Origin of the sequence: Celeribacter ethanolicus (genome assembly GCF_001550095.1) — a bacterium.
GTDB lineage: Bacteria > Pseudomonadota > Alphaproteobacteria > Rhodobacterales > Rhodobacteraceae > Celeribacter > Celeribacter ethanolicus.
In genome coordinates this window covers 57,672-113,587 of sequence record NZ_LRUC01000045.1, presented here as the reverse complement: position 1 = coordinate 113,587, position 55,916 = coordinate 57,672, and the positions used below count along the sequence as shown (strand labels likewise).

At 62.9% G+C, this 55,916-nt stretch carries 53 protein-coding genes (2 of these 53 cut by a window edge); 32 read left to right on the top strand and 21 right to left on the bottom strand.

Annotated features, from left to right (window positions below; translation table 11 throughout):
- Positions 1-612 carry the 3' portion of an NAD(P)-dependent oxidoreductase gene (locus tag NH195_RS16355; RefSeq protein WP_066709338.1) on the top strand. 381 nt of this gene lie to the left of the window's left edge, so the window shows 612 of its 993 coding nt (coding positions 382-993); its start codon lies off the left edge, out of view; its stop codon occupies positions 610-612.
- A gap of 10 nt (positions 613-622) precedes the next feature.
- The gene (ade, locus tag NH195_RS16350; protein WP_066709335.1) at positions 623-2,317 is read left to right on the top strand and encodes an adenine deaminase; all 1,695 of its coding nucleotides are present in this window, start codon (positions 623-625) and stop codon (positions 2,315-2,317) included.
- Positions 2,318-2,319: 2 nt separating this feature from the next.
- Here ade and NH195_RS16345 read toward each other — a convergent pair whose 3' ends face one another.
- Positions 2,320-2,658: a hypothetical protein gene (locus NH195_RS16345; protein WP_066709332.1), complete on the bottom strand. Its 339-nt coding sequence runs from the start codon at positions 2,656-2,658 to the stop codon at positions 2,320-2,322.
- Between the two features lie 169 nt (positions 2,659-2,827).
- On the opposite strand from NH195_RS16345, the gene NH195_RS16340 reads away from it, so the two are divergent.
- Positions 2,828-3,016, top strand: a complete 189-nt coding sequence (locus tag NH195_RS16340; RefSeq protein WP_066709330.1) for a hypothetical protein — start codon at positions 2,828-2,830, stop codon at positions 3,014-3,016.
- A gap of 2 nt (positions 3,017-3,018) precedes the next feature.
- On the opposite strand, the gene NH195_RS16335 is transcribed toward NH195_RS16340, so the two are convergent.
- From NH195_RS16335 to NH195_RS16325, 3 genes are read right to left on the bottom strand one after another with little or no spacing between them, the layout of a single operon-like run.
- Positions 3,019-3,963: an NAD(P)-dependent oxidoreductase gene (locus tag NH195_RS16335; RefSeq protein WP_066709328.1), complete on the bottom strand. Its 945-nt coding sequence runs from the start codon at positions 3,961-3,963 to the stop codon at positions 3,019-3,021.
- A gap of 30 nt (positions 3,964-3,993) precedes the next feature.
- Positions 3,994-7,371, bottom strand: a complete 3,378-nt coding sequence (locus tag NH195_RS16330; RefSeq protein WP_066709325.1) for an efflux RND transporter permease subunit — start codon at positions 7,369-7,371, stop codon at positions 3,994-3,996.
- On the bottom strand, positions 7,371-8,864 hold the full coding sequence (locus NH195_RS16325) for an efflux RND transporter periplasmic adaptor subunit (protein WP_066709321.1): 1,494 nt from the start codon (positions 8,862-8,864) through the stop codon (positions 7,371-7,373). Before NH195_RS16325 ends, NH195_RS16330 begins: the two co-directional genes overlap by 1 nt.
- Before the next feature lie 531 nt (positions 8,865-9,395).
- Between NH195_RS16325 and NH195_RS16320 the strand changes: the two genes are divergently transcribed.
- Genes NH195_RS16320 through NH195_RS16310 form a run of 3 tightly spaced genes read left to right on the top strand, consistent with a single transcriptional unit; the run spans position 9,396 to position 12,337 of the window.
- The gene (locus NH195_RS16320) at positions 9,396-10,451 is read left to right on the top strand and encodes a TRAP transporter substrate-binding protein (protein WP_238379787.1); all 1,056 of its coding nucleotides are present in this window, start codon (positions 9,396-9,398) and stop codon (positions 10,449-10,451) included.
- Between the two features lie 41 nt (positions 10,452-10,492).
- The gene (locus NH195_RS16315; protein WP_066709478.1) at positions 10,493-11,005 is read left to right on the top strand and encodes a TRAP transporter small permease subunit; all 513 of its coding nucleotides are present in this window, start codon (positions 10,493-10,495) and stop codon (positions 11,003-11,005) included.
- A gap of 6 nt (positions 11,006-11,011) precedes the next feature.
- Entirely contained in the window at positions 11,012-12,337 is a 1,326-nt protein-coding gene (locus NH195_RS16310; protein WP_066709315.1) for a TRAP transporter large permease, read from the top strand.
- Between the two features lie 73 nt (positions 12,338-12,410).
- Here NH195_RS16310 and NH195_RS16305 read toward each other — a convergent pair whose 3' ends face one another.
- On the bottom strand, positions 12,411-12,983 hold the full coding sequence (locus tag NH195_RS16305) for a nuclear transport factor 2 family protein (protein WP_066709312.1): 573 nt from the start codon (positions 12,981-12,983) through the stop codon (positions 12,411-12,413).
- Between the two features lie 242 nt (positions 12,984-13,225).
- Here NH195_RS16305 and NH195_RS16300 point away from each other — a divergent pair, with 242 nt between their 5' ends.
- From NH195_RS16300 to NH195_RS16265, 8 genes are read left to right on the top strand one after another with little or no spacing between them, the layout of a single operon-like run.
- Positions 13,226-14,389 carry an amidase gene (locus NH195_RS16300; RefSeq protein ID WP_066709308.1) on the top strand — a complete coding sequence of 388 codons (1,164 nt, stop codon included), beginning with the start codon at positions 13,226-13,228 and terminating at the stop codon, positions 14,387-14,389.
- On the top strand, positions 14,386-15,537 hold the full coding sequence (locus tag NH195_RS16295) for an acyl-CoA dehydrogenase family protein (RefSeq protein WP_066709306.1): 1,152 nt from the start codon (positions 14,386-14,388) through the stop codon (positions 15,535-15,537). Before NH195_RS16300 ends, NH195_RS16295 begins: the two co-directional genes overlap by 4 nt.
- Before the next feature lie 57 nt (positions 15,538-15,594).
- Positions 15,595-15,957 carry a hypothetical protein gene (locus NH195_RS16290; protein WP_066709303.1) on the top strand — a complete coding sequence of 121 codons (363 nt, stop codon included), beginning with the start codon at positions 15,595-15,597 and terminating at the stop codon, positions 15,955-15,957.
- 23 nt (positions 15,958-15,980) lie between these two features.
- Positions 15,981-17,258 carry an aromatic ring-hydroxylating oxygenase subunit alpha gene (locus NH195_RS16285; protein ID WP_066709300.1) on the top strand — a complete coding sequence of 426 codons (1,278 nt, stop codon included), beginning with the start codon at positions 15,981-15,983 and terminating at the stop codon, positions 17,256-17,258.
- Positions 17,255-17,749 (top strand): aromatic-ring-hydroxylating dioxygenase subunit beta, encoded by a 495-nt coding sequence (locus tag NH195_RS16280; RefSeq protein ID WP_066709297.1) that lies wholly within the window; start codon positions 17,255-17,257, stop codon positions 17,747-17,749. Before NH195_RS16285 ends, NH195_RS16280 begins: the two co-directional genes overlap by 4 nt.
- Before the next feature lie 2 nt (positions 17,750-17,751).
- Positions 17,752-18,510 (top strand): SDR family NAD(P)-dependent oxidoreductase, encoded by a 759-nt coding sequence (locus NH195_RS16275; RefSeq protein ID WP_238379788.1) that lies wholly within the window; start codon positions 17,752-17,754, stop codon positions 18,508-18,510.
- A gap of 2 nt (positions 18,511-18,512) precedes the next feature.
- The gene (locus tag NH195_RS16270; protein WP_066709291.1) at positions 18,513-19,475 is read left to right on the top strand and encodes a PDR/VanB family oxidoreductase; all 963 of its coding nucleotides are present in this window, start codon (positions 18,513-18,515) and stop codon (positions 19,473-19,475) included.
- Positions 19,476-19,487: 12 nt separating this feature from the next.
- Entirely contained in the window at positions 19,488-19,991 is a 504-nt protein-coding gene (locus tag NH195_RS16265; protein WP_066709288.1) for a flavin reductase, read from the top strand.
- A 17-nt stretch (positions 19,992-20,008) separates the two neighbouring features.
- Here the strand turns inward: NH195_RS16265 and NH195_RS16260 are convergent, their stop codons facing one another.
- Positions 20,009-20,497: a MarR family winged helix-turn-helix transcriptional regulator gene (locus NH195_RS16260; protein ID WP_238379786.1), complete on the bottom strand. Its 489-nt coding sequence runs from the start codon at positions 20,495-20,497 to the stop codon at positions 20,009-20,011.
- A 118-nt stretch (positions 20,498-20,615) separates the two neighbouring features.
- On the opposite strand from NH195_RS16260, the gene NH195_RS16255 reads away from it, so the two are divergent.
- Genes NH195_RS16255 through NH195_RS16245 form a run of 3 tightly spaced genes read left to right on the top strand, consistent with a single transcriptional unit; the run spans position 20,616 to position 23,468 of the window.
- Positions 20,616-21,650 (top strand): TRAP transporter substrate-binding protein, encoded by a 1,035-nt coding sequence (locus tag NH195_RS16255; protein WP_066709285.1) that lies wholly within the window; start codon positions 20,616-20,618, stop codon positions 21,648-21,650.
- Entirely contained in the window at positions 21,647-22,168 is a 522-nt protein-coding gene (locus NH195_RS16250; RefSeq protein ID WP_066709283.1) for a TRAP transporter small permease, read from the top strand. The genes NH195_RS16255 and NH195_RS16250 overlap by 4 nt, the downstream gene beginning before the upstream one ends.
- Before the next feature lies 1 nt (position 22,169).
- On the top strand, positions 22,170-23,468 hold the full coding sequence (locus NH195_RS16245) for a TRAP transporter large permease (protein ID WP_066709281.1): 1,299 nt from the start codon (positions 22,170-22,172) through the stop codon (positions 23,466-23,468).
- Between the two features lie 100 nt (positions 23,469-23,568).
- Here the strand turns inward: NH195_RS16245 and NH195_RS16240 are convergent, their stop codons facing one another.
- The 11 genes from NH195_RS16240 to NH195_RS16190 form a co-directional block, all read right to left on the bottom strand.
- A complete protein-coding gene (locus NH195_RS16240) occupies positions 23,569-24,378 on the bottom strand; it encodes an ABC transporter ATP-binding protein (RefSeq protein WP_066709280.1) in 810 nt (269 codons plus the stop codon).
- Positions 24,375-25,262 (bottom strand): ABC transporter ATP-binding protein, encoded by an 888-nt coding sequence (locus tag NH195_RS16235; protein WP_066709278.1) that lies wholly within the window; start codon positions 25,260-25,262, stop codon positions 24,375-24,377. The genes NH195_RS16240 and NH195_RS16235 overlap by 4 nt, the downstream gene beginning before the upstream one ends.
- On the bottom strand, positions 25,259-26,125 hold the full coding sequence (locus NH195_RS16230; protein ID WP_066709276.1) for an ABC transporter permease: 867 nt from the start codon (positions 26,123-26,125) through the stop codon (positions 25,259-25,261). The genes NH195_RS16235 and NH195_RS16230 overlap by 4 nt, the downstream gene beginning before the upstream one ends.
- Positions 26,118-27,125 carry an ABC transporter permease gene (locus tag NH195_RS16225; protein ID WP_066709274.1) on the bottom strand — a complete coding sequence of 336 codons (1,008 nt, stop codon included), beginning with the start codon at positions 27,123-27,125 and terminating at the stop codon, positions 26,118-26,120. The genes NH195_RS16230 and NH195_RS16225 overlap by 8 nt, the downstream gene beginning before the upstream one ends.
- A gap of 67 nt (positions 27,126-27,192) precedes the next feature.
- The gene (locus NH195_RS16220) at positions 27,193-28,734 is read right to left on the bottom strand and encodes an ABC transporter substrate-binding protein (protein WP_066709272.1); all 1,542 of its coding nucleotides are present in this window, start codon (positions 28,732-28,734) and stop codon (positions 27,193-27,195) included.
- A 134-nt stretch (positions 28,735-28,868) separates the two neighbouring features.
- A complete protein-coding gene (locus tag NH195_RS16215) occupies positions 28,869-30,413 on the bottom strand; it encodes a phytoene desaturase family protein (protein WP_066709269.1) in 1,545 nt (514 codons plus the stop codon).
- Positions 30,414-30,416: 3 nt separating this feature from the next.
- On the bottom strand, positions 30,417-31,967 hold the full coding sequence (locus NH195_RS16210; RefSeq protein WP_066709266.1) for an indolepyruvate oxidoreductase subunit beta family protein: 1,551 nt from the start codon (positions 31,965-31,967) through the stop codon (positions 30,417-30,419).
- A 12-nt stretch (positions 31,968-31,979) separates the two neighbouring features.
- On the bottom strand, positions 31,980-34,124 hold the full coding sequence (locus NH195_RS16205; RefSeq protein WP_066709263.1) for a thiamine pyrophosphate-dependent enzyme: 2,145 nt from the start codon (positions 34,122-34,124) through the stop codon (positions 31,980-31,982).
- A gap of 55 nt (positions 34,125-34,179) precedes the next feature.
- Positions 34,180-34,626 (bottom strand): MarR family winged helix-turn-helix transcriptional regulator, encoded by a 447-nt coding sequence (locus NH195_RS16200; RefSeq protein ID WP_066709260.1) that lies wholly within the window; start codon positions 34,624-34,626, stop codon positions 34,180-34,182.
- Positions 34,623-36,188, bottom strand: a complete 1,566-nt coding sequence (locus NH195_RS16195) for a phytoene desaturase family protein (protein ID WP_066709258.1) — start codon at positions 36,186-36,188, stop codon at positions 34,623-34,625. The genes NH195_RS16200 and NH195_RS16195 overlap by 4 nt, the downstream gene beginning before the upstream one ends.
- Positions 36,189-36,201: 13 nt before the next feature.
- A complete protein-coding gene (locus tag NH195_RS16190; RefSeq protein ID WP_066709255.1) occupies positions 36,202-36,990 on the bottom strand; it encodes a cyclase family protein in 789 nt (262 codons plus the stop codon).
- Positions 36,991-37,369: 379 nt separating this feature from the next.
- On the opposite strand from NH195_RS16190, the gene NH195_RS16185 reads away from it, so the two are divergent.
- From NH195_RS16185 to NH195_RS16175, 3 genes are read left to right on the top strand one after another with little or no spacing between them, the layout of a single operon-like run.
- Entirely contained in the window at positions 37,370-37,795 is a 426-nt protein-coding gene (locus NH195_RS16185) for a cupin domain-containing protein (protein ID WP_066709252.1), read from the top strand.
- A 2-nt stretch (positions 37,796-37,797) separates the two neighbouring features.
- Positions 37,798-38,640, top strand: coding sequence for a fumarylacetoacetate hydrolase family protein (locus NH195_RS16180; protein WP_066709250.1), 843 nt, complete (start codon positions 37,798-37,800; stop codon positions 38,638-38,640).
- Positions 38,637-39,440, top strand: a complete 804-nt coding sequence (locus tag NH195_RS16175) for an SDR family NAD(P)-dependent oxidoreductase (RefSeq protein ID WP_066709247.1) — start codon at positions 38,637-38,639, stop codon at positions 39,438-39,440. Before NH195_RS16180 ends, NH195_RS16175 begins: the two co-directional genes overlap by 4 nt.
- Before the next feature lie 99 nt (positions 39,441-39,539).
- Here NH195_RS16175 and NH195_RS16170 read toward each other — a convergent pair whose 3' ends face one another.
- Positions 39,540-40,463 carry a LysR substrate-binding domain-containing protein gene (locus NH195_RS16170; protein WP_162265884.1) on the bottom strand — a complete coding sequence of 308 codons (924 nt, stop codon included), beginning with the start codon at positions 40,461-40,463 and terminating at the stop codon, positions 39,540-39,542.
- Positions 40,464-40,596: 133 nt separating this feature from the next.
- On the opposite strand from NH195_RS16170, the gene NH195_RS16165 reads away from it, so the two are divergent.
- From NH195_RS16165 to NH195_RS16155, 3 genes are all read left to right on the top strand, one after another.
- Positions 40,597-41,892 carry an NAD(P)/FAD-dependent oxidoreductase gene (locus NH195_RS16165; RefSeq protein ID WP_066709241.1) on the top strand — a complete coding sequence of 432 codons (1,296 nt, stop codon included), beginning with the start codon at positions 40,597-40,599 and terminating at the stop codon, positions 41,890-41,892.
- A 57-nt stretch (positions 41,893-41,949) separates the two neighbouring features.
- Positions 41,950-43,620, top strand: coding sequence for a flavin monoamine oxidase family protein (locus tag NH195_RS16160; RefSeq protein ID WP_066709238.1), 1,671 nt, complete (start codon positions 41,950-41,952; stop codon positions 43,618-43,620).
- A gap of 166 nt (positions 43,621-43,786) precedes the next feature.
- A complete protein-coding gene (locus NH195_RS16155; protein ID WP_066709236.1) occupies positions 43,787-44,551 on the top strand; it encodes an aspartate dehydrogenase domain-containing protein in 765 nt (254 codons plus the stop codon).
- 17 nt (positions 44,552-44,568) lie between these two features.
- Here NH195_RS16155 and NH195_RS16150 read toward each other — a convergent pair whose 3' ends face one another.
- Complete coding sequence (locus NH195_RS16150; RefSeq protein ID WP_066709235.1) at positions 44,569-45,396, bottom strand: sulfite exporter TauE/SafE family protein; 828 nt, start codon at positions 45,394-45,396, stop codon at positions 44,569-44,571.
- 3 nt (positions 45,397-45,399) lie between these two features.
- Positions 45,400-46,164, bottom strand: a complete 765-nt coding sequence (locus tag NH195_RS16145; protein ID WP_066709233.1) for an SDR family NAD(P)-dependent oxidoreductase — start codon at positions 46,162-46,164, stop codon at positions 45,400-45,402.
- Between the two features lie 566 nt (positions 46,165-46,730).
- On the opposite strand from NH195_RS16145, the gene NH195_RS16140 reads away from it, so the two are divergent.
- From NH195_RS16140 to NH195_RS16120, 5 genes are all read left to right on the top strand, one after another.
- Positions 46,731-48,230 (top strand): ABC transporter substrate-binding protein, encoded by a 1,500-nt coding sequence (locus tag NH195_RS16140; protein ID WP_066709230.1) that lies wholly within the window; start codon positions 46,731-46,733, stop codon positions 48,228-48,230.
- Between the two features lie 89 nt (positions 48,231-48,319).
- Positions 48,320-49,240 carry an ABC transporter permease gene (locus NH195_RS16135; protein WP_066709227.1) on the top strand — a complete coding sequence of 307 codons (921 nt, stop codon included), beginning with the start codon at positions 48,320-48,322 and terminating at the stop codon, positions 49,238-49,240.
- A 3-nt stretch (positions 49,241-49,243) separates the two neighbouring features.
- Positions 49,244-50,212: an ABC transporter permease gene (locus NH195_RS16130; RefSeq protein WP_066709224.1), complete on the top strand. Its 969-nt coding sequence runs from the start codon at positions 49,244-49,246 to the stop codon at positions 50,210-50,212.
- 22 nt (positions 50,213-50,234) lie between these two features.
- Complete coding sequence (locus tag NH195_RS16125) at positions 50,235-51,254, top strand: ABC transporter ATP-binding protein (protein WP_066709222.1); 1,020 nt, start codon at positions 50,235-50,237, stop codon at positions 51,252-51,254.
- Between the two features lie 5 nt (positions 51,255-51,259).
- On the top strand, positions 51,260-52,288 hold the full coding sequence (locus NH195_RS16120; RefSeq protein ID WP_066709219.1) for an ABC transporter ATP-binding protein: 1,029 nt from the start codon (positions 51,260-51,262) through the stop codon (positions 52,286-52,288).
- Between the two features lie 48 nt (positions 52,289-52,336).
- Here the strand turns inward: NH195_RS16120 and NH195_RS16115 are convergent, their stop codons facing one another.
- Positions 52,337-53,866: a gamma-glutamyltransferase family protein gene (locus NH195_RS16115; RefSeq protein ID WP_081423981.1), complete on the bottom strand. Its 1,530-nt coding sequence runs from the start codon at positions 53,864-53,866 to the stop codon at positions 52,337-52,339.
- A gap of 292 nt (positions 53,867-54,158) precedes the next feature.
- Here NH195_RS16115 and NH195_RS16110 point away from each other — a divergent pair, with 292 nt between their 5' ends.
- From NH195_RS16110 to NH195_RS16095, 4 genes are all read left to right on the top strand, one after another.
- The gene (locus NH195_RS16110) at positions 54,159-54,890 is read left to right on the top strand and encodes an iron-containing redox enzyme family protein (RefSeq protein ID WP_066709217.1); all 732 of its coding nucleotides are present in this window, start codon (positions 54,159-54,161) and stop codon (positions 54,888-54,890) included.
- A 50-nt stretch (positions 54,891-54,940) separates the two neighbouring features.
- Positions 54,941-55,234 (top strand): 2Fe-2S iron-sulfur cluster-binding protein, encoded by a 294-nt coding sequence (locus NH195_RS16105; protein WP_066709215.1) that lies wholly within the window; start codon positions 54,941-54,943, stop codon positions 55,232-55,234.
- Positions 55,235-55,321: 87 nt separating this feature from the next.
- The gene (locus NH195_RS16100) at positions 55,322-55,615 is read left to right on the top strand and encodes a ferredoxin (protein WP_066709213.1); all 294 of its coding nucleotides are present in this window, start codon (positions 55,322-55,324) and stop codon (positions 55,613-55,615) included.
- 60 nt (positions 55,616-55,675) lie between these two features.
- Positions 55,676-55,916, top strand: partial view of a 2Fe-2S iron-sulfur cluster-binding protein gene (locus NH195_RS16095; protein WP_066709210.1) — the 5' portion only. Its footprint extends 47 nt past the window's final position; only the first 241 of its 288 coding nucleotides appear in the window; the start codon lies at positions 55,676-55,678; its stop codon lies beyond the right edge, outside the window.

Below are 55,916 nucleotides of genomic sequence, written 5' to 3'. Positions count from 1 at the left end.
GTGGCGATCGGCACAGAAGGCGCGGCCCCGGTTTTGGCGCGCCAGATCAAGACCCGGCTGGAGGAGATGCTGGAGCCGCGCCTGGGCGAGTTGGTGGCGCTTGGCGGGCGGCTGCGCGACGCGGTGGCCAAGGACGTGCCGCGCGAGAAACGCCGGGCGTTCTGGCGTTGGGTCTATCATGATGCGCCACGCAATCTGTTTGCCCGAGGGGCGGAACGCGAGGCAGCGGAGCGGATCAAGGCGGCGATTGCGGCGGGCGGGGCGCCCGGCGATGCGGGGCGTGGCGCCGTGGCGCTTTTGCCGGTGGGCAGCCCGGACCCGGATCTGCTGACGCTGCGCGCCGTGCAGCGGTTGCAGGAGGCCGATCTCATTGTCTGTGCCGAGGCGGAATTTGCCCCGATGCTGGAACTGGCGCGTCGCGATGCGGAACGGGTGATCGTGGGGCAGAGCCATGGCACGGAGGGCTGGCTTTTGTCGGACCAGCGTCATGTTGTTCTGCAAGATTATGAAAAAGGCGCGCGGGTCGTCTGGCTGGTGCCGCGGCGCGATGCGGAACGGGCGGCTTTGGGTCTGCCCGAGGATGTCGAGCGCGTGCCGGCGGTGCGGGTTTAAGGAGGCGGAAATGGCGGATCTGGAACATCGGATTGCGGTGGCGCGGGGCGAGGAACCCGCCGACATTGTGCTCAAGAATGGCTCGATCTTCGATCTGATGACCGGCGAGCTGATCGTCGGCGATGTGGCCATCGTCGGCGACCGGATCGTGGGCGTTTTTGAGCGCTACGAGGGCAAGCGCGAGATCGACGTCACAGGGCAGGTGATCGTGCCGGGGTTCATCGACACGCATTTGCATATCGAAAGCTCGCTGGTGACGCCGTTCGAGTTTGACCGCTGCGTCCTGCCGCGCGGTGTGACGACGGCGATTTGCGATCCGCATGAGATCGCCAATGTCATTGGCCTGCCGGGCATCCGCTATTTTCAGGCGGCGTCCGAACATACGCTGATGTCGATCCGGGTGCAGCTGTCGTCCTGCGTGCCGTCCACGCATATGGAAACGGCGGGGGCGGAGCTTTTGGCCGGGGATTTGGCCGAGGTGATGGGGCATCCGTCGGGCATCGGTTTGGCCGAGTTCATGAATTACCCCGGCGTGATCTACCGCGACCCCGAGGCGATGAAGAAAATCCGGCTGTTTGAGGATGGGCATATCGACGGCCATTGTCCGCAGCTTTCCGGTACCGATCTCAACGCCTATATCGCGGCGGGCATCCGCACCGAACATGAGGCCACGACCGCCGAAGAGGCGCGCGAGAAGCTGCGCAAGGGGATGCGGGTTTTGATCCGCGAAGGCTCGGTGTCGAAAGATATGCACGCGCTGCAACCGCTTTTGACCCATCTGACCGCGCCCTATATGTGTCTTTGTACCGATGACCGGAACCCGCTGGACATCGGCGAATACGGGCATCTGGATTACGTCATCCGCACATTGATTTCGCTCGGAAGTCCCGCTCTGGCGGTGTACCGCGCGGCCACTCTGTCGGCGGCCGAAGCCTTTGGGTTGAAGGATCGCGGCATGATCGCGCCCGGCAAACGGGCCGATATTGTTGTGCTGGACAGTCTGGAAAACTGCAATGCTCAGAAGGTTTTCGCGGGCGGGGTTGAAGTGACGGACGAGGCCTTTGCGGCACGCGGGCATGTGGCGCCTGTGGGGCGTGGCTCGGTCAAGGCGCCGAAGGTCCGTCCGGAGCAGTTCCGCGCCACGGGCAACCGCCAAGAGGTGGATGTGATCGGGATCATCGAGGGCAAGATCATCACCGAGCATCTGCGCGAGACCGTGCCGATTGTCGATGGCGACAAGGCGCCGGACCCGGCGCGCGATCTGTCCCGGATCACGGTGATCGAACGGCACGGCAAGAACGGCAATATCGCCTCGGGCTTTGTCAAAGGCTTTGGGCTACAGGCGGGGGCGATTGCCTCGACCGTCTGTCACGATCATCACAACATCGCCTGCGTTGGCGTCGATTACGCCGATATGGCGCTGGCGGCGAACCGGTTGTCGGAGATCGAGGGCGGGTTTGTCGTGGTACGGGACGGCAAGGTTTTGGCCGAACTGGCGCTGCCGGTGGCGGGGCTGATGAGTTTGGAGCCCTTCGAGGTGGTGCGCGATCACCTTGTCGATCTGCGGGCGGCGGCGGCGTCGCTTGGGGTGACGCTGGAAGAGCCGTTCCTGCAACTGGCGTTTCTGGCGCTGCCGGTCATTCCGGCGCTCAAGATCACCGACCGGGGCATGGTGGACGTCACCAAGTTCGAGATCATCGCCTGAAGTCAGTCGAGCGCGATCCGCTCGCTGGCATCGGGCGCAAGCGTGAGGCGTTTGTAAAAATTGAGCCGCCACGAGCGGGCCTCGACCTCGTAGCAGGTGTTCGCGTCGAGGGTGATCTCCCAGGCCGGATCGCGGCGGGGATCGTCGCGTTTGCGGGCGATCAGCACGAGCGGCGGGGCGCTGTCGTCACAATGTGCAAGGCTCAAATGATCGAGCCGGTGAGTGGCTGTGACCGACAGGGTGGCCGTGGGGCCGCGCCCTGTGCCATAGCTCCGATGGTCGACGACGAAGCCGTAACAGCCCGAGAGCAGAAGTGCCGAGAGCATTGCAATGCGTGTCATTTTGGGTCCCTTGAGGTGTCGTGAAGACCGTAAAGGATCGTGGTCATAGGGGAAGAGGGTTTCCGTGTTGCAAAAAGTGAACCGTTTCGTTCATTTTTGGCGATTTCTCATATTGACGGTTTTGTCAAAACGCCCACATAGAGGGCGAAACTTCATGAGGAGCTGTGAGATGACAAAGCTGATCCTGCCTGTGGCGCTGGCCACGCTGACCCTTGCTGCCTGCGATCAGGTGGAAAAATACCCGGTGTCGCAATGCACCACCGCCGACCATTACCCGGTCGCCTGTCAGGAGATTGAGGAGGGCGTCAGCCCGGCCGATCTCGAACCGGTCGATGTGCCGAATTTCACCGGGGCGTAATCTCAATATCCGCGGGTCAGATCGACGACATCCGTCATCGGTCGGCCCGCAAGCCATGCGTCGAGATTGCGCAGCGTTTTCTGTTCGAAGCGGGCGCGCTCCGACAGGCCGCCCTTGTAGGATTCATGCGGGGTCAGAAGGACCTTGGGATGGCGCCAGATCGGATCGTCTTCCGAAGGCGGTTCGGGATGGGTGACGTCGAGCGTCGCTTTGCTCAGGCGCCCGTCATCGAGTGCCTGCAAGAGCGCGCCCTGATCCACCAGCGCCCCGCGCGCGACGTTGATCAGATGCAGCCCGGGCTTGGCCTGCGCGAGCAGGGCGGCATTCACCAGGCCCTCCGTCTCGGGCGTCAGAGGCATGGCGATCACCACATGATCGGAGGTGGCCATGACCGCTTCGGGCGTGGCGCAGGGTGTGATCCCCTCCGGAACCTCGCGCCACGGCCCGCGCCGACAGGCCAGCACCTCCATGTCAAAGGGCCGCGCGCGTTTCGCCACCGCTTCGCCAATCGCGCCATAGCCGATCAGGCCAAGCGTCTTGCCCTCCAGCGTGCCGAATACCCGCGTGCCCCAATCATCTAAGGATGTCGTGCGCGCGCCGTAAATATCCTTCTCTACCAAGAGCATCGCAGCCATGACATATTCCGCGATCTGCGGCGCGGTCAGGCCGCGACCGTTGGTGATCACGCGGCCCTGCATCAGCCAGTCGGGGTAAATCTCGATCCCGGCGGAAAAGGTCTGAACCCATTTCAGCGCCGGAAGATTGACCACCTCCGGGGCCTTGAGCCAGGACCGGAAAGCGCGGGTCACGAGCGCCTGCGCGTCTTCGGGCAGGTCCCATGGCTGCTCGCGGTCGAAATGGTCGATCACCCGCGGCAGGGAGGGGTGCGCGCGGAGCGTCTGGCCGAACTCCGGGTCGATCTGGTTGACGATGACGGGCTGGGTCATGCGCTTCTTTCGAAAGGATTTTCGGCGAGCTTACCGGGAAGGCGCAGGGCGGTCATCCCCCATTTTCCGGCTCAGCCGGAGAAAGCCCCAAGCGAGCACCAGATCGGCCAGAAGCGTCACGATCAGGCTTGACAGGAGCGGCGGCAGGCCCGGTAGGGGGATCAGCGCCGTGCCGGTCAGCGCCCAAGGCAGCATCAGCACCAGAGTCACCGCGATGACCGCCAAAGCCGTGCCCCCCGCCGCCCGGCGCAGGCGCTCGGGCATCCGGTGGCCCCGGATCAGATGGCGCAGGCTGGTGAGCCGTTGCGACAGATCGTTCTGGACCAGCAAAAGCGCGGGCACCAGGAGGAGCACGATGAAAAAGCCGACGGTGAGGCCATAGACCAGCGTCACCACCGTGGGTTTGAGAAACAGCGACTGACGGCTCTGCTCATACATCAGCGGCGCAAGGCCCAGAACGGTGGTGAGCGTGGTCAGAAGGATCGGGCGCAATCGCTCGGTCGCGCCTGAGACGGCGGCACGCAGGATCGGCATGGTGCGGGCGTTGTCCTGAATCGTGGTGACCAGAACGATGGCGTCATTGATGATGATCCCGGACATGCCGATGAGGCCGATGATGGTAAAGAGCGACATGGCGAGGCCGAACTGCGCATGGCCCCAGACCGCGCCAATGAGGCCGAAGGGGATGACGGCCATGACGATCAACGGGCGGGTCCAGCTCCCGAAGACCCAGCCCAGGACGAGATAAATGCCGAGGATGCAAAGCATGAACCCGACCATCGCCTCGTCGAGGAAGGCGTTCTGTTGCGACACCAGCCCGCCCAGATCCCAGTCGAGATCGTAGCGCGCGGCGATCTGCGGCAGGATCTCGTCGTTGAGCGCGCGACCGATCTCGCCTGCGCGGACCGGATTGTCCTCGGAGAGCGCGCCGGTGATGCTCACCAACTGCCGCCCGTTCTCGCGCGAGATGGTGGAGAAGGCGAGGCTGCTCTCCGCCGTCACGATCTCGCCCAGCGGCAGCCATTGCCCTTCCGGGCTCTGCATCAGCGTGCTGTCGAGATAATCGGCGGTGCGTTCCGCTTCGGGCACTTTGACGGTCACTTCGGTGGTGCGCGTGCCCGCCGGGAATTCCGCCGCCGTCAGACCGTTCAAACGCCCGAACAGCTCCGCGCCGATCGCTGCGGTGGTAAAGCCAAGCGCCTCGCCGGTGGGGGTCAGGTCGAGCCGGATGTCCTCGCGGCCATAGGGCAGGCTGTCTTGCAGCCCGGTGATTTCGGGGAACTGGCCGAGGGCGGCGATGAGATCGGTGGCGGCGGCTTTCAGGCGGTCGCTGTCGGTGCCGTAGAAATTGACCGAAAGCGAATCCCCGCCGGGGCCGACGCCCTGCGAACGGAAATTCAGAACCGCGATCCCCGCCGGGCGTTTGATCTCCGCCATCAGCTCGCGTACGAGGTCCTGACCGGAGAAGTCGCGTTGATCCGCGCCGACGAGGCCGATGTCGATCGAGCCCAGCGTGTCGGGGTCCATGGTGTCCTCGCCGGGAATGCCCTTGGCCGCCGTGCCGCCGACCTGTGTGAGGATATGCACCAGCGGATCGAGGCCGGTTTCGGCCTCATGGGCGGCACCGACGGCCTTGGCTGCGCGGTCGAGTTCGCGGGTGAAGGCTAGCGCGTCCTCGCGGGTGGCGCCGGGGAGGAAGGCGAAATTGCCGGTCACCGAACTGCGCTCGGGGGCGGTGAAAAACGCCCATGGCACCGAGCCGCGAAGCACCTGTGCGACCGAAAGCGACAGGAGCAGCAGCATCGCGGCAACCACCGGATAGCGCAGGCGCAGGACGAGGGTCATGAAGGGGGCGAAGCCGCGCTCCGAGATCCAGGTAAAGCCGCGATTGAACTGGCGCGAGGGCCAGTCGTACCACCGTTCTTTCGCGCCATGCATCAGGGCGTGGCGCATGTGATGCGGCAGGATCAGGAAACTCTCGACGAGGGAAGCGGCGAGAACGGCGGCGACCACATAGGGAATGTCGGCGATCAGGCTGCCGAATTCGCCGCCGATGAACAGAAGGCCGACAAAGGCGAGGATCGTGGTGGTCGTCGAACTGAACACCGGACCGAGCATCCGCCGCACGGCGTTGACCGGCGCGAGGTCGGGGCTTTCACCCAGCCGCCGCGCCCGGTGGTCGGCATGTTCGGCCACGACGATGGCGTCATCGACCACGATGCCCAGAGTGATAATCAGGCCGAAAAGTGACATCATGTTGAGGGTCAGCCCGCCAACATACATGACGCCGATGGCGGCGAGCATGGAGACCGGAATGCCCATCGCGACCCAAAGCGCCGTGCGCGCCGAGAGGAAGAGAAACAGCACCACAAGCACCAGCGCCAGACCGGAGATGCCGTTTTTCATCAGGATGTCGAGCCGGTCGGTGATGTCCTGGGCGCGGGCGTTGATCAGTTGGACGGAGACGCCTTCGGGCAGCTCCGGCCCCATCTCGTCGGCAATCCGGCGCACGGTGGCTTCCATGCCGATGGCATCGCCTTGCGCCGTCCGGTCGACGCGGATCAAGACGGCGGGGAGGCCGTTGACGGCATAGGCCTGACCGGCGTCGGAGCGGGTGGTCTCTATGGTGGCAAGGTTGCGAAGGTAAAGTTTCGAGCCGTCGTCATTGATCCGGATCACCAGATCGCGCAGCGCATCCGCCTCGCGGGTGTCACGCCCGGCCGAGAGCCGCGCGCCGTTGTCGCCGACGTCGCCCGCAGGCCGGGTGTCGACCTGGCGCGCGATGGCCGCCGAGATGTCGCTCAGCCCGATGTCATGGCGCACGCGGGCGGCCTCGGACACGCTGACGTCGATCTGCGGGGCGGCGACCCCGGTGATCGAGCTGCGGGTCAGACCGGCGCGGTAGAGCCGGGCGACGAAATCGTCACCGATCTGGCCTAATTGCTCCGGGCCGATGTCGCCCCAGATCATCACCTCGGTCACCTTGTCGCGCCAGACACCGCGCCGCACGACCGGCTCTTCGGTATTCTCCGGCAGGCTCTTGACCGTCTCGACCGCCGCTTTCACATCCTCGGTCGCCCGCGCCATGTCCCAGCCGGGATCGAGGGTGAGGGTCAGCGTGGTCGAGCCTTCTTTCGATACGGCGGTGGAGCTTGCGACCCCTTCGACGCCTTGCAGTGCGGGCTCCAGAAGGGCGACGACGGCGCGGTCGATCTCCTCGGGCCCTGCGCCGTCCCAGTCGACCGTGACGGTGACCGTGTCGACCACCACGTCGGGGAAGAATTGCGAGCGGATTTTCGTTGAGGAGACGAGGCCAAAGGCCAGCATCAGAACCATGACAAAGGCCGCCGCGGTGCGGTGGCGGGTGAAATAGGCCAGAAGGCCGGAGGGCGTACCGGAGGCGGCCATCACTGCGCCTCCGCGATCATGGCTTCGAATTTCTCGACGGTGGCGCGCGGCACTTCCGGCCGGCTCAGCTCTTCGAGGAATTGCGCTTTCTTCTCGGGCTTCATCTTGTCGCTGGCTTCGATGAAAGCGATGATTGCGGCGCGGCGGGTGTGATCGAGGGCAATGGTGTCAGCCGCAGGGGCGGGGAGGACGGCAGGCGCGGCGCTTGCGCTTGTGTCCGCCGGGGCCGGCACCACCGGTGTCACAACGATCCCCGGTCCAAGCTGAAGCGCCCGGGCGGTGACATATTGCCGACCGAAGGGCACATCCGCGACGATCAGGTCGTCGCCCTGATGGCGCAGCAGAGTCACGGGGATCTCTTCGAGCCGGTTGGCCGCGCCGATCAGCAACATGCGCCCGTCGGTGGTGACGGCGCTGGCCGGAATGCGGGCCACATTCGACAGCGGCTTTTCGGGGATGCGCAGCGCCACGAAATCGCCGGGTTGCACAAGGCTCGGGTCGGGATCGGTGAGGCGGGCGTAGACCAGCCGCCCGACCTGACCGTCCTCGAGCGCGACGGCGGTGCGGTCGAGCCGGGCGGGGACTTCGGTTTCCTGCCGCCCGCGCTGGATCAGCACCGTGATTTCCGCCTTGCGCAGCGCGCCCGCGTCATTGAGGAGGCGACCGTATTGATTGCCGGTGAGGCGAAAAGCGACCTCGATCTGCCCGGGATCGACCAGCATCCCCAATTGTTCGTTGACCGACACCAGCCCGCCGGGCAGGGCGGTGACTTCGGAGAGCACGCCGTCGAAAGGCGCGCGCATTTCGGTGTCCGACAGGGCACGGGCGGCCTCCCTGAGGGCGATCTGGCGGCGCTCCAGCAGGATCTGCGCCTGTGCGAGCTGCGCTTCGTTGCCTGCGACCGCCTGTTGCCGGTTGATCAGGGTCTGTTCGGCGGCAGCGCGGGCCAGAGACGCGGTTTCAAGCGCCTCCGCCGTCGCCACGCCGCGGTCGCGCAGGTCGAGCTGGCGGGTGTAGGCCTGGATGCGCAGATCGCGCTGGTCTTCGGCGGCCTGTGCCTCAAGCCGCGACAGTTCGAGCGTCGCGCGGATCTCGTTGAGATTGGCCTCCGCCTCGGCGACATCGGTCTGCGCGAGCTCATAAGCGCTTTGCAGTCTGGCCGGGTCGATGCGGTACAACAGATCGCCCGCCGCAACCCGCCCGCCGTTGCGGAAGCTCTCCGCCAGTTCGATGAGCGTGCCCGCCACCGCGCTGCGCAATTCGAGCCGGTGCGCGGCCTCGAGGCGACCATAGGCGGAGATCACCGGGGTGAGGGTTTCGGGGGTCAGGGTGGCCACGTCGACCGTATAGGCCCGCGCTTTCGGGCTGCGCGTGGCGGCATTGGTTTTCGGGCCGGTGGCGGCCTGATAGACGAGACCGCCTGCGGTCAGGGTGAGGGCGAGGGTGGCTCCGAGAATGGCGAGGCCTGCCGCCGAACGGGTGCGTGTGGCCATGGCTGGGTCTCCGAAATGGATGTGCGTTTTTGAATGTGTCGAGGTCGAGAGACCATGTGCGCGTCTCTCGGGTCAAGGGCGATCTTCCCCGTGCTGCGATCTGCCCCATGCGATTTCCCTGTCTTTATCAGGCCCCTATAACCTGGGTTTATCCTGACGGGGACGGGACGGATGCCGGGAAATGCCGCGCGTCAGTGGTGGTTTCTGTGACGATTTCACTCTGAGCCACCGAGCTCCGTGTGGGAGTCTGGCATGCTTGTTTTTTGGGCAATATGTGCCTTGTCATCTATTTTTCAGGAAAACCATTTGACAGGTGTCTCGGATGTCGGTCAATAATTACGGTAATAATAACGTAAAACTGCCGGAAGTTCCGGTCAAACGCACCGTCAAACCTCCTGCCGGATACGGCCCGCTCCTGTCTCGGGGCGACCGGTTCCGTATGGTGGCTTTCAAGGTCCCAAACCTGCAAGACCGCGCAGGTCCTGTGTTTGTCCGAGGGTGTGCCGGCCCCCATCCAACTGGAGACGTGAGATGACTGCACAGATGAAAACGACCCTGAAAAACAGCCTCGGGAAGACCCTCGGCGCGCTGGCTGTGACGGCGGCGATGGCGACCCCGGCACTTGCCGGCGGCACCAAGCTCGACATCCAGAGCGCCTGGCCGCTGACTATGCCGGCTTCGGGTGCCAATGCGGCCTATCTCGGCGAAAAGCTCAACGAAGCATCGGGCGGGGCGCTCGACGTGACGGTTTACGGCGCGGGCAAGCTGGTGCCGTCGCTGCAAATCTTTGACGCGGTGCAACAGGGCTCGCTCGATGCGGGGATCACCTCGCCGCTCTATGTCGCCGGTCGCTTCCCGGCGGTGCAACTCTTTGGGGGCATTCCCTTCGGCCCCGATGTGCTGACCCACACCGGCTGGCTCTACGAGGGTGGCGGCGCCGAGATTTGGGCTGAAATCTACGCCAAACAGGGCGTCAAAACCATTCCCTGCGGCCTCATGGATAGCGAGGCGGGCGGCTGGTACAACTTCGAGATCAATTCGCTCGACGATCTGAAGGGCAAGAAGATCCGTTTTGCCGGTCTCGCAGGCGAGGCCATGGCCAAGGTCGGCGCGTCCATCGTGCTTTTGCCGGGCGGCGAGATCTATCCGGGGATGGAAAAGGGCATCATCGACGGCACCGAGTTGTCCATGCCCGCCATCGACATCACGCTGGGCCTTCAGGACGTCGGCAAATATTACTACCTGCCGGGCTGGCACCAACCGGCGGCGATGAACGAGCTGATCGTCAATATGGCGAAATGGGACAGCCTCGACCCGGCGCAGCAGACCCTCATCGAAGAGACCTGCAAGGCGGTCAACCTGACCTCCGTGATCTCGACGCTCACGGCCAATGGCGATGCGATTGCGACGTTTGAAGAGGCCGGTGTGGAGATCAAGAGCTTCCCGCCGGAGGTGCTTGAGGGCCTGCACACTGCCTTTGACGAGGTGATTGCCGAACAGGTTGCCGCGGACGCGGATTTCAAACGGGTCTGGGACTCGCTTGAGGCCTACCGCGCCAAGACCGCCGCCTGGTCCGAACGCCGCTGAGAAAGATGCGCCGGGGGCAGGGGCCTCCGGCGCGCATCGTCATGACCGCACTCATTTCCTATACCGAACGGTTCATCGCCGGGATCGGTCGCATCGGCAGCCTGTTCCTGCCGCTTCTGATGCTCACCATTCTGGTCAATGTCTTCTCCCGCTATGCGCTTGGCCTCGGCTTCATCCAGCTCGAGGAATTGCAATGGCATCTCAACGCCATCGCCGTGATGTCCTGCCTCGCCTGGGCCTATCAGAAGGACGTGCATGTCCGCGTCGATGCGTTTCACGCCAGGATGTCGCCCACGGCGCGGGCGATTGTCGAAGTGCTCGGCGTCGTGTTCCTGCTCCTGCCTTTTCTGTGGTACGTCACCGGCTCCGCCTGGACGATCTTCAAGTATTCCTGGAACCTTAAGGAAGGCTCTCCCATGCCCTCGGGCCTGCCGGCGCGTTACCTGATCAAGGGCGTGATGGCGGCGGGGTTGTCGCTTCTGTTCCTGCAAGGGGTGGCGATCCTGTTGAAATCTCTTCTGTTCCTTTTCGGACCCAAGACGTATCGGGAGTGAGTTGAGATGGATGTTCTTTTCGTTTTTCTGCTGTTCTCGACCTTTCTGGTGGTGATGTTCTCCGGCTATCCGATCGCCTTTGTGCTGGGCGGGGTGGCCGTGGGCTTTGCCTCTCTGGGCACCATGCTCGATTATTTCTCGGTCGATGCCGATATGGCGTCTCTTCGGATGATCGGCTTTGTCGCCAACCGGATTTTCGACACGCTGTCGAGCTATTCCCTGATCCCGATGTCGATGTTCGTGTTCATGGGGATGATGCTCGACAAATCCGGCGTGGCGGAGCGCCTGTTGACCCGGATGCATTCGCTTCTGCGCGTCGTGCCCGGTGGTATGGCGGTGTCCGTCGTGCTGATCGGCGTGGTGCTGGCCGCCTCGACGGGCATCATCGGGGCCTCCGTCATGTTGCTCGCCACCATCGCCATGCCGGCGATGCGCGGGGCGGGCTATGACGACCGGCTGGGGCTGGGCGTTGTCGGTGCGACCGGCTGTCTCGGCATTCTCATCCCGCCCTCGATCATGCTTATCGTCATGGGCGATCAGTTGCAGATTCCTGTGGGCGATCTGTTCCGTGGTGCGATGATCCCCGGGCTTTTGCTGGCCGTCGCCTATGTGGTCTATGCGGTGATTTATGCCATCCTGCACCCTGACCGCGCGCCCGCCCGCGCGCTGGAAACAGGGCGAGGCGCGGGGGAGATCCTGCGCGATCTGCTCGGTTCGCTGGTGGCGCCGCTTTTGCTGGTCATTGCCGTGCTGGGGTCCATCGTTTTCGGCATCGCGACCCCGACCGAGGCCTCGGGCGTCGGGGCGGCGGGCGCGACCTTGATCGCGGTGGCCTCCCGGCGGCTCAGTTGGGCGGACTTCCGGGAGGTCTGTGAAGGCACCGGGCTGACCACCGCCTTTCTCTTCGCGCTGATCTTCGGGGCGTCCTGTTTCTCCGTCGTGTTGCGGGGCTACGGCGGCGACGAACTGATCGAAGGCGCGCTGCACGCGATCCCGCTGCCACCGACAGGGACGCTGATCCTCATTCTGTTCATCGTTTTCCTCTTGGGCTTCTTCCTCGACTGGATGGAGATCATCCTGATCGTCGCGCCGCTGGTTCTGCCGGTGCTCACGGCCTTGGGTCACGATCCGGCATGGGTGGCGATCCTGATGGCGATCTGTCTGCAAGCGTCCTTCCTGACCCCGCCGGTGGGGATGGCGTTGTTCTATCTGAAAAATGCTGTACCGGATGTGGAGATTACCCAGATTTACCGCTCGGTCCTGCCCTTCGTGGCGATGCAGATCGGCATTCTGGTGCTCACGATGGTTTTTCCTAAACTGGCGCTTTGGTGACGTCGGCGGGGATCGCACAGCAGACACAAAAAAGGGCGCCGAGGGGCGCCCTTTTTTGTGTTTTGAGAACCGCTTACGGTTTCATCAACACGGATTTCGACGGGTAATCCGACGCCCAGGTCGCGGGAAGCGGCGCGACGAACACGTTCTCCGTCCGGTTGCGGGTATAGCGCCAGACACCATCGTCGCATTTCTTGAAGGCGTTGAACAAACGTGACGAGCGCAGCAGCGCCTTGCCGTCAGAGAACAGCCAGGGTTGCATATGCACCCATTGCCCGGTCGCGGTGAGGCCGTCGTCCGCGATGTGGATCTGCTCAGAGGTCACATAATGGCAGTTGAGGATCAGCGCCGGATCGGTCTTGCCGCCCCAGAAGCCTTCGAAATGCTTGCGCACGGCCGCCTTGCCCTCGGCGCGACCGAACTGGCCGTCGTAATATTCGCCGACGCCTTCCCAGACGGCCTCCTCAGAGAACAGCTCCATGATCAGGTCGATGCGTTCCGCGTCGTCCTTGACGCCATATTCCGGCAGCGGCGTGTCGCAGAGGAACATGTAGCGCATCTGGACGTTGCGGATTTCGTTTGCGGCTTCGAGATTCTCGATGCGGCGGGTGAGGGTTTCTATCGTGTGCGTGGTGTCTTGTGACATCTCTGTCCTTTCTTGCGCGACTCGCGCTCCCTGTGGTCAAGACACGCCCTGCCTGTTTTTTGATCTTTGGTGGGAGAGTGTGCCAGGATTTAAAGCGGTAAAATTACTGTAAATGTTTTTTACGAAATGAGAATGTTTGGGTAAAGGATTTATTTCATTTTTCACTTGACCTGTCGTCTTTTTGCGTGAAAGTTACCGTAAAGAGCCGCAAGAACGGCCAAGACCCGCAACAGGGAAAGAAGATGAACGCACAGACTCCCAGCGCCGCGACGCTGGTCGGAGAGCTGTCCCTTGGCGGGGGCGGTCCGACCGTGGTCGTCAAGGATTGTATTGATGTCGAAGGCACCGTCACGGGCTGTGGCTCGCGGGCTTTCGCATCGCAGCCGCCCGCCGCACGAAACGCCGATCTGGTCGACGCCCTGCTGGAGGCGGGATGCAGGATCATCGGCAAGGCCAATATGCATGAGATCGCCTTCGGCATGACCGGGGTCAACGGTTTCACCGGCACGCCGGTCAATCCGCTCTGTCCGGATCGCATTCCCGGCGGCTCGTCTTCCGGCTCTGCCGTGGCCGTGGCCGAGGGGCTTTGCGATTTCGCCGTGGGTACCGATACCGGCGGCTCGGTGCGCCAGCCCGCCACCTGCTGTGGCGTGATCGGGATCAAACCGACCTATGGCCGGGTGAGCCGCAAGGGGCTGACACCCGTGCACAGTTCGCTCGATTGTCCGGGCATTCTGGCGCGGGACATGGACATGCTGGTGCGCGGCATGACGGCGATCGACCCGACATTCGTGCCGGAAAAGCTGCTCCATGCGCCGAAACTGGGCCGGATCAAATCCGAAGGAGTAGACGCCGAGGTGGGCGATCCGCTGGTTTACGCGCTGATGGACGCCTATCCGGACATGCCTTACGACATCCTGCCTTCGTTCGAGGCGGCTTTCGACGCGGGCATGGTGGTGATGTCGCATGAAATGGCGCAGGACTTCGGGCCGATGCTGGATCAGGGCGCGCCCTTCGGGCTGGACATCGCTGCACGGCTCAGGAATGCCCGGAAAATCACGGACGCGCAGCGTGCTGAGGCCGAAGCGGTCCGCACCCGCTTCACCGCCGAGGTGGACGCGCTTCTGGAGCGTTATGACGCCCTGGTCACGCCCTCGCTGCCGACCGTGCCGCCGACGCTTGCCGAGGCTCAGGACCCGCAGAATGTCCTCTCGCTCACCCGTTTTCAGCGCCCGTTCAACCTTTCGGGCCATCCCGCCATCACACTGCCTGCACGTTCGAACGCCGGTCTGCCCATCGGGTTGCAGATCATCGGACGCAAGGGCGAGGACGCCAAGCTCTGCGCCGTTGCGCGCTGGATCACGTCCTGCATCCCGCTGTTTCAGTCAAAGGACCGTAACCAATGACCTATCTTTCGAAACTGGCTTTTGAACAGGCCGACACGGCCGCCTATGTCTCCGTGCTGGATGAGATCCGGGCACGCCGGGCCGAATTCACCACACTGCGGCATGTGCCGCTCGACATGGTGAAAAAGCTGCAACAGATCGGCGCCTATCGCGCCTTTGTCCCGGCGCGTTTTGGCGGCGACGAGCTGAGCCCCGCCGATTTCTGCCGCCTGATCGAGGATATTTCCGCCGCTGACGCCTCCACCGGCTGGGTGGCGTCCTTCGGGGTGTCCGCCACCTATCTCGCGGCGCTTCCGCCCGAAACTTACGCGGCGATTTACGGCAAGGACCCGGACACGGTGTTCGCGGGGGCGATGTTCCCGCCGCAAAAGGCCGAGAAGGTCGCGGGCGGGTTCAAAGTGTCGGGCCGCTGGCCGTGGTGCTCGGGCATCATGGGGTCTTCCATCGTCGGCATGGGGATCAAGGTCGAGGGCGATGACACGCCGCTGCCGCGCGTGGCCGTCATGCCGCGCGACAAGGTGGCGGTGGACGAGACATGGAACACCATCGGCCTGTCGGCGACCGGATCGCATGACGCTGTGGCCGAGGGTGTGGTGGTTGCGCCCGAATGGACCTTCATCCGGGGCGGCAAACCGCTTTTGGACGATGCGATCTTCCGTTTTCCGGCGATGGCGCTCGCGGCGCAGGTTCTGGCCGTCGTGGCCTTGGGGGCGGCGCGCGAGGCCTTGGATTTCCTCGTCGAGGATGCCCGTCAGCGCGCCTCGATCACCGGTGCGCCGAACCCCGGCGCGCGGCCCTATGTGCAGGCGGAATTCGCGCGTGCGCAGGGCCTTCTGATGGGTGCCCGCGCGGCGTTCTACGATACGATCGAGGCCGGTTGGGACGAGTTGAAAACCACCGGAGAGGTCAGCCCGGACATGAAAATCCGCCTGCGCCTCGTGGCCAGCAAGGCGGCCCGCGACGGCGCCGAAGCCGCGCGCATGGCCTTTGTCATCGGCGGTTCCGGCGTGATGGCGACGGGTCACACGCTTGGCCGCTGCATGGTGGATGCCGCCTGCGTGGCGCAGCACGCCTTCATGGGCGAGGGGACATGGACCGCCGCCGGGGCCGGGTTCTTCGATCAGCCGACCATGCCGGGTTACCCTTAACGCCTGCGCAGTTCCCAGACATATTGCAAAGATTTTCCTTCAGAGAGGACCAGAGACATGAGCGACCAGAAACCGATCCGCACCCTGTTGTGCTTCAACAACCACGCCGCGTTTTTCAGCCTGCCGTTTGACCAGATCGGGCCGGTCTGGAAAGCCACCCAAGAGCTGATGTTCAAGATCGACCAGATGGAAGGGGTCGAGATCGTCGGCACTTTCGACGACGACCAGACCTTTGTCGGCGCCTCCGTGGGCTTTCCCTACACCTGGTACATCATGGCCGATTTCCCGACCCGCGAGGATGTCATGGCCGCCTGTAACCTTCTGCGCACCATCGTGGTGGGTGAGGGCAACGATCGCCTTTGGAAATACATGACCGTCGAGGCGCGCATGGGCCGTGCTCTCGAAATCCCGCAGCTTTAAGTCCGCAACGTAAGGAGGACGACATGTCTCTCGATATGCCGAAATTCAGCGATCTCGACGCGCTCTACGACGAGAAGAACGCCAAGGTCGCCACCGAAATGTACGAAGATCCCGAGCTCTTCAATGAAGAGATGGAGAAGATCTTTAAGAACACCTGGGTCTGGGTCGCGCATGAAAGCGAATTCCCTGACAAGGGCTCTTTCAAGCTGTCGCAGGTCGGCCTTGAGCCGGTGATCGTGGTGCGTGACCGCAAGGGCAAGATCCATTGCATGGTCAACCGCTGCCGCCACCGCGCCGCCACCGTCTGCGAAGTGAAGAAGGGCAAGACGTCTTCCTTCCAGTGCCCCTATCACGGCTGGGGCTATGGCCTCGACGGTTCGCTGCGTGCGCTGCCTTATCCGGAGCAATACGGCGACGATTTCGACAAATCCCAGCACGGTCTCGTGAAACTGCGCACCGAGGCCTATAACGGCATGGTGTTCGCGACCTTCAAGGAAGACATCGAACCGCTTGAGGATTTCCTCGGCGAGGGCGTGCGCAAATATATCGACCTGTTCATGAAACAGGGCGGCGGTTTCCCGGTGAAGGTGCTGGGCGAACATCAGTTCTCCGTGCCGATGAACTGGAAAGTCCAGCTTGAGAACACCACCGATGCCTATCACTTCCCGATCGTGCACAAGAGCTTCATGCAGACGCTCGACGGCGCGACCGAAGAGATGTTCGACTTCCTCGACAAGGGCGTCGGCTATGTCGAAGATCTGGGCAACGGTCACTCTGTCATGACCATGATCCCCGAACTGGTCGATCTCGACGAGAACCTCGATGCGCCGATCCCGGAACGCTTTGCCGATCTGGCGCAGGAGCTGCGCGATGAGGGTTACCCGGAAGATCAGGTCAAGAAAATCGTCCGCGCAGTGAGCGGGGCGGGGTTCAACCTCAACCTCTTCCCGAACGTGTCCTTCTCGCTCGCCTTCTTCCGCGTGCTGACCCCGATCAACGTGGAGCAGACCGACATCCGTCACATCGCCATCGGCATGGACGGCGGCCCGGAGGCCGCGAACCAGGCGCGCATCCGTCTGCATGAACATTTCCAGGGACCGATGGGCTTTGGCTCTCCCGACGATGCCGAGGTCTGGGAACGCATCCAGCGCGGCACCAAGGGTGGCCCGGATCTCAAGATCCTCGTGAACCGGGGCATGGTCGACGAGGAGCCGGGCGAGTTCGGCCCGCGCGGCCATATCTCCGCCGAAACCGGCATGCGTGCCGCTTACAAAATGTGGAAAAGGATGATGGCGCAATGACCGAGATGAGCAAAATCGACACCAAATCCATGCTGGCCGATGTCACGGCCTTCATCTGGGCCGAGAGCGCCATGCTCGACCTGAAGGAATATGACGACTGGCTCGATCTGTGGACCGACGACGGGCTGTACATCATGCCCATCGGCGACACGGTGGATTTCAAGAATTCCGTCAACCTGTGTTACGACAACGCCAAGATGCGGCGTGACCGGGTCGGTCGGTTTCATGCCGGGTTCTCGATTTCCTCCGCGCCACCCGCGCAAACCGTGCGCACCCTGTCGCGGTTCCGGATCGAGGCCGCGGAGGGCGATCTGATCACCGTCTCCTGTGCCGAACATCTGGTCGAGGACAAATTCGGCCGCCAGCGCATCTGGGCGGGCAATGTCGAATATATCCTCAAAGTCACCGAGGGCGGGTTCAAGCTCCAGCAAAAGGTGATCCGTCTTCTCAACTCCGATGGGATGCTGAATTCGTTCAGCTATTTGTTCTGATGGTGGCCCCTTTGCCTGAGAAAATCCAAACCGCTGTTGTCACGGGCGGGGCGCGCGGCTTTGGCGCCTCCGTCGTGCGGGCGCTGCACAAGGCGGGCTACCGCGTGGTGATCGCCGACATAAATCCCGGCGAGGAGGCGCAAGCTCTCGCCTCCGAACTGGACCTTGCGGGCGAGACCGCGATCACCGCCACGCTGGACGTCTCCAAGCCCGCGGATTTCCAAAGCGTGCTCGATAAATGCATCGAGCGCTACGGCTCCGTCGAGGTGTTGGTGAACAACGCCGCGCGCACCATGGCGCAGCCGCTGATGGAGATCGACCCAGCCACGTTCAATGACATCATGGCCACGAACGCGGGCGGCACCTTTGCCGGCAGCCAGATCTTTGCGCGCCACTTCAAGGACCGCGGCTATGGCCGGATCGTCAATATGGCCTCTTTGGCGGGGCAGAATGGCGGCACGGCGACGGGCGCGCATTATGCCGCCTCGAAAGGTGCGATCCTGACCCTGACCAAAGTGTTTGCCCGCGATCTCGCTCCGTTTGGGATCACCTGCAACGCCATTGCGCCGGGTCCGATGGACACGCCGATGGTCCGGGGCGTTCTGGGCGACAAGATCGAGGCGGCGATTGCCAATATTCCGGTGCAGCGTCTCGGCGATCCCGAGTTCGTGGCGCAGATGGTGGTGATGCTTGCCAGTCCCGAGGCGGCCTTTGTCAACGGCGCCTGCTGGGACGTCAACGGCGGGCTTTATGTGAGATAGTGATGACCGATAACGCACAAAACCTCAAAGTCATCGCCCGGATCGACGACAAGGGTGACATCGCCCGAATCCGGTTTGCCCCGGAGGCCGGCGGCGCGATCCTGCCCTATGAGGCGGGGGCGCATCTCGATCTCTACCTGCCGGATCTCGACATGTGGCGGCAATATTCGCTTTGCTCCGATCCGGCGGAGACCGGGTTTTACGAGATCGGCGTCTTGAAAGACCCGCAAAGCCGGGGCGGTTCCGTCAAGGTGCATGAGACGGCTGTCGAGGGCGCGGTCTTCACCGTCGAAGGCCCGCGCAATCACTTCCCGCTGGAGGAGAGCGCCGAGACCACCGTGCTCTTGGGCGGCGGCATCGGGATTACGCCGATGATCGCGATGGCCAAGCGGCTCCATGCCTTGGGCAAAGACTTCACCCTGCATTACTGCACCCGCTCCGAAGGCGTGACCGCTTTCATGGACGAGCTGAAAGGTTGCGGCTTTGCCGACAAGGTGGTGTTCCACTTCGACGATATGGACGCGGCGCAAAAGCTTGATCTCAAACGCGATCTTCCTGCGCCGAATGCCGCCACCCATCTCTATGTCTGCGGTCCGCAAGGGTTCATGGACTGGGTGATCGACACCGCCGAAGCCGCCGGTCATGCGACGGCCAATGTCCACCGCGAATATTTCTCGGCGGATGTGGAACTCACGGGCGACAGCTTCGAGGTCGAATGCGCACAATCGGGCGTGACCATCACCGTGGGTTCCGACGACACCATTGCGAAAGCTCTGGCGCGCGAAGGCATCAAGATCGAGGTGAAATGCGAAGAGGGCGTCTGCGGCACCTGCCTGACCGATGTGCTGGCGGGCGAGATCGACCACCGCGATCAGTTCCTCACCGAAGAGGAGCGCGAGGACGGTGACGTGATCTGTGCCTGCTGTTCGCGGGCCAAGGGGCCGAAACTGGTGTTGGATATCTGAGCCATGAGGACCATGACGGAACTGACGGAAACCCAGCGCGATTTTCGCGAAGGCATGAGCCGGCTCGGTGCGGCGGTGAACCTGATCACCACCGACGGGCCGGCGGGTCGGCACGGGCTTGTGGCCTCGGCGGTCTGTTCGGTGACGGATCAGCCGCCGACGCTTCTGGTCTGCATCAACAAAAGCGCCTATGCGCACGATAAATTCGTGGAAAACGGTGTGCTGGCGGTCAATGTTCTGGCCGCCGAGCATCAGGATCTCTCTGGCCATTTCGCGCGCTATGTCGCGGGCGTCGACCGGTTTTCCTATGGCGACTGGCTGACGGAGGCGACCGGCGCGCCGCTTTTGTCGGACGCCAATGTCGCCTTCGATTGCCGGATCACGGGCCGTCAGGAAGAGGGCACGCATTCCGTGTTCTTCTGTCAGGTCGAGGCGGTGCGCCTGTCGGATGAGACCCGACACGGGCTGGTCTGGTTCAGCCGCGACTACCATCACCTTGTGACGGGGTCGCAGTGATGCGGGTGTGCTGCGCCTCAGATCATCCGGGCGAGATCTTTCGAGATCTTCGCGAGGATTTCGTTGAGCGTCTGAAGTTCGGCGGGCGAGGTGTTGTAAAAGCTTTCGTCGCGGATGCGGTTGACCTCGCCGAGCGCCTTGGCGCGCAGATCGTCGCCTTTCCCGGTCAGGCAGACCTCGGTCACCCGGCCATCGGTCGGGCGCACCCGGGTCTCGACCAGACCTGCGGCGACCATGCGCTGAACGATCTTGGTCGTGGTGTTGAGCTTGAGCGTGGAAAACTCGGCGATCTCGGAGACCGACATGTAATCCTGCTCATAGAGCGACATCAGCACGCGCCAGCGCGGCGTGTCGATGCCCAGCGGTTTGAGCCGCTTGTCGAGCGCGCGCATGTAATAGGCATTGGCGCGGTCGATCCAGAAATAGGGCCATGTGTCACGGAAATGTTCCGTGTCTCGCGAGTCATCGGTCAGAGAGGAAGGCATCGGATCGGTCGGCGGGGTCATACATGGCCTCTGTCATACGCTGTACGGCGCACGGGCCGTCCAAACAGCGGGTTTGAACAATAATAAAGTCCGGTAACGGGCGTCTTACCATCATCACTCACCAATAGGGAATGTGAAAATGAACGTGAAACTCAAAAAGATCGCCACGCGGGTCACCTCAGTGGCGGCATCCATCGCACTCTACACCGGGATTGCGCAGGCCGACACGGTCTTGACGATGAACAGCTGGCTGCCGCCGACTCATCCGCAGGTCTCCGAGCTCTTCGTGCCGTGGATGGCCGACATCGAACGCGTCACCGAAGGCCGGGTGAAGATCAACATGCTGCCCGCCCCCTTGGGGCCGCCGCCCGCCGCGTTCGATCTTGCGAAAAACGGCGTGGCCGACATTGCCTATTCCGTGCATGGCTACACGCCCGGCCGGTTCAAGACGCCGATGATCGCGGAAATGCCTTTCATGTCCGACAGTTCGGTCGCAACTTCCGTGGCCTTCTGGCGCGTGCATGAGGCGCTGCTCAAGGACGCAGGCGAATATGAGGGCGTGAAGGTTCTGACCCTTTTCACCCATGGTCCGGGGGAGATTTTCTCGACCAAACCGATCGAGACGCCCGAAGACATCTCCGGTCAGAAAATCCGCATCGGCTCGGCTCTGGCGCATTCGATTGCCACCGATCTGGGCGCCGTGCCGGTCGAGGGACCGTCCTCGAAAGCCTATGAGCTTTTGTCCCAGGGCGTGGCGGACGGGATTTTCTTCCCGTTCGAATCCGTCAACTTCTTCAACCTCAACGACATTCTTGATTACGGCTACACCGTGCCGGGCGGGCTTTATAACACCGCGATGTTCGTGGTGATGAACGAGGCGAAATGGAATTCGATTTCGCCCGAGGATCAGGCCCTGATCGAGCCGCTTCTGGGCGAGGCCTTTGCGCGCCGCGCGGGCGAGATGTGGGACAAGGTCGATGCCGAGGGCCGCGCCTCCATGGAGGGCAAGATCGCGCTCAAGGCCGCCACGCCCGAGGAAATCGAAGTGCTGCGCGACCGTCTGGCACCGATTGTGGCCAGCCAGATCGCCAAGGTGAGCGAAACGGGGATTGACGGGCAGGCGGCCTATGACATGTTGTTCGACGAGATTGCCAAGATCGAGGCCGAAGAATGATCAACCTGTCCGAAAATATTGCCGGACCGCATGAACAAGGGCTGCCTCCCAAGGCAGCCCGACCCATTCACGGCGTGATCGCCGTGGCCTGTGCGGTGTTGCTGATCGCGATGATGGGGCTGACGGTGGTCGATGTACTGGGCCGCTACCTGCTCAACAGCCCGGTGAAGGGCGCGACCGAGCTGACCGAGCTGATGCTCGCGGCGCTGATCTTTCTCGGGCTTCCGGCGGCGACGCTGGACCGGGAACATGTCACTGTCGATCTGATCACCGACCGGCTGCCGCTGGCCATCGACAAGATCCGCCGCCCCATCGTGCTTTTGCTCTCCGTTGGCGTGCAGGTGATGATCGCCTGGCGGCTCTGGGTGACCGCGTCGCAGGTCGCGGGCTATGGCGGCACCACGGCAACCCTGGAGCTGCCGATCGCGCCGATCGGCTATTTTTCGGCGATGCTCTGCATCGTCTCCGCGGTGATCATGTTCGCCGAAATCTTCTACCCGATGAGAGGTAAAAACTGAGATGTCCTTGCTTGCTCATTGGGAATTCGGGACGCTCGTCCTGTTCATCCTGCTGTTTCTCGGCGTGCCGATTTCGTTCGCTCTGGCGCTTCTGGGCACGGTCGGCACCGCCGCGATCATCGGCTGGTCGCCGTCCTATTCGCTGCTGGGGCAGACCTATTTCGAACACAGCCGCAGCTATTCGCTGTCGATCCTGCCGCTGTTTCTGATGATGGGGAATTTCGTGGTGCAATCGGGCATCGCACGCGATCTCTATTCCGCCGCCTATGCCTGGCTCCGGCACCGCAAGGGCGGGCTGGCGGTGGCGACCGTGGTGGCCTGCGGCGGCTTTTCCTCGGTCTGCGGCTCGTCGCTTGCGACCGCTTCGACCATGGCCAAGATCGCCCTGCCGAACATGCGCAAATTCGGCTACCCGGACAGCCTTTCGACCGCGTCCATCGCGGCGGGCGGCACGCTTGGCATCCTGATCCCGCCCTCCGTGATCCTCGTGTTCTACGGCATCATGACCCAGCAGGACATCGGCAAGCTGTTCCTCGCGGGCATTCTGCCGGGCATTCTGGGCGTCGTGCTCTACGCCGTCGCGGTGCGGATCTCGATCCGTTTCGGGCATTTCGACCTGCCGGTCGAGGACAAGCTGCCGCTCCGGGAGCGGATCGTCGCGCTCAAGGGCGTGGCCGGAGCTCTCGGTCTCTTCGCCTTCGTCATGGGCGGCATCTATTTCGGGGTGTTCACGCCGACGGAAAGTGCCGGCATGGGGGCAGGGGGCGCCTTCCTTCTGGTGCTGCTCCAAGGTCGTCTCAACCTGTCTCAGACGCTTTCGACCCTGTTCGAAACCGCCAAGACCACGGCGATGATGTTCTTCATCCTGTTCGGTGCGCTGACCTTCGCCAATTACGTCAACCTCTCGGGCATGAGCCGGGACATCCAGACGCTGGTGACTTCGGTCGGGGACAATCCGCTGATGGTGATCCTGATCATCACGCTGGTCTATCTGGTGCTGGGCTGTGTGCTCGAAGGCCTGTCGATGATCACCCTGACCGTGCCGATCTTCTATCCGATCGTCGCAGCCCAGGGCTTCGATCTGATCTGGTTCGGCATTTATGTGGTGATCGTGACCGAGGTGAGCTACATCACGCCCCCCGTCGGTCTCAACGCCTTCGTGCTGAAATCCGTGGTCAAGGACGTGCAGCTCGGAACCATTTTCCGGGGCCTCACCTCCTTCCTGCTGGTGGATGTGCTGCGGGTCGTTCTCATTCTGGCCTTCCCGGCGATCGTCCTGCTTGTCCCCAACATGATGTGACGCTGGGTTCAGAGCGGCGGGTCGTCCGGCAAGAGGCCCGCCGCATTCAAAAACACCCGCCAAAAAGCGGGTGTTTTGCGTTTCGGATTGTCGGGGGCGGTCAGGGCTCGTCGAACCAGCCCGCGTCGAGCTCCGGCAGGGGAATGGCTGACAGCAGCGTTTTGGTGATCTCCGAAGACGGGCGCTCGAACACCTCTGCCACCGGGCCGTGATCGACGATCTCGCCATGGTTCAGCACGATGACATTGTCACAGAGATGGCGGATCACCGAGAGATCGTGCGAAATGAACGCCACGGTCAGCCCCATGTCCCGGGCGAGGTCCTTGAGCAGGGACAACACCTGTGCCTGTGAGGAGACATCGAGGCCGGAGACGATCTCGTCGGCCAGAATGAACCGCGGCTCAAGCGCGATGGCACGGGCGATGCCGACCCTTTGACGCTGCCCGCCCGAAAGCTCATGCGGGTAGCGTTCGGCGAAGGCGGGCGGCAGGCCGACCTTGTCGAGCGCCGCGATGGCATCCGATTTCGTGCCGCCCCGGCCATAGCGTTTCATCGGCTGGGAGATGATCCGCCAGACCCTGTGACGCGGGTTGAGCGACGACATCGGGTCCTGAAAGATCATCTGAAGATCGCGGCGCAAGGGGCGCAGCGCCGCCTCGCCCAGATGGCCGATCTCTTGCCCGTCGAACAGAACCTGCCCGCTGTCGGGCTCCAGAAGTCGCACCAGAACCCGCCCGAAGGTCGATTTGCCGGAGCCGGACTCGCCGACGATGCCGGTGATCTGCCCCTCGGGGATGTCGAGGCTGAAACCTTTCAGAACCTCGTTGCGCGGAGCGGCGCCGAACAGGGGTTTATGCGCCCGGTCCGGGAAGGACAGGCGCAGGTCGCGAACGGAAAACAGCGCGCTCATCTGCGGCCTCCTGTGTAGAGCATGTCGTCCTGTGCGATCCGTGCGTGCAGATCCTTGATCAGGGCGGCGGGCACTGGCGAAAAGGGCCGGTCCAGATCGGCATAGCTCGGGGTCGCAGCGATCAGCGCGCGGGTGTAAGGGTGCCGGGGATTGGTGAAGACCTCGGGCGTCGGGGCATCCTCCATCACCTTGCCCGCAAACAGCACGGTGACCTTCTGGCTGATCTTGGCGACGACGCCCATGTCATGAGTGACGAAGAGGACGGCGGTGCCGGTCTCCTGTTGCAGTTCGCGAATGAGCCGCAGGATTTGCTTTTGGACCGTCACGTCGAGCGCCGTGGTCGGTTCGTCCGCCACGATCAGACGCGGCGAGGGGGCAAAGGCGGCGGCAATCAGCACGCGCTGGCGCATACCGCCCGAGAGCTCATGCGGATAGCTCCCCATCACCCGCTTCGGGTCGCGGATATGCACCCGGTCGAGAAGATCGAGCGCACGGGCCTCGGCATCGCTGCGCGACCAGCCCTGAATGCGCACCAGCGGGTCCACGATCTGTGGCCCGATCTTGCGCACCGGGTTGAGTGCCGTCAGCGGGTCCTGCGGGATCAAGGCCGCCGATTGCGCCACGGTTTTGCGCCGGGTCGCCGGCGTCATCATGTTGAGGTGCTGGCCCTCGAGCAGGATTTCCCCTTCGGTGATCGTCACATTGGGCGGCAGGATGCCGAGGACGGATTTGCCGATCATCGACTTGCCCGCGCCGCTTTCGCCCACCAGCGCGCGCACCTCGCCGGGTTCGAGAGTCAGAGAGACATCGCGTAAAAGGCGGCGCCCGTTCGGCAGGGCGATGTTGAGCTTGATCACGTCAAGCGTGTGGGCATGGGGTTTCATTGCAGCACCGGATCGAAATGACGTTTGAGACCTTCTCCGAGCGTCGAGAAGCTCAGGACGGTCAGGAACAGCGAGATCAGCGGGAACAACAGCACCCACCATGCGAAATGGATTGCGCCGCGGCCTTCGGCGATCATCGCCCCCCATGTCGGATCGTCCGAGGAGATCGACAGGTTGACGAAGGACAGGATCGCCTCGACGATCACCGCGATGCCCATTTCGAGCGTCAGAAGCGCGATAACCGAGGGCAGGATATTGGGCAGGATTTCCGAGATCAGCGCGGTCATCCGGCGTGCGCCGCCGATCCGGGCGCTGTCGACGTAATCCATCCGCGCCTGAACCATGGTCTCGGCCCGGATGACGCGGGCAAAGCGGGTCCAGTCGATGACCGCAATGGCGAGGATGACCGATCCCAGCCCGGTGCCGAGAACCGCCACCAGCAGGACGGCGAAGAGCACCGGCGGAAAGGCCATCCAGATGTCGACGAGCCGGGAGATCACCCGATCCCACCAGCCGCCATAGAAGCCTGCGATCAGGCCCATGGCGGTGCCGACGACGCAGGCGGCGAGAGCGGCGGTGAAGCTGACAATGAGGGCAATGCGGGCGCCATAGATCATCCGCGACAGCACATCGCGGCCCAGACTGTCGGTGCCCAGCCAATAGCCCGGCTCGCTGCCCGCGATGAACCACGGCGGCAGGCGTTCGAGCATCAGGTCCTGTTCCAGCGGATCGTGCGGGGCCAGCAGAGGCGCGAAAATCGCTGCGGCGATGACAAGGGCGATCCACAGAAGCGGCAGCCAGAGCCGCAGGTTGACCGGCCCGATGCGCCGGGCGCGAGGGGCGGAGGTGGTGGTGTCAGCCATGGCGCAGCCTCGGGTTCAGAAGGGTGTAGGACAGATCGACCAGAAGGTTGATCACGATGAACAGCGCGGCGAACAGGATGACGATGCCCTGAATGAGCGGCAGATCGCGGTTGATCACCGCGTCGATCGCCATGTTGCCAAGGCCTTCATAGGCGAAGATGCGCTCCACGATGACGGTGCCGCCGATCAGGAATGTGAACTGCACCCCCACGAGCGTGAGCGTCGGCAGGGCCGCGTTGCGCAGCGCCTCGCGCAGGATGACGGCGGTTTCGGAAAACCCGCGAACACGGGCGAGCGTGGTGTAATCGAGGTGCAGCACTTCCTTGAGCGACTGTTTGAGAAGCTGCGCGATCATCGCGGCCAAGGGCAGGGCCAGAGACATGGCGGGCATCAGCATATGCGACAGCGTCGAGCCGACCACATCGAAACGACCGCGCAGGAGGCCCTCGATCACGTAGAAATTCGAGGTGAAATCAATGTCGAGCCTTGGATCGACCCGGCCCGAGATCGACAGCACCGGCCAGAGCACGCCGAACAGAAGAACGAAGATCAGCCCCCAGAGAAAATCCGGCACAGAGAGCACCGCGCCATTGGTCAGATCGAGCCCGACTTCGGTACCGGTGCCGCGTTTGCGCGCGCCGATCACGGCCACCAGACCGCCAAGTGTCACGGCGATGACGAGCGCCATGATGGAGAGTTCCAGAGTGGCGGGCAGGCGGCCCAGCACCAGCTCCATCACTGGCTGGCGCAGGGTGATCGAGGTGCCGAAATCGCCTTGGACGACGCCGCTGAGCCAGATCGCGAATTGTTCCGGCAGGCTTTTGTCAAAGCCGTAAAGCCGGGTGAGATTGGCGATGTCCTCTTCGGTCGCGCCGGGCGGCAGCATCATCGCAATGGGATTGCCCGGCGCCACGCGCACGAGGGTGAACACAACGACGGCCACGCCGAACAGCGTTACCAGCGTCGTCGCCAGCCGGGTCAGAACGGTCTTGAGAAGCATGAGTGTCTCGTTTTGGCAAAGGGGCCCGGCGATCAAGGGGCGAGATCGCCGGGCCTGAACGCCGCGATCAGGTCGCGGGGGTGATCGCCTGCGGCAGAAGATCGCCGGAGGTATAGGGCGTGACCGAGACGGTGTTTGAGAACACGACGGGCATGACATATTGCAGAAGCGGGATGACATAGCCCTCTTCGGCGATGTAGCGCGACACGTCCTTGTAGCCCTGGATGCGGGCCGCCTCGTCGCGTTCGACAAAGAGCGGTGCAATCCTGTTCACAAGGTCCTCGGTGTCCCAGACCGCATGCGGCGAGGGGCCGAACATTGAGAAACCGGTGGCGGTCGACGGGTCGCCGATGGAGTTGCCCCAGTTGTAGAAGGCGGCGGGCGCGAGCTGGTCGGTGGCGCGCAATTCGTAATGCTTGGCGATCTCGTAGACCTCGATCTCCGCTTCGATTCCGACCTTGCGCCACATGCCGACGATGGCCTGCACCATCTCGTAATCCTTGGGCTTGAGCCCGCGGGTGGTCTGGATGGTGAATTTGACCGGATTGTCGGTGGAATAGCCCGAGGCCGCAAGAAGTTCCTTCGACCTTTCAGGGTCGTAGGTCACGACAATGCTCTCGTCATAGGCCGCGTAGCCCGGCGCTTCGAGCGTCGAAAGCGGTACGCCATAACCGCGCAGTAGCCGGTCGATGATCAATTGCTTGTCGATGGCGTGATGCGCGGCAAGGCGCACGTTCTTGTCGAGCATCGGGCCGGTGTCGTTGAGGAAGATCATGCCGATGTCGGTGATTGGCACGGCCACGCCCGAAAGCCCGTCCTTGGCGATCAGACGGTCGTATTCCTCATAGGGGATGTTGACGGTGACGTCCGAATTGCCGCTTTCCACCTCGGCCACGCGCGACGCCGCATCGGTGACGAATTTGATCGTCACGGTCTCGAATGCCGGCGCGTCGCCCCAATAGTCGGGGAAGGCCTTGAGTCGGACATAGGCGCCTTGCTCGAAAGCGTCGACCATGTAGGGGCCGGTGCCGATGGGGGCTTTCTCGAAGCCTTCCGCGCCGAGCTCTTCGTAATAGGCTTTCGGCAGCACGAAGGCGGTCAGGAAGGCCATCCATTTGAACAGCGCCGGTTCGAAATCCAGCACATCGGCGGTGATGACGTTGCTCTCGACCGTGAAATTGCCGATCTTCGACCAGACGAATTGCATCGGGTTGCCGGTCTCCGGATTGGCGGCGCGCTCCAGCGACCAGACGATGTCCTCGGGGGTGAGCGCGGCACCGTTGTGCCATTTCACGCCGTCGCGCACGGTCATGGTGATCTTCGACTGGTCCGCGCTGAAGCCCCAGTCGGTCAGCAGACCGGGACCGAAGGACAGGTCGGGGGCCTGCGCGATATAGCGGTCGAACACCGCCAGATAGATGGATTGCAAAACCGGGTTCACGGCGGCGGGGCCGGTGGTCGGGTCCCAACTTTGTACCGGGATGTTATAGGCGATGGTCAGGTTCGTGCCGTCCTGTGCCAGCACGCTTGCACCCGAAGCCAGAAGCGCGGTGAGCGCGACGGACGCGCCCATGAAGCCGCGCCGTGTCAGATGTCCGTTGGCCGTCATATGTCTCTCCTGTTGGCGATCTCCGGCCCGTTTTCCGGACTCGGTTGGTTTTATTTTGGATATAGTTATTTCATATTTAAAGCATAAAGATGCAGATGCGCCGGATTTTCCCGTTCTTGCCCGCTCTGTGCAGGTTATTTGATCATCTGGGCGGCGAAATGCCCCGATCCGGCCCCGGTGCCGCCGCCCGGCCAGGCGGCCGCGCCGATCAGCGACAGGCCCTCAAGCGGGGTGTGGCCATCGGCAAATCCCAGAACGGGGCGGAACAGGAAGTTTTGGGTCAGGTGATGCGAGCCGCAGACCTGATCGCCGCCGACGAGATTGGGGTTTCCGGCCTCCAGATCGAGCGGCGACACCACATGGCGAGCGAGGATATGCGCGCGGAACCCGGGGGCCTGTTCCTCGATCAGATCGAGCACGCGCTCGGCCATGGCCTCTTTCGCATCAGCCCAGTTTCTTGCGGAAATCTCGCCTTTTTCATCGCCCTTGATCTCGGCGGGCACAACGCGGGCCTGAACCCAGAGCGTATGTTTGCCTTCGGGCGCGCGGCTCGGGTCGAAGAGCGAGGGCTGGCCGACCACCAGAAGCGGAGTCTCCGGCAAGAACCCGGCCAGAGCCTGTGCATAGGTCGCCGCTGCCGTATCCATGGAGCGCCCGATATGGACATAGGCAAAGCCCTTGAGCGCCTCGGCCAGCCATGGCACCGGCGCGTCGAGCGCCAGATGCACCATCATTGTGCCGGGGGCATGGCGGAATTTGGCGAGGCCGCGGTCGTATCGTGCGTTGCCGGAACTGCCGCCTATGAGGCGCAGGAGATGTTTCGGTGCCAGCGAGGCAAGAATGGTTGAGGTCTCAATCTTTTTACCATTGGCGACAACACCGGTGATCTGACCGTTCGCATGAAGGATCTCGGTCACTTCGGTGTCGCAGTCGATCCGCCCGCCGTGGGCTGCGATGATCGAGACCAGCGCCCGGGTCGCCACATCCGCTCCGCCCTTGCCGATTACCATACCCATGGCCTGGCCCGCCATGCCTTCGAGATAGGGAAAGACCGCACCGCCCGCGACGTCGGGGGCAAAGTCGATGTGCAGCCCCCATGTCGAGAGCGCGGTGCACAGGCGTGGGTCCTCGAACGTGTCCTCAAGCCAGGCACGCGGGGTCGAGAGCAGGAATTGCAGCGTCTCGAGCGTCTTCGTCGTGCCCAGCGCGCGCCAGCTTTTCCAGAGATATTTGAGCAGGGGGCCGCGCCGCATCGGCGTGCCGAAGAGCGGGCCGAGAACGGCGATACGTTCGGGGAACTCCGCCATCATCTGCCGCCATGTGACCTTGTCCGCCTCGGAGGCGAAGGTTGCCAGCGTTTCCTCGGGGTCGGTCGAGACGCCAAGGTAATCGCCCGGCGCCATCGCCTGGGCGAAGGGGCGGTCGATCGGGACGAATTCCATGCCGTGTTTCGCCATGTCCGCGCCATGGGCAGCCATGAAGGCGGAGCCCGCGAACATCGAGAGGTTCATGGCGGCCACGTCATGGCGAAAACCCGGCAGAGTCAGCTCTTCGGTCCGCACCGCCCCGCCCGGCGTCGGGCCGCGTTCCAGAATGCGGACCTTTTTGCCGCGCAGAGCCAGTTCGGCGGCGGCGACCAGCCCGTTGATCCCGGCGCCGATGAGGACAATCTCGCTCATGACTTACCCCGCAAAGCTTTTGACGGTGGCCAAAGCGCCATCGAGTGCCTTGCCCTTTTCATCCTCAAGCGCGGCTGTGCGCAGCCGGCGCATCCAGTCGGCGGCATCCGTGCGGCCCTTCAGCATATCGAGCGCGCCCATGACGCGGGCGAATTTCGACAGGCCACGGGCGTGGGTGTCGGAATAGCCCTTGATCAGCCGGTAGTTGGCGAGGATTTCGGAGGCCAGCGCCGGATCGGTCCTGGCGACCTCTTTGACGGTTGCGAACCATGCAGCCACATGGGCCATTTCGCTTTGATGGCGCAGGAGTTTGCGGCGCATCGGGCGCAGGGAGGACACGATCCAGAGCATCAGAAAGCCCCGGAGGCTGTCGGTGCGGATACGGCGGCCCTTGTCGAAGCGTTTGGTGTACCAGGCCTCAAAACCCTTTTTGCCCTGCACCCATGTGCCGAGGCCCTTGGGCAGGGTGGTGGTGAATTCCTCAAAACGCGGGTGGAAATATTCGGTCAGCATCAGGACCTGATCGTCTTTCACGACGACCTCGCCCTTGACGCGCTCAAAGCGGCTGGCGCGGGTCTTGATGTCGGCGACGCGCAGGATGTCGTCGTAACAGAGCGCGCGGGCGATGTATTTCGCGGCACTCACGCTCATCTCATAGGGGGCTTTGTCGAGGGCCACGATCTCGTCCAGCTTGTCGAGATACTCGCTGCCGTAGTCTACGTCCTGATAATCCACGACCTTCTTGAGACCCAGACCCGCCATCTCCTGAACCTCAAGGGGCAGGGCGGTCAGGCGGCTTTCCAGCGTGGCCCATTTCGCCTTGAGTTTCTCCGGCACGTTGAGCACCGGGACGGGCTTCGCCGGGGCCTCTTCAAAGACCGGCGCGGGTTTGTTGCCCTTGGCGATTTCGTAAGCCTCGCCAAAGGCCCGCAGCGAGGCCTCGACGCCCCGGCCCGATTTGCGGATCACTTCCTCATAGCTTTCGCGCGAAAACGGCAGCGCGCCGGAGCCCGCCAGAGCGCCCAGAAGCGACGAGGAGATCACCGAACCCGCCTTTTTCGCGACGGTTTCCATGTCGAAGGCCACAACGTGATCGGCGGCGATGTCCATCGCTTTGATCACCTCCGGCCCGTTGGCGCGCCCGTCGCCGGGGGCGATTTTTTCCGACACGGCGGGGATGCGGTGGGTTGAGGCGATGAGCGTGGTGCGGCCCGGCGTCACGAAGCCGCGCATGATGGCGCGCCCGCCCTCCATGAGCTCCGAGGCCATGAGAATGTCCACGTCCCCCACGGCGGGCGAGAGCGCAAACACCGGCTGGCGACCGGTGTCGCGGCACATTTCGACGTAATAGATCGTCGCTCCGGTGCGCTGCGCCACGCCCGCGACCGAGGTGGATTGCGCGTTATAACCATTGGCTTCGGCGACATCGACGATCCAGTTGGTGAGCACCCCGCCGCCCTGACCGCCGACGGCGAGGGCCGCCAGCGTGATGACCTTTTCCCCGTCGGGACCGGGGGAGCGGCGGGCGATGATCGGTTTGGCTTGCATGTTCATGTTGTATAGTCCTCAGGCAAAGGCCACGCGTTTCGCGTCGCGGCGGCTTTGCAGCCAGGAGATAATTTTCGAGGCGCGCGCGGCGCGGCGTTTTTCGCCCTCGGTCGGGTTGCTGACGATCTCGGCCTGATAGAAGGACGGGCAGAGCACGGCGGCATCCGCCACCTCGCCACAGTTGCCGCAGCCGACACAGGTCTGGTCGATCGCCGCCACCGGATCGTCGCGCAGCGGATCGCCCGTGTCCTTCACGGACAAAGACGGGCAGCCCGACAGCCGCATGCAGGCATGATCGCCGGTGCAGACGTCTTCATCGACACCGAACCGGGGTCGGACGACGCGTTTGCCTTCCTTGGCGGCCTTGGCCATCTCCGGTTTGACGCGGCGCTGTTTGTTCAACATGCATTCCGACGAGGCGACGATGACCTTGGGGCCTTCCTCCTCGGTGGTAAGCGCCTCTTTCAAAGTGTCGCGCATCTTGGTCACGTCATAGGTGCGATCCACCTGACGCACCCATTTCACGCCCATGCCCTTACAGGCCTCGACAATGGAGTTCTGGGTCTGCTTCGTCTTGTTGACGGCGCGGGACGACAGGATGTCCTGACCGCCGGTCGCGGAGGAGTAGAAATTGTCGACGATAACGATCACGTTGTCGGATTTGTTGAACACCGCATTGCCCACCGACGAGGTCAGCCCGTTGTGCCAGAACCCACCATCGCCGACGAAAGAGATCGAGCGACGGCCCTTTTTGTTCTCATTGTGGAAGGCGGCGGCGGAGGCGGGGCCGAGGCCGTAGCCCATGGTCGTCGCGCCAAGATCGAAGGGCGGCATGATCGAGAACAGGTGACAGCCGATGTCGGAGGAAATGTGGTGCTCGCCCAGCTCTTCCTCCACGAGTTTGGTGGCGGCGAAAATCGGGCGTTCCGGGCAGCCGGTGCAGAACCCGGGCGGACGCCCCGGCAGGGTTTTCGACAGATCGGGGATCGCGACGGGTTCCTCGTTGGTGGCGGTTTTCGCAACCGGCAGCATTGAGGGCGCGTATTGCGCGAAGAAGGCCCCGAGGCTGTCGACCATCACCTGCCCGGTGTATTCGCCGCCCATCGGCAGCACGCCCTTGCCTTCGAGCTTCACGGTTTTGCCGCGCTTGTAGAGCATGGTGGCGATCTGTTGTTCGATGTAATTCGGGTGGCCTTCCTCGATCACCAGAACCGCGTCCTTGCCCTCACAGAAGTCCATCAACTGCTCATCCACCAGCGGATAGATGCAGTTCAGCACCATCATGTCGACCTCGGTGTCGCCATAGAGATCGGCAAGGCCCAGACGGTTCAAAGCCCGGATCACGGTGTTATAGGCGCCGCCCTGAAGGATCAGGCCGACTTTCGCATCTTTCCTGCCAAAGCGTTCGTTGATCTCGCGCTCGACAATGAAATTCTGCGCGGCGGGCAGGCGTTTCGTGAGCTTTTCCTGCTCGTGCAGATAGGTCGCGGGTGGCAGGACGATGCGGTTCAGATCGCGGCGCGGGTTCTCCAGCGCATCGGACACGGTCATCGAAGGACGCTTGTTGTCCTTTGCGGTGAAATGGCCGTGAACGTGGCAGGAGCGGATGCCGACCTGCAACATCACGGGCGTGTTCGACACTTCCGAAAGCTCGAACCCGTCGCCCACCGCCTTGGTGATGCAGGGCAGGTTCGGGCGCGGATCGAGCATCCAGACCTGCGATTTCATGGCGAACGCATAGGTGCGTTCCTGCATGATCGAGGAGCCTTCGCCGAAATCCTCGCCCACGATGATCAGCGCGCCACCCGTGACCCCGCCCGAGGCGAGGTTGGAGAGTGCATCGGAGGCCACATTGGTGCCGACGACGGATTTATAGGTGACGGCGCCGCGGATCGGATAATGCACCGAGGCCGCGAGCATGGCGGTGGCAGTGGCCTCGTTGGCGGAGGCCTCGAAATGCACGCCCAGCTCGCCGAGGATCTCCTGCGCATCGGCCAGAACATCCATCAGGTGCGAAATCGGCGAGCCCTGATAGCCGCCGACATAGCCGACGCCGTTTTCCAGCAGGGCCTTGGTGATGCCGAGGATGCCTTCGCCGGTGAAGACCTCCCCGTCGCCTTGTCTGAGTTTCTGGACTTCCTTGGCGAAGGATCTTTCAGCCATGGGGTGTCTCCTTGGTTTGCCCGTTTGGGGTTTTCCCTTTAGGGGCGCTGTGCGTTTAAAAATCGTGGTGGCGGATGTCGTGCAGCACCCGCGAGAGCATGTCCTTGAGCGTTGCGCGCTCGGCTTCCGAGAGGCTTGCCAGCATCGTGTCGCGCATGTGTTCCATGGCGGGCCATGCGGCGCGATAGGCGGCTGCGCCGGTCTCGGTCAGATGGATCTTGCGAATGCGGCTGTCGGTCTCGCCCGCCTCACGACGGATCAGCCCGGCGGCCTCCATCGCGTCCAGAGTGCGTGACAGGGTCGATTGCTTGATCACCGTCATCACCGACAGCTCTTTGATCGTGCAGGGGCCGCCCTCGGCCAGAACCGCGAGCGCCCGCATCTGGGCGACCGAGACGCCGACCTCTTTCAAGGCGGCTTCGACGCCTTTGTTATAACGCGCCATGATGCGGTTCATCAGATAGGGGGTGAAGTCCTCAAGCTCCTCGGGGTTGTCGATCATGCGCCCAGCTCCTTCGCGGTCAGAAAGCCCGATCCGCCCGACAGGCCCGGTCCCGGATGGGTCGAGGCGCCGATGTGGTAGAGGTTCTTGATGCCGGTATCGTGGCGCTTGCTGCCCGCGAAGGGCCGCCAGAGGAAGAACTGTTCGAGGTTGCAGGCCCCGCCATAGGGATCGCCGCCCACGAGGTTCATATTGTAGCCTTCGAGATCGGCGGGAGAGATCGCGCGGCGGGTGACGATCTGGTCGCGGAAGCCCTCGATATGCTGGGCGAGAATGGCCTCGATCCGGTCGGCATAGGCTTCGCGCAGCGCCTCGGTCCATTGGCCGCCTTCGGGCACGTCGATCTCGCCCTTGGCGTCGCCCTTGACGATGCGTGGCGCTTCGGGGAGCTGGAGCCAGAGCACGCTCTGGCCTTCGGGCGCGCGGGTCGGATCGGCGGCAGAGGGCTGACCGACACAGATCGTCGGCACCTCGGGCAACAGGCCGCGCTCCGCCTCGTTGCCCGCTTTCGACACCCCGTCGAGCCCCGGTGTGATATGAAGAAGCTGAACCTTCTCAATCCCTTTCGTCCTCCACTTCACAGGCCCGTTCAGCAGGTAATGCAGTTGGAAATCGCCCTTGCCATAGCGGTATCTGCGCAGATCGTCCTGACGTTCCGGCATGGGCGCAAGTGTGTCGTAAAGCTGGTTCGGCGTGGTCGAGGCCAGCACCTTGCTCGCGGTCACCACCTCGCCGGATGCCAGTTTCACACCGGTCGCCACGCCATTCGCTAGGGTGATTTCGGCCACCTCGGCCCCGGTCGTGACCGTGCCGCCGTGCTCTTCGATGATGGCGATCAGCCCGCGCACCATATTGGCCGCGCCGCCTTTCACCACCGGAGCCCCGGCAAGCTCGAGGGCAAAGCCGATCACCTGACCCATCTGGCCGGAAAACGACGCCTCCGGCCCAAGCCCCGCATGCAGGCACCACGGTGCCCAGAGCGCACGGTTCAGGTCAGACGCAAACGAGGTCTCAAGCCAGCCGCGCATCGACTGCAACGCCCCGCCCATGGTCGTGGCCAGCCCATGCGGTTTACGTTTCCACGCCTCTTTGGTGAGGAGTTTCGCGGTGGATTTCGACCACGGATCGCCGCCCATCAGCCCGAACAGCAGTTCCGCATCGGCGGCAAACGCATCGAGATCGGCGGCAAGCTGGTCGCCATCGCCGGGATGGGCCGCGTTGAAGGCCGCGACATTGGCGGCGCGGTCCATCTTGTAGGTGAGCGCCCTGCCATCAGGGAGCAGGACGCCCGTGGGTGTGTCGGTGGCGCAGAATTCGACGCCATGGCGGGCAAGGTCCTCACCCAAGGCGCCATGCGCCGCCCCGGTCACCCAAAGAACGAAGGTGGTGGCGAGGGGGTCATAGCTCACCCCCTCGGCCAGTGTTTCGGTGCGCATGCAGCCACCCGCGACCTCTTCACGTTCGAAGAGCGCAACCTTCTTGCCGGATTTGGCCAGCATCGCCCCCGCCGTAAGCGCGTTGATGCCGGAGCCGATGATTGCGATGTCGCAGGTCGGTGTCATGCGCCTCTCTCCCTTATGCCGCGACCAGTGCGAGGGCACGCACGGGCGAGCCGGTGCCGTTCTCGATCTTCAGCGGTGCGGTGATGAACACCGCGCCTTTCGGCGGCAGCTTGTCGAGATTGGTGAGGGAGGCCAGACCGTAGCGGTTGTTCTTGTGCAGCAGGTTGTGGGCCGGGTAGGGCGGTTCAAAGCCCCCCGCGGCGCCCGCGTCGGTGCCCACACATTGCGTGCCCCAGCCGAGCGCCTTCTTTTCCATCAGGTATTCGATGCAATCGACCGAGGGCCCGGGGGTGTGAGGGCCGGTCTCGTCGGCATTGAGGAATGTGCCGGCGTCTTCGTTATACTGGTCCCAATCGGTGCGCATCAGCACCCATTCGCCTGCCTTGATCTCGCCGTGCTCCTGTTCCCAGGCGATCAGCGCGTCCTTGGTCAAAAGGAAATCCGGGTCGGCGGCGGCCTCTTTCGAACAGTCGATGACATTGGCCGGGGCCACGAAATATTGCGGGTCGATGGTGTCGACGGCTCCGTCCGGGTAATCCTTGCCGGTGATCCAGTGGTGCGGGGCATCGTAATGCGTGCCGGAATGCTCGCCGAGTTTCAGCCAGTTCCAGGCCCAGAACGGCCCGCGGTCGCCATATTCGGAGATCTTGTGAATCTCGATCGGCGGCGTGTCGTCGGCGATCTCCGGCGGCAGTTTCAGAAGCGGCGTTTTCGGGCCGAGGGTGGCGGCGCAGTCGATCACCTTGATCGCGCCGGTGAGCAGGCCTGTCGCAAGCTGTGCGAGGGTGTCCTGAGTGGTCATTTCGTGCTCCCTGATGATTTGTATTGGTTGTGTTTCAGACTGGATGTATGCAAGCGCATGTATTTTTTTACTTCAAGTCCAAAAATTAATAAAAGAGAATTTCTTGGGATCTTCGCGACGAAACTCTATGCATTTGCATAAATAATAAACGCATTTTTACGTTTCTGCGCCTGCAAAATCACTATTTTAGGCGATAATGAAAGGTTATTGGATGTGATGATGACGACTCTTCGAGCCTTTTGTGCCTGCATCTGCGATGCGATTGGTGTAATAAAAAGATTGAAGTTTAAAACAAAATATGCATCCTGATCCTTGCCCTGCGCAACCTGCGCAGTTCACCCGTATTTCTCAGTCAGCAGTCCTCAGGGAGGATCCCATCATGACCGACCAAGTCGTTCCCGTCGTCACCCGGGCCGGAGAGCTCGATGAAACCACGCTGCAATCGGGCGAATGTGTCCGTAAATCCGGCGTCAGCCCGCAGCACACGCCCGCCACGAAAATCTGGTTCGGGCGCGTCTCCAACGAGCCGGGTCACCGCTCCCCGCCGCATCACCACGAGGAATGCGAAACCGGCGGTTACGTGCTCAAGGGCCATGGCCGGATTTATTTCGGCGAGGATTACAAGGAGTTCATCGACATGTATGAGGGTGATTTCGTCTTCGTGCCGCCCTTCATGCCGCATGTCGAAGTGAACATGTCCACCACCGAGGAACTGGTGTGGCTGACCTGCCGGACGCCGGACAATCTGGTGACCAACCTGCCGGATGTGCCGGACGAGGCGCTGGAAGGCTATCGTCGGGCCTGATCATGCGGTTGGTAAGATATGGTGCGGCCGGGGCCGAAAAGCCCGGCCTGCTGGACGGGGAGGGCGCGATCCGCGACCTTTCCGCCCATGTCGGTGACATCGACGGGGTGGCTTTGGCCCCTTCGGCGCTTGCTCAACTGGCGGCTCTGGACCCGGCCTCTCTGCCGAAGGTCATGGGCGATCCTCGGCTCGGATCGGCGATTGCCCGGCCCGGTAAGTTCATTTGCGTCGGCCTGAACTATGCCGATCACGCCAGGGAAACGGGTAAGGAGCCGCCCGCCGAGCCGATCCTGTTTGCCAAGGCGTCGAACGCGATCTGCGGGCCGAACGATGACGTGGAAATCCCGCGCGGGTCGGAGAAAACCGATTGGGAGGTCGAGCTGGGCGTGGTGATCGGCACGCGGGCCAAATACGTCAGCGAGGATGAGGCGCTCGATTATGTGGCGGGTTACGCTTTGGTCAATGACGTGTCCGAGCGTGCCTTCCAGTCGGAGCGCGGCGGGCAATGGACCAAGGGCAAGTCGCATGACACTTTCGGTCCGGTCGGGCCATGGCTCGCGACCAGGGATGAGATCGCCGATCTTGCCGACATCGACCTCTGGCTCGATGTCGATGGCGAACGCCGCCAGACCGGCAACACCCGCACGATGATCTTCGGCGTTGCCACGCTGGTGAGTTACATCTCTCAATTCATGACGCTTGAGCCCGGCGACATCATCGCCACCGGCACGCCGCCGGGCGTGGGGCTTGGGATGAAGCCGCCGGTGTTCCTGAAACCCGGTCAGGTGATGACGCTCGGGGCCACGGGGCTTGGGGAACAAAGACAAAGGATGGTGCAGGCATGAGCGATTTTGGCAAACTCAAAGAGGCTTTGACCGATCTGACCGGCAAGACCGCGCTGGTCACGGGCGCGGCGCGCGGGCAAGGTGCGGTCGAAGCCGAACTGCTCGCCACGGCCGGGGCTTCCGTGCTGATCTGCGACGTGCTGGACGAGGGAGAAGCTTTGGCCGCGCGGCTCACCGCCGAGGGATGCGACGCAAAATTTCTCAAGCTCGACGTGACCTCCGAGGTTGCATGGCTCGAGGCGCTGGCGCTGATCCGCGACTGGACCGGGCGGCTCGACATCCTTGTCAACAACGCGGGCATCATCAACCGCAAGACCATCGCGGATATGTCGGTTGGTGAATGGAAAAAGGTGCTTGAGGTCAACGCCACCGGGGCCTTCATCGGTATCAAACTCGCGGCTCCGATGATGGCCGAGACCGGCGGCGGTTCGATCGTCAACATCTCGTCGAACAGTGCCTTTTCCGGTCATTACGACCCGGCTTATACCGCCTCGAAATGGGCGATCCGCGGGCTGACGCGCACGGCGGCGATGGAGTTCGCCGATCAGGGCATTCGCGTCAATGCGATCTGTCCCGGCCTCATCGTCACCGACCTCAACCGCAATTCGCCGCATCTCGGCCCGATGATCGGCATGACGCCGATGGCGCGCGCGGGCGAGGCCGATGAGGTCGCCCAGCTCGTGCTGTTTCTGGCCTCCGACGCTTCCGGCTTCATCACCGGCGAGGATTTCGTCATCGACGGCGGATTTACTGCAGGCGCGGGTTATCGCCGGGTCGCGAAGGAGACCGGCATTCTCTGAGTTATTCTCTGTGGCATGACGACATCTCCCGCCTTCGCCCGTCCGGGCGGAGGTGAAACGCCCGACCGTCGTCGGGTCTCGGCGGTGTGCCGTGCCGCCTCATGCGGCTTTCATTTCCCTCTTGAGCCAGGCCAGGACCTGTGCGCTTCGCGGATGCGGCGGCAGGTGTTCCGGGCGCAGTGCCCAGAAACTCTCGGCGCTGTGGGTCTTGCCCGCAAACGGCTCCATGAGGTGCCCGTCTCCGATCTCCCGCGCGACATACATGCGGGGCACCAGCGCCAGCCCGAGCCCGTGGCGCGCACCTGCGATCAGCGCCGCGCTGCTGTCGAACCGTGGCCCCAGGATCGCCCCCTTGTACGCCACCGCCGTGCCGCGCAGCCATGTCAGCCAGAGGTCCGGGCGTTTGGCGTTTTGCAACGATGGCAGTCGGTCGAAATCCAGGATGTCGAGCGGCATTTGCAGTCCGGGCAGGTCTGGCGCGGCGATCACGGTCAGCTCTTCGGGGGTAAGCGGCTCCGCCCGAACCCCGGCCCATGCGCCGCCACCTCGCCGGACAATCAGATCGGCGCGGCTCTCCTGCGGTGGCACCTTGTCATCCTGCATGCGAATCTCGATCAACAGTTCCGGCTGCGCCGCCCGCAACCGGGCGAGGCGCGGGATCAGCCAATGGGTGGCAAAGCCGGTGGGCGCCGCGAGGGTGAAGACCCCGCTCAGGCTCTGCCCGCGCACCGCGTCGATCGCCGAGTTTTCCAGATCGGACAGCAGGCGATGCGTGTCCCTCAGATAGGCCTCTCCCACCTCGGTCAGGACGAGGCGCGAGCCGATGCGCTGAAACAGTTTGAGGCCGAGGAATTGTTCCAGCGCGGCGATCTGTCGGCTGACCCCGCTTTGCGTGATGCCGAGATCCTGCGCGGCATGGGTGAAGCTGCGATGCCGCGCGGCGGCTTCGAAACATTCGAGCGCGGCGAGGGAGGGGATGAAACGGCGCATCGGGGACCGGTCTTTCTCATGAGTAAAACTCATGTCGGAATGGTTTTTTGCATCCTTCCTTTTTTCGCACCCTCTGGCAAACTGTTTCAAACACATCCGAAACAAGGGTCACGACGTCCTCCCTCACAGGTGGCCTGCAAAGCTGCCTCTGCGGGATTGGCCGAGCATGAGCAATTTTCATTCCAGACATATCGCCGTGATCGGCGCGGGCATTGTCGGGCTTTGTGTGGCCGAACGGCTCCTGTCCGAAGGTCACAGGGTGACTGTGGTCGATCCCGCTGCGCCCGGGGGCGCGCAGGCCGCGAGCTATGGCAATGGCGCGTTCATCAGTCCGGCCTCTGTTCTGCCGATGTCGGCTCCGGGGCTATGGCGGCAGGTGCCGAAAATGCTGCTCGATCCGACCGGGGCGCTTTCCGTCCGGCTGCGCGATCTGCCGGGACTGCTGCCTTGGCTTTGGGCGTTCCTGCGTGCCGGGAACCGCCCGGGTAATGTCGCCCGCATCGCCGGGGATCTCAACCTGTTGCTGCGGGACGCTCCGGCGCGCCACGCGGAACTCGCGGCCCGCACGGGGCAGTCTGATCTGATCCGCCAGACCGGTTTGCTCTACGCTTTCCGGGATCGCGCGGCATGGCAGGCCGAATGTTCGGGGTGGCAGATCCGGGCCGAATGTGGCGTTGTCATGGAGGACTGCACCGCTGCGCGGCTGCGCGCTCTGGCTCCCGATCTTTCGTCTGACTACGGTTTCGGTATCCTGATCTCCGAGGGCGCGCATTGCGTCGACCCCGGCGGCTATGTCGCCGGTCTGGCGCGTTATCTCACCGTCTCGGGTGCGGAGCTGCGGCAGGACCGGGTTCTGGGGCTCCATCTTTCGGGCGGTCAATTGCGGGGGCTGCGCTGCGCGGGTGGAGATCTGCTCTGTGACCGGGCGGTGATCGCCGCCGGGATCGCCTCAGCGCCTTTTGCGACCGAGGCGGGGGATCGTCTGCCGCTGGCCGCCGAGCGGGGCTATCATGTGGAGATCGCCGATGCGCCGTTTCGCCTCGATGTGCCGGTGATGCCGCAGGACGGCAAAATGGCCAATGTCACCACGCGCGGAGGGCTGCGCGCCGCCGGGCAGGTGGAAATCGCCGTCCCGGATGCGCCGCCGAACTGGGCGCGGGCGGAAGTTTTGCTGTCGCATCTGAAGCGCAGTTATCCGGCACTGGCCGGTCGGTCGCATGATCTGAAACGCTGGATGGGGTGTCGTCCGTCCATGCCCGATGGCAAGCCGGTGATCGGCAGGGCCTCGGCGGTGCCGGAGGTGATCCATGCCTTCGGGCACGGTCACGTCGGCCTCGCCTCGGCCCCGGCCACGGCGGAGATCGTTGCCGATCTGATCGCCGGACGTCCTCCGCGCCGCGATTCCGCGCCGTTCTCTCCCGCGCGCTTCGGGCGTGGTGTCGCCCTCAGAGGTCCGACATAAATCCGACGCCAATCCGACGTTTTGCCGCCCCTTCGTTTTGACCGGAAAGATCCTGCCATGACCCTGCCGCCGCTGACCGCCTTCGGGCCCGATTTCACCTTTGCCCATGACGACTGGCTCGCCCATCCGGCGGGGTTGGGCGCTGTGCCGAAGGACGTTCTGGGCACCGAGGTGGCGGTGATCGGGGCCGGGGCCTCGGGCGTGATCGCGGCTTATGAATTGATGAAAATCGGTTTGAAGCCCGTGATTTACGAGGCGTCGCGTTTCGGAGGACGGCTGCGATCCGAGAGTTTCGACGGCACGGGGTTCGAAGGCTCTCCGCCTGTGATTGCCGAGATGGGCGGCATGCGCTTTCCCGCCTCCTCGGCGGGGTTCTACCATTATCTCGATCTCATGGGGCTCACGACGAAACCCTTCCCGAACCCTTTGACCAGTGCCGCCGGTTCGACCGTGATCGACCTTGAGGGGGAAACGGTTTTTGCCCGTGACTTGAAGGAGTTACCCGCCCTTTATCAGGAGATTGCGACGGCCTATGCGCAGGCGCTCGACGGGGGAGCGGCCTTCACCGAATTGCAGAATGCCATCCGCGCCAAGGATGCCGCGCGGGTCAAATCCCTGTGGAATCCCCTCGTCGCGGCCTGGGACGAACGCACCTTCTACGATTTCGTCACGAGTTCCGACGCGTTCCAGTCCCTCAGCTTCCGACATCGCGAAGTGTTCGGCCAGGTGGGCTTCGGCACCGGCGGCTGGGATTCCGATTTCCCGAACTCGATGCTGGAAATCCTGCGGGTGAACCTGCTCGGATTTGACGACGATCAGCGCTATGTCGTCGGCGGGGTCGAAAGCGTCTTGCGCCGTCTGTGGCACGCCGCGCCGCCTTGCGCATCTTGGCCGGAAGGCACCTCGCTCGCCTCTCTGCATGGCGGCGCAACCCGTTCAAGAGTCATGAAGATTTCCCGTTCCAATCGGAATGGCCCGCTTCTGGTCACGGATCAATGGGGCAATGAGGCGGCGTATGAAGCGGTGCTCGTGACCTGTCAGAGCCACCTCCTGACCACGGCGATCGAGGTGGATGAGGAGCTTTTTGCCCAGCCGCTCTGGATGGCGCTCGACCGGACGCGTTACATGCAGGCGGCCAAAACATTCGTCATGGTGGATCGGCCGTTCTGGAATGACGTGGATCCGAAGACCGGGCGGCCCGTCATGTCCATGACACTGACCGACCGGATCACCCGGGGCACCTATTTCTTCGATAACGGCCCGGATCAGCCGGGGGTGATCTGCCTCTCGTATGCCTGGATGACGGATGCGCTCAAGCTGCTGCCGCTGAGCGATGAGAAGCGTGTGGATCTGGCTTTGAAAGCCTTGGGGAAAATCTACCCGGAGGTCGATATTGCAAGCCATATCCGGGGCGTGCCGAAATGCATCAGCTGGGAGGCGGACGAGAATTTCCTCGGTGCCTTCAAGGGGGCGTTGCCGGGCCATTACCGCTACAACCACCGGGTTTACAGCCATTTCATGCAGGGTGACATGCCCGCGGAACAGCGCGGAATTTTCCTTGCCGGCGACAGTGTGAGCTGGACCCCGGCCTGGGTCGAGGGGGCGGTTCAGACCGGGCTGAACGCGGTCTGGGGCATCGTTGCGCATCTCGGCGGCGGTTCCGATCCGGCCAATCCGGGGCCGGGCGATCTCTATGCGGAACAGGGACCTGTGGCACTTGCGGGGTGAGTTTCGAGGCATCCGGGCGGGGCGCACAAATTCGTGGCAAAAGAGCCGGGTTTCGCCTTGTGTTTGTGCTGAAAATAAATCTCAAAACATGCTGTATTCATTGACGAAAATGAGGATTTATGGTCAATTCTCACGACTTTGAAACCTGATAAGAAGGCCGCTCCTCATGACCTCTATTTCGCGCAAGATCGGCATCCTCGGGGCCGGCAAGATCGGTGTCGCCATTCACGATGCGCTGGCGGAGATGGAAGGCGTCGAGCTGGTCTATATGCTGGCCGGTCGCCGCAAACCGGAAGGGGTGCCGGAGGCGTTGATCCTGACCGAGATGGCGGAAGCTCTGAGCTGTGAGGTCGATCTGGTGATCGAAGCGGCGGTGCCGGAGGTGATCCATGCGCACGGTGCGGCGCTCCTCGCCAACAGCGATCTCTGCGCCTTCAGTTGCACTGCGTTGTCGCGCCCGGAAACGGAGCATGCGGTGCGCGCAGCCTGTGCGGCGGCGGGGACGCGGTTTTTCGTGCCGCATGGTGCGGTCATGGCGCTCGACGGTCTGGCGGACGGGCGCGATGTGATCGAACGTGTGACGATCACCACGGTCAAGAGCGGGCCGAGCCTCGGGCTTGCCGAGGATGCGGCGGGTCCGCTGTTCGAGGGAACGGCGCGCGAGGCCTGCCTGCAATTCCCCCGCAACGTCAATGTCCATGCCGCCATCGCGCTGGCCGGGATCGGGTTCGACCGGACGCAGAGCCGTGTGGTCGCGGAGCCGGGCAAGGCGACGATGGAACATCTGATCCATGTCGAAGGGCAGGGGCTCGAATGGGATATTCGCGTGTCGTCCCAATCTCTTGGCGGGGTGAGTGGGGCTTATACGCCGCGCTCTGCCGTCGGCTCGGTGCGGCGGCTGTTGGGCGGATCGGGCCTCAGCATCGCGTGACGCCCGATCCCTTGGGGTCAGCTCCCGAAGGCTTTCATCAACATCCGCGCAGCGGTGAGGAACAGGAAGACCGCGAAGAGCCGCTTGAGCTTTTTCGCGGGCAGCTTATGGGCGAGCGCGACGCCCAGAGGTGTGGAGATCAGGGTCATTGCGATGGTGGCGGCAAAGGCCGGGAGGTTGATTAGCCCGAGGGAAAAGGGCGGTTTGTCGGTCAGTTCCCAGCCATGCAGCGCGAAGCTGATGGTCGAAGGGAGGGCGATTAAAAGGCCGAACCCGGCGGCCGTGCCCACGGCGCGGTGCATCGACAGGCCGGAGAGGGTCAGGACCGGCACGCCGAAAGAGCCGCCTCCGATCCCCATCAGCACCGACAGAAAGCCGATGCCGGAACTGAGCGCGGAGCGCAGCGGTTCACCGGGCAGGCGATGGTCTTCGGTGGCCTCCTTTGGTCCGCCAAAGGCCATCTGGGCGGAGACCAGCATGCCCAACATGCCAAAAATGGCCAGAAGGACATGGGAGGACAGGCGCGTGGCCACCAGTGTCCCGATCACCGCCCCAAGCACGATGCCCGGCGCCCATGTCCTCAGGATGTCCATGTCGACCGTGTCGCGTTTGCGATGCGATTGCACGGAGCGCAGCGAGGTCACGACGATGGTGGCCAGAGAGGTGGCGACACAGACCTGCATCAGATGGGCGCTTTCATAGCCCATGGCGGAAAACAGAAAATAGAAGGCGGGGACGAGGACGATGCCGCCGCCGAGGCCCAGAAGTCCGGCGATGATCCCGGCGACGAAACCGGTCGCGATCAGCACCGCGCCGAGTTGCAGATAGAGCGTCAGGTCGGTCATGGCTTACCCCAGTGTTAGTCCGCCGTCGACATGGACGGTCGTGCCGGTGATCTGGCCTGCCTCTTGCGACAGAAGGAACGCCACGGTGGCGGCAATGTCATCGGGTTCGGTCAGGCGGCCCGTGGGCGTGGCGGCCATGGCGGCGGACAGCGTGTCCGTGGTGACGGCCAGATGTCCGCCGCCCTGTTTGCGGGTGAAACCGGGGACCACGGAATTGACGGTCGTGCCCATCGGGGCGAGTTGCAGGGCGAGAGCTTCGACCAGTGCCTCGATCGCGGCTTTGGCTGCCGAGGTGGTCGGAAAGCTGGTGCCCGCCTTACCGTGGACATGGGCGACGAAGGAGCTGATCGCCACGACCCGACCCCAGGGCGAGGTTTCGAGATCCGGCAAGGCCGCCGTGACGAGCCCGGCGAAGGCGCCCGGCATCATGGCGAAATCGCGTATGAGATCGTCATGGCTGAACTGGCCGAAGGGCGCTTTCGAGGCCTTGCCCGCGTTGCTGACGATCTGGTCGACCGTTCCGAATGCGGTGCGGGCGCGGCTGACGAGCTGGGCGGGGAGTGCCGGATCGGCAAGGTTGCCGAGTACGGTGATCACCTGCGATCCGGCGGCGATGCAGTCTTGGGCCACGGCGGCAAGCGTGTCTGCATTCTTGCCGGTGTGCAGCAAAAGCCGGGTGTCGGGGCCCGCGCATTTGCGGGCGATGGCGGCGCCGATGCCGCTGGCGGCGCCGGTGACGATCAGGGTGCGTTTCAATGTGTCGGTCATGCGTTCCGTTCCATGCGCACGCCGCGCGGGTGGGGAGACGAGCGGGGCCGACCTGAGGTCGATGCGCCAGCTCGGTCACCTCCGAACCTGCGCGGCGTGACTTTGAGTATGAGTTTGGGAATGTCTCAACTCGTAATCTGTATATGGTATACTAAAAATTCCTACAAGCCATTCCCACCGCGTTCGGCGATGCGGGACGGGAGATGCGATTTTTTCGAAAAATATGCAATTTATATGGTCGTAACTGCCTGTTGTGACGTTTTGAAAAGCGATTCTTGTCTGTGTTTCATGGAGTGGCTGACTCTAAGGTCATGTGAGGTCTTGACCATTTTGGAATACCAAATGGACGGCATTGCCCAAGAATTCGCATAAATAGTGGGCGAAATCCGCTTAATTATTGTGCGTCACCCTATTGTTTTGCGACGCGTCGCCCGGATGGCCGCATTATGCTCTCGAAGCCGTTGACAGGGATTCCGACCGCTCCCTAGGCTGATGTCAGGGAATGTCGGCGCTCAACAGAAGAACCCGAAAAATCGGGACAGACCTCCTAGCCAACGGGAAAACAAATGAACGCACCTTATCGTACTGCACTTCGTGCCGCGTTATCGCGCGCGCTCGTCTCTGCGCTTTTGCTGGGCACCGCTCTGCCGCTTCATGCCGCAGGTGTTACGATCGCGATCGGATCCGAGCCAACCACCCTCGACCCGCAACAGCGTGACGACGGGGCCGAACGGGCGGTGACCGACAATATCTTCGAAACGCTTCTGGAGCGCACGACGGATGGCACGCTCGTGCCCGGGCTTGCCGCGGAGATGCCGAGCCAGATCGACGATCTGACCTGGGAATTCAAGCTGAAACCCGGTGTGACCTTCACCAATGGCGAGCCCTTCGATGCGGCCAGCGTTGTGGCCTCGGTCACCCGGATCATCGACCCGGCCTATAACTCGGAACAGATGGCCTATTTCGGCACGATCGAAGGGGCCGAAGTAGTCGACGATCTGACGGTTCACATCAAGACCAGCGGTCCCGATCCGGTTCTGCCAGCGCGGATGTACTGGATGAAAATGGTGCCGACGACCTATGCGGCGGATGAACAATTCGGTCGTGCACCGGCGGGCACCGGTCCTTACATGCTCTCCGAATGGGCACCGGGCGAAGGCATCACGCTTGTGCGCAACGACAGCTACTGGGGCGAGGCGCCGGAGATCGACGATGTCACCTATCGTTTCATCGGCGAGGCGGGCACGCGCCTGTCGGGGCTGATGGCGGGGGAGTTGGACCTGATCCGCAACCTCTACCCGGAATTCGCCGCCGCCGTGCCGAAAGCGATCACCACGCAGGGGCTGGAGACCTCGACGCTGATCCTGTCGACCGCGAACCCGGTGATGGAAGATCCGAAGGTCCGCCGTGCGCTCAACCTCGCGATCGACCGTAGTGCGCTGGCCGAAAGCCTGTTCGTCGGCAATGCGATCCCGGTCCATGGCCAGCTCGTCAACCCGAAGAGCTTTGGCTTCAATGAAAGCCTGCCGCAATATGCTTACGATCCGGAGGCCGCCAGGGCGCTGATCGAAGAGGCGGGGGCGACCGGCAAGACCATCACTTTGGTGGGGGAATCCGGGCGCTGGCTCAAGGATCGCGAACTGATCGAAGCCGTGGGGGCCTATTGGTCGGAAATCGGGCTGGATGTGGACATCCATATCGAGGAATTCGGCGAATATCTCAACCAGCTCTTCGACAAGGAACATCGCCCGGACGCGATTTTCGTGACCAACTCCGACGAGCTTCTGGATGCCGATCGTCCGCTGACCGCCGGGCTTGAGTATAACGCCAGCTACGCCTCCAATGTCGACGAGGAGATGGCTGCGAAAATTCAGGCGGCACGCACCGAAACCGATGTCGAGGCCCGCAAGGCGCTCTATGCCGAGATCACACAGAAAGCCTTCGAGCTCGACTATCTCGCGCCGTTGCTCAATCAGGAAGACATCTACGGGCTGAGCGAACGGTTGGAATGGACCCCGCGCATCGACGCGAAACTTCTCGTCAAGGAAATGTCCGTCTCAGAGTGATCACTGCTGATCTCAGGACGCATGTTTCTCGCAGGCAGAGCGGCTGGTCCGCTCTGTCCCACGTAATTCAGACGATATGGAGCGGACTTATGGGGACGTTCATTTTGAGAAGAGCTGTTCAGGGCCTTCTTGTGGTGCTTGGCGTAACGATTGTGGTGTTTGTTGCAACCCGGCTGATTGGCGACCCGGCCAAGGTGATGTTGCCGCTCTCGGCCAGCGACGCGCAGCGCGCGGCGTTTGAGGCGCAATTCGGGCTGGACAAGCCGCTGGGCCAGCAATTTTTTGCCTTTCTCGGCGATCTCATGCGGTTCGATTTCGGCGAAAGTATCTGGCAACGCAAACCGGCGCTCGACGTAGTGCTGGGCAAATTGCCGAAGACTCTGGAGCTGATCGGGGCGGGGATGTTCCTGGCCATCGTGATCGGTATTCCTCTCGGTGCGGTGGCAGCGATCCGGCCCGACGGGCTGTTCGACCGGCTGATCGTCGGGCTGAGCCTGACCGGGTTGTCGATCCCGCAATTCTGGCTGGGGCTTCTGCTGATCATGATCTTTGCCGTGGGGCTCGGCTGGGTGCCGACCTCGGGGACTGGCACGCTGGCACATCTGATCCTGCCGGCCTTGACGCTCGCTGTGCCGGCCATGGCGCGGATCATGATGCTGGTGCGCTCCTCGGTGATCAACGAGCTGAACCAGCAATATGTGCGTACCGCGAAAGCGCGCGGGCTGCCCTTTGTGCGGGTGCTGTTCCAACATGCCATGCGCAACGCGCTGGTGCCTGTCCTGACCCTTGCGGGCTGGGAGGTGATCAGCGCCTGGGCAGGCTACACGGTTGTCGTTGAGACGGTCTTCGCCTGGCCGGGACTGGGCTTTACCGCGATGAAAGCCATCGGGCAGAGCGATCTCTTCCTGCTTCAGGCCATCGTGTTCGTCGTGGCGGTGGGCATCGTCCTCGTCAACATCCTGCTCGATGTGCTGTTCAAGCTGATCGACCCGCGGATCAAGGACGCCTGAGCCATGACCATCACTTCAACCTCTTCGCTTCCTGAAACGACCCTGAAACAAGGCTTGCTCATGTCCCTCGCTCCCGTCGGGCGCTTTCTCTCCGAATTGTGGCGTGACAAGGCCGGGTTCGCAGGCTTCGCCTTTCTCGTCCTTCTGGTTCTGGTGGCGCTCTTCGCGCCGCTGATCGCACCGCATGACCCGGCGGCGCAATCCGTCATGGCGCGGCTCAAACCGCCGGTCTGGATGGAGGGCAGCGTGCCCGGCTATCTTCTGGGCACCGATATGCTGGGGCGGGACATCCTTTCGCGGCTTCTTTACGGTGCGCGTTCTTCGCTTCTGGTGTCTGTCTCCGTCGTGGCGCTTGCGGGCAGTTTCGGCGTCATGGCCGGGCTGATTGCGGGCTACAAGGGCGGTCTGACCGATGCCGTCATCATGCGCATTGTCGATGTGCAGGTGGCTTTTCCGGGCCTTCTGCTCACGCTTCTGCTGGTGGCGGTGATCGGGCCGTCGACCACGACGATCATCGTCGTTCTGGCCTTCTCGAACTGGATGATCTACACCCGCGTGGTGCGCGGCATCGTCATGTCCTTGCGCCAGACGCCCTTCATCGAGGCGGCCGAGGTGGTCGGCTGCAAAAGCTCGCGGATCATCATCAAGCACATCCTGCCGAACCTGATCGCGCCGCTTCTGACACTGGGCATTCTCGAATTCACCAACATCATTCTCGCCGAAGCGGCGCTGTCGTTTCTGGGCCTCGGGGTGCAACCTCCGGCGACGAGCTGGGGCCTCGATGTGGCGGGCGGCAAGAATTACATGATGATCGCCTGGTGGCCGATCACCTTCCCGGGGCTCGCCATCGCGATGACGGTGCTCTCGATCAATCTTTTCGCCAACTGGCTGCGTGTCACCACCGAACCCGCCGAACGCGAAAAACGCTACGCCCGGGGCCGCGCCGCCAAGATGCGCCGCACGAAGGCCTGATGGGACGACAAGGAACAGAACAATGGCAAACGCACAACCGACACCGATCCTTGAAGTCCGCGATCTTTGCGTGGAGTTCGACACCATGGCGGGGCTCGTTCAGGGGCTTCGCGGAGTCTCTTTTTCCGTCCTGCCGGGCGAAACCATGGCGCTCGTGGGCGAAAGCGGCTCCGGCAAGAGTGTGACCGCACAGGCGATCATGGGGCTCATTGGCCTGCCGGGGCGGATTTCCTCGGGTGACATCCTGTGGAAGGGGCAATCGCTTTTGACACGCGAGGGGCAGAAGGCCGCGGGCAAGCTGCGGGGCAAATCCGTCTCCATGGTGTTTCAGGACCCGATGACCTCGCTCAACCCGCTGATGACCATCGGCGCGCATCTCGTCGAGGTGCTGCGCCGTCATATGGGACTCTCGAAGGACAAGGCCTTTGCGCGTGGGGTCGACTTGCTCGACGCCGTGGGCATCACCGAACCCAAACGGCGCATGGGGCAATATCCGCATGAGTTTTCCGGCGGCATGCGCCAGCGCGTGATGATCGCGCTCGCCATCGCCTGCGAGCCGGAGCTTCTGATTGCGGATGAGCCGACCACGGCGCTTGACGTCACGATTCAGGCGCAGGTGCTCGACCTTCTGGCCGATCTGCAAAAATCCATGGGGCTCTCCATCGTGCTGATCACCCATGATCTCGGTATCGTCGCCGGGCTTTGCGAAAAGGTCGCGGTGATGTACGCAGGCTCTATTGTCGAGGCGGGGGCGGCGGAAACCGTGTTCGCTCATGCCGAGCATCCCTATACCCAAGGGCTGATCCGTTCGACGCCGCGGCTCGATGATCGGCGCGCGCGGCTGGTATCTATTGACGGTGCGCCGCCCAGCCTGTTGCATCCGCCCAAGGGCTGTGCCTTCCAGTCGCGTTGCCCGGTCGCTTCCCGACAATGCGACGAAAAACCCGCGCGCCAGGCGACGCCGGAAGGTGGCACGGTCACCTGCTGGACGCCTTCCGTGGCGGCCTGGGCTGAGCCGGTTGACAGGCAGGCGGAGGTGTAGGCGCGATGACCGATCAGTCCAATCGTTTCGCGACGGATCATCCCGTCGCCCCCGAAATGCCGATCCTCTCGGTACGTGGGCTTGGCGTCACCTTCGATGGCGAACGCGAACGCCCCTTCGGCCCGCCGAAGAAGATCCAGGCGCTGGAGAACATCACCTTCGATCTGGCGCGCGGCAAGACGCTTGGCCTCGTCGGCGAATCCGGTTCCGGCAAATCGACCCTCGGTCGGGCCATCCTGCGGCGTCTGCCGATCTCCGACGGGCGGGTGATTTTCGACGGCAAGGATATTTCCAACGTCAAGGGTGAGGCGCTGCGTCGTCTCACCCGCGACATTCAACTGATCTTTCAGGACCCTTACACAAGCCTCAACCCGCGTATGAAGGTGCTCGAACTCATTGCCGAGCCGCTTTTGGTGCATGGGATCGTGTCCTCCATCGAGGAGGCACGCGATCAGGTCGGCGAGCTGATGCGTCTGGTCAATCTGCCGCTCGATGCGCTGGATCGTTTCCCGCATGGCTTTTCCGGCGGGCAGCGCCAGAGGATCGGTATCGCCCGGGCGCTGGCGCTCAAGCCGCGGCTGATCATTGCCGACGAGCCGGTTTCGGCGCTCGATGTGTCGGTCCGGGCGCAGGTGGTGAACCTGATGCAGGACCTGCAACAGGAGCTGGGGCTGACCTATGTGTTCATCGCTCACGATCTTTCCGTCGTGCGCCATATTTCCCATGACATCGCGATCCTGCATCGCGGTCACATGGTGGAGATGGCGGATCGGGATGCGATCTACGAGGCACCGGAGCATCCCTATACCAAGGTGCTGTTGTCTGCTGTGCCTGAACCCGATCCGGCGCTGCGCCGCAATGGCGATTGTGCGCCCGAAGCCCATCGTCCGCCTGAGCTGAACCTTGCGGGGCCGGGCTGCCGCTACCGCGATTGCTGCGACAAGTCGGGCGGCCATTGCCAGCGCGAAGCGCCGCCTTTCGCCAGGCACGGCGGTGGGCATTGGGCCGCCTGCTGGCATGTGTCTACGGACTGAAATCGTTTGAAAGCTGGACGGGGAAGGGGCGCTCACGGCGCCCCTTTTTTATCGACCCAGCTTCGTGCCGTCCTTGCGCGGGTCCGATCCGGCGATCAATCCGCCGTCATCGGTGCGCATGACGCATTGCGACCCGCCGAAATCGCTGCGCCCGCCCAATTCGCCTGCGCCTGTGGCGTCCTCGAACCCGGCGGCTCTCAACGCCTCAGCAAAAGCCGGATCGGAGCCGGTTTCCAATGCGATCTGCGTGTCGCTTTCGAGCCGCCAGCGTGGGGCATTCATTGCCTCCTGCACATCCTGTCCCCAGGCCGCGAGGCGGACCATCATCTGGATATGGCCCTGCGGCTGCATCAGCCCGCCGACCACGCCGAACACCGCATGAAACCGCCCGTCTTTGAGCGCCGCCGCCGGGATCACCGTGTGATAGGGGCGCTTGTCGCCCGCCACGCCATTGATATGACCAGGCGCGGAAAACCCGTGGCCGCGGTTTTGCAGGCAAATCCCCAGTTCCGGCACGCCAATCCCCGAGCCGAAGCGTTTGAAGATGCTGCTCATCAGGGTCACGGCAAAGCCCTCGCGGTCGACAATCGCGGTGCAGACCGTGTTGCCCGACGGGTCCGCCACGGTCTCCCGCGCGTATTTCATGCCTTCGCGAGTGGCCTTTACCACCTCGACCATGCTCGTCGGGTCGTCCATCGGCAGGTTCATCGCATCGAGGCGTTCGAGCGCCTTCAGCACGCCGATGCCATGGGTGTTGGGCGGGCATTCGAGAATTTCGATGCCTTTGAACATCCGCCGCACCGGGCGGTCGAAAAAACCTTCGTGGGCGGCGAGGTCCTCGGCAGTGAGAAGTGCGCCGCGCGCTTTGGCTGCGCGCTCGATCGCCTCGGCGGCCTTGCCTTTGTAAAACGCATCCGGCCCCTCCATGGCGATGGCGTCCAAAAGATCGGCCAGTGCGGGGTTGCGGAAGCGCTCGCCGGCCTGCGGGATGGCTCCGCCTTGGTAGATTGCATTGGAAGCCGGGTCGTTCTGGATCACCTTGGCGAAGATCTGCCATTCGCGGGCGCAGATCGGTGCGACCTCGAAGCCTTCGCGGGCGAGTTTTGCGGCCGGGGCCAGCAGATCGGCGAAGGGCAGGCGGCCGAAGCGCGCGTGCAGATCGGCCCAGCCGCGCGCCAGCCCCGGCACGGTGACGGAATAGGGATGGCGTTCGGGGATTTTGCGACCGGGCAGGTCGGCCACATGATCCGGGGTCAGGGCGCGGGGGCTTTTGCCCGTGCCATTATAGGTGAGCGGTGCCTCGCCCGGCGGCAGCAGCATGGCGAGGCTGTCGCCGCCAAGCCCTGTGGCCATGGGTTCGACCACCCCGAGGATCGCGTCGGCGGCGATGGCGGCGTCCACCGCCGTGCCGCCGCGTGCCAGTATGTCCATGGCGGTCTGAGCGGCGAGAGGGTGGCCGGTGGCGACGGCCTCTTGTCGGGCGCGCAGACTGGTCGACGAGGATATGGGCTTGGATGAGGGAGCGGGAGGCGGCGTCTGGGAGGTCACGGGCGTGCGGTCCTTGTTCTGGGAGGCCATTTTGGGATTCTGGGGTTGGATTTTCTTCCTGAGTTTGCAGGAGTGGATGGAAAATACTAGTATTTAGTATTTCATAATTTGACTGAAATTTTTGCAGATTTATATTTTAAACAACAAAAACAATAAAATAGTTTGATTTTTGGTTTTTAAAATTTCCTTCAATAAGATATGGACCCATAATTTGGTATACAGTATGGTGAATTGAGACCTGAAGAATCTCGCATTCCCCTGACGCCGACAGGGTCTCGACAAGACACATAAAACCTGACGCATAACCAACACGGAGACGGAAATGGGCAAGGTCCTTAATCCTGACGAACTTCGCACAGCCCTCGAAAACGCCATTCGCGGCAATACCGCAAACGCATCGCCGTTCAGTCTGGCCTGGGCCAGTGGCAAGCTGTCGCGCGAACATCTCGCGCGCTGGTGTGAAAACCATTACCACTATGTCGGCCCCTTCGCCGATTACCTCGCCTATGTCTACGCCCGCCTGCCCGCGGAGTACGAGGAGGCCAAGGATTTCATGTTGCAGAACATGTATGAAGAAGAACTGGCCGCCGATCGTCACACCGATCTCCTGATCCGCTTCGGTGAGGCCTGTGGCACCACCCGCGAGCGCATCAAGAACGTCGAGAACGCCAACGCCACCACCCGCGCGCTGCAAGCCTGGTGCTACAACACCGCGATGCGCGAAGACCCGATCGTCGCCATCGCCGGTCTTGTCGTCGGTCTCGAAAGCCAGGTGCCGTCGATCTATCGCAAACAGACCCCGACGCTGCGCGACAAATACGGCTTTACCGATGAGGAGGTCGAATTCTTCGACCTGCACATCGTCTCCGACGAAATCCACGGCGAACGTGGCTACCAGATCGTTCTGGAACATGCCCGCACCTATGAGCTTCAGCAAAAATGCCTGAAGATCTGTGAGCTTGGGGCCCAGATGCGTCTGCTCTACACCACCTCGCTCTACAACGATTACGTCGGTTCCGAGATCCCGCTCGCCGAGCTGGGTCTGGCAGCCTGATCCTGTCACGAGAGGGCGGGCTTCCCGTCCTCTCCAAATCGGAAGACCCCATGCCGAAAGTCACTTTGCACAAGGGCGGCGAGGTGTTTGTCGACGATGTCGATCCCAACACCAATCTCGTCGTCCGCGCCGGGATCAAGAAATTTCCCTATCCCAATCTCGCGTATAAATGCGGCATGGGGAAATGTTCGACCTGCACCTGCCGCGTCCTCAAGGGCGGTGAGCATCTCGAAGCGCCGAACTGGAAGGAAAAGCGCCAGTTGGGCGACAAGCTCGACGAGGGCTACCGTCTGGCCTGTCAGCTCTGGGTGTCCGAGGACATCGAGTTGACGCAGGACGTCTGAGCGCAAGACACCTGCGCCGCGCCGGTTCCGCTGTCTGAGGCGGGCCGCTCCCGACCCACAATCTGCCATTTTCTACGAGGGACAGCCATGTTCGTCATCCTGACCACGAAACCCGAAGAATTCCACACCGTCATGGGCGAGGGCGTCACCTCCGTCGAGTCCTATGACTACATCTTCTACGGTCGCAAACGCGCCAATTTTACCATCGCCGAACTCAATGGCGTGGACCGGATCACCATCATCGAAGACGCGCCGCCGCATATCACCAACAAGGTCCCGAGCAAGCTGTTCGAGAGCTTCGAGACGCTCGAAGAGGCGCGCGAAGAGCTCAATACGCTGACCCATTACGGCAGCATGGACATCGAGTTGCGCCTCGTCTGAGGCCGCCGGGACCGCTTGCCGGGACCGTTGAAGAGAAACGCACAAAGCCCTGAAGAGCCTATGGAAAAGATCAGCATCACCTTCATTCCGAACGAGAACAAGACCATCTCCGTGGACAGCGGCAGCAACCTGTTGCGCGCCTCGCTCAGGGACAAGGGTGGTATCCCGTTCAAATGCGGCGGCGGGTTCTGCGGCACCTGTCGCTGCAAGATCGTCGAAGGGCTGGAGCACACCGACGACATCAAGGCCAAGGAGCGCAAGCATCTGAGCGACGAGGATGTGGCCAACGGCTTTCGCATGG

Excerpts from the sequence above, each read along its gene's own strand:
- ade (WP_066709335.1), top strand. The coding sequence starts at position 623 with ATGGCGGATCTGGAACATCGGATTGCGGTGGCGCGGGGCGAGGAACCC.
- NH195_RS16345 (WP_066709332.1), bottom strand. The coding sequence starts at position 2,658 with ATGACACGCATTGCAATGCTCTCGGCACTTCTGCTCTCGGGCTGTTAC.
- NH195_RS16340 (WP_066709330.1), top strand. The coding sequence starts at position 2,828 with ATGACAAAGCTGATCCTGCCTGTGGCGCTGGCCACGCTGACCCTTGCT.
- NH195_RS16335 (WP_066709328.1), bottom strand. The coding sequence starts at position 3,963 with ATGACCCAGCCCGTCATCGTCAACCAGATCGACCCGGAGTTCGGCCAG.
- NH195_RS16330 (WP_066709325.1), bottom strand. The coding sequence starts at position 7,371 with ATGGCCGCCTCCGGTACGCCCTCCGGCCTTCTGGCCTATTTCACCCGC.
- NH195_RS16325 (WP_066709321.1), bottom strand. The coding sequence starts at position 8,864 with ATGGCCACACGCACCCGTTCGGCGGCAGGCCTCGCCATTCTCGGAGCC.
- NH195_RS16320 (WP_238379787.1), top strand. The coding sequence starts at position 9,396 with ATGACTGCACAGATGAAAACGACCCTGAAAAACAGCCTCGGGAAGACC.
- NH195_RS16315 (WP_066709478.1), top strand. The coding sequence starts at position 10,493 with ATGACCGCACTCATTTCCTATACCGAACGGTTCATCGCCGGGATCGGT.
- NH195_RS16310 (WP_066709315.1), top strand. The coding sequence starts at position 11,012 with ATGGATGTTCTTTTCGTTTTTCTGCTGTTCTCGACCTTTCTGGTGGTG.
- NH195_RS16305 (WP_066709312.1), bottom strand. The coding sequence starts at position 12,983 with ATGTCACAAGACACCACGCACACGATAGAAACCCTCACCCGCCGCATC.
- NH195_RS16300 (WP_066709308.1), top strand. The coding sequence starts at position 13,226 with ATGAACGCACAGACTCCCAGCGCCGCGACGCTGGTCGGAGAGCTGTCC.
- NH195_RS16295 (WP_066709306.1), top strand. The coding sequence starts at position 14,386 with ATGACCTATCTTTCGAAACTGGCTTTTGAACAGGCCGACACGGCCGCC.
- NH195_RS16290 (WP_066709303.1), top strand. The coding sequence starts at position 15,595 with ATGAGCGACCAGAAACCGATCCGCACCCTGTTGTGCTTCAACAACCAC.
- NH195_RS16285 (WP_066709300.1), top strand. The coding sequence starts at position 15,981 with ATGTCTCTCGATATGCCGAAATTCAGCGATCTCGACGCGCTCTACGAC.
- NH195_RS16280 (WP_066709297.1), top strand. The coding sequence starts at position 17,255 with ATGACCGAGATGAGCAAAATCGACACCAAATCCATGCTGGCCGATGTC.
- NH195_RS16270 (WP_066709291.1), top strand. The coding sequence starts at position 18,513 with ATGACCGATAACGCACAAAACCTCAAAGTCATCGCCCGGATCGACGAC.
- NH195_RS16265 (WP_066709288.1), top strand. The coding sequence starts at position 19,488 with ATGACGGAACTGACGGAAACCCAGCGCGATTTTCGCGAAGGCATGAGC.
- NH195_RS16260 (WP_238379786.1), bottom strand. The coding sequence starts at position 20,497 with ATGACCCCGCCGACCGATCCGATGCCTTCCTCTCTGACCGATGACTCG.
- NH195_RS16255 (WP_066709285.1), top strand. The coding sequence starts at position 20,616 with ATGAACGTGAAACTCAAAAAGATCGCCACGCGGGTCACCTCAGTGGCG.
- NH195_RS16250 (WP_066709283.1), top strand. The coding sequence starts at position 21,647 with ATGATCAACCTGTCCGAAAATATTGCCGGACCGCATGAACAAGGGCTG.
- NH195_RS16245 (WP_066709281.1), top strand. The coding sequence starts at position 22,170 with ATGTCCTTGCTTGCTCATTGGGAATTCGGGACGCTCGTCCTGTTCATC.
- NH195_RS16240 (WP_066709280.1), bottom strand. The coding sequence starts at position 24,378 with ATGAGCGCGCTGTTTTCCGTTCGCGACCTGCGCCTGTCCTTCCCGGAC.
- NH195_RS16235 (WP_066709278.1), bottom strand. The coding sequence starts at position 25,262 with ATGAAACCCCATGCCCACACGCTTGACGTGATCAAGCTCAACATCGCC.
- NH195_RS16230 (WP_066709276.1), bottom strand. The coding sequence starts at position 26,125 with ATGGCTGACACCACCACCTCCGCCCCTCGCGCCCGGCGCATCGGGCCG.
- NH195_RS16225 (WP_066709274.1), bottom strand. The coding sequence starts at position 27,125 with ATGCTTCTCAAGACCGTTCTGACCCGGCTGGCGACGACGCTGGTAACG.
- NH195_RS16220 (WP_066709272.1), bottom strand. The coding sequence starts at position 28,734 with ATGACGGCCAACGGACATCTGACACGGCGCGGCTTCATGGGCGCGTCC.
- NH195_RS16215 (WP_066709269.1), bottom strand. The coding sequence starts at position 30,413 with ATGAGCGAGATTGTCCTCATCGGCGCCGGGATCAACGGGCTGGTCGCC.
- NH195_RS16210 (WP_066709266.1), bottom strand. The coding sequence starts at position 31,967 with ATGAACATGCAAGCCAAACCGATCATCGCCCGCCGCTCCCCCGGTCCC.
- NH195_RS16205 (WP_066709263.1), bottom strand. The coding sequence starts at position 34,124 with ATGGCTGAAAGATCCTTCGCCAAGGAAGTCCAGAAACTCAGACAAGGC.
- NH195_RS16200 (WP_066709260.1), bottom strand. The coding sequence starts at position 34,626 with ATGATCGACAACCCCGAGGAGCTTGAGGACTTCACCCCCTATCTGATG.
- NH195_RS16195 (WP_066709258.1), bottom strand. The coding sequence starts at position 36,188 with ATGACACCGACCTGCGACATCGCAATCATCGGCTCCGGCATCAACGCG.
- NH195_RS16190 (WP_066709255.1), bottom strand. The coding sequence starts at position 36,990 with ATGACCACTCAGGACACCCTCGCACAGCTTGCGACAGGCCTGCTCACC.
- NH195_RS16185 (WP_066709252.1), top strand. The coding sequence starts at position 37,370 with ATGACCGACCAAGTCGTTCCCGTCGTCACCCGGGCCGGAGAGCTCGAT.
- NH195_RS16180 (WP_066709250.1), top strand. The coding sequence starts at position 37,798 with ATGCGGTTGGTAAGATATGGTGCGGCCGGGGCCGAAAAGCCCGGCCTG.
- NH195_RS16175 (WP_066709247.1), top strand. The coding sequence starts at position 38,637 with ATGAGCGATTTTGGCAAACTCAAAGAGGCTTTGACCGATCTGACCGGC.
- NH195_RS16170 (WP_162265884.1), bottom strand. The coding sequence starts at position 40,463 with ATGAGTTTTACTCATGAGAAAGACCGGTCCCCGATGCGCCGTTTCATC.
- NH195_RS16165 (WP_066709241.1), top strand. The coding sequence starts at position 40,597 with ATGAGCAATTTTCATTCCAGACATATCGCCGTGATCGGCGCGGGCATT.
- NH195_RS16160 (WP_066709238.1), top strand. The coding sequence starts at position 41,950 with ATGACCCTGCCGCCGCTGACCGCCTTCGGGCCCGATTTCACCTTTGCC.
- NH195_RS16155 (WP_066709236.1), top strand. The coding sequence starts at position 43,787 with ATGACCTCTATTTCGCGCAAGATCGGCATCCTCGGGGCCGGCAAGATC.
- NH195_RS16150 (WP_066709235.1), bottom strand. The coding sequence starts at position 45,396 with ATGACCGACCTGACGCTCTATCTGCAACTCGGCGCGGTGCTGATCGCG.
- NH195_RS16145 (WP_066709233.1), bottom strand. The coding sequence starts at position 46,164 with ATGACCGACACATTGAAACGCACCCTGATCGTCACCGGCGCCGCCAGC.
- NH195_RS16140 (WP_066709230.1), top strand. The coding sequence starts at position 46,731 with ATGAACGCACCTTATCGTACTGCACTTCGTGCCGCGTTATCGCGCGCG.
- NH195_RS16135 (WP_066709227.1), top strand. The coding sequence starts at position 48,320 with ATGGGGACGTTCATTTTGAGAAGAGCTGTTCAGGGCCTTCTTGTGGTG.
- NH195_RS16130 (WP_066709224.1), top strand. The coding sequence starts at position 49,244 with ATGACCATCACTTCAACCTCTTCGCTTCCTGAAACGACCCTGAAACAA.
- NH195_RS16125 (WP_066709222.1), top strand. The coding sequence starts at position 50,235 with ATGGCAAACGCACAACCGACACCGATCCTTGAAGTCCGCGATCTTTGC.
- NH195_RS16120 (WP_066709219.1), top strand. The coding sequence starts at position 51,260 with ATGACCGATCAGTCCAATCGTTTCGCGACGGATCATCCCGTCGCCCCC.
- NH195_RS16115 (WP_081423981.1), bottom strand. The coding sequence starts at position 53,866 with ATGGCCTCCCAGAACAAGGACCGCACGCCCGTGACCTCCCAGACGCCG.
- NH195_RS16110 (WP_066709217.1), top strand. The coding sequence starts at position 54,159 with ATGGGCAAGGTCCTTAATCCTGACGAACTTCGCACAGCCCTCGAAAAC.
- NH195_RS16105 (WP_066709215.1), top strand. The coding sequence starts at position 54,941 with ATGCCGAAAGTCACTTTGCACAAGGGCGGCGAGGTGTTTGTCGACGAT.
- NH195_RS16100 (WP_066709213.1), top strand. The coding sequence starts at position 55,322 with ATGTTCGTCATCCTGACCACGAAACCCGAAGAATTCCACACCGTCATG.